General features: G+C 66.2%; 56 protein-coding genes and 1 pseudogene (1 of these 57 cut by a window edge). 29 read left to right on the top strand and 28 right to left on the bottom strand.

The window, feature by feature from the left end; all coding sequences use genetic code 11:
• The 3 genes in view from QMX85_RS08725 to pilG are tightly spaced (at most 44 nt apart) and all read right to left on the bottom strand, a layout consistent with a single transcriptional unit that may run on beyond the window.
• Positions 1-118, bottom strand: the beginning of a protein-coding gene (locus QMX85_RS08725; RefSeq protein WP_273233762.1) for a chemotaxis protein CheW. The gene continues 419 nt to the left of window position 1, outside the view; the window shows 118 of its 537 coding nt (coding positions 1-118); it begins with the start codon at positions 116-118; its stop codon lies off the left edge, out of view.
• 41 nt (positions 119-159) lie between these two features.
• Entirely contained in the window at positions 160-525 is a 366-nt protein-coding gene (gene pilH, locus QMX85_RS08720) for a twitching motility response regulator PilH (RefSeq protein ID WP_090224896.1), read from the bottom strand.
• 44 nt (positions 526-569) lie between these two features.
• Positions 570-977, bottom strand: a complete 408-nt coding sequence (pilG, locus tag QMX85_RS08715; RefSeq protein ID WP_090224895.1) for a twitching motility response regulator PilG — start codon at positions 975-977, stop codon at positions 570-572.
• Between the two features lie 247 nt (positions 978-1,224).
• Between pilG and gshB the strand changes: the two genes are divergently transcribed.
• The 7 genes from gshB to QMX85_RS08680 all read left to right on the top strand — a co-directional run bounded on the left by gshB (position 1,225) and on the right by QMX85_RS08680 (position 7,151).
• A complete protein-coding gene (gene gshB, locus QMX85_RS08710; protein ID WP_282339900.1) occupies positions 1,225-2,178 on the top strand; it encodes a glutathione synthase in 954 nt (317 codons plus the stop codon).
• 128 nt (positions 2,179-2,306) lie between these two features.
• On the top strand, positions 2,307-3,209 hold the full coding sequence (locus tag QMX85_RS08705; RefSeq protein WP_282339899.1) for an energy transducer TonB: 903 nt from the start codon (positions 2,307-2,309) through the stop codon (positions 3,207-3,209).
• A gap of 77 nt (positions 3,210-3,286) precedes the next feature.
• Positions 3,287-3,856 carry a YqgE/AlgH family protein gene (locus QMX85_RS08700; protein ID WP_282339898.1) on the top strand — a complete coding sequence of 190 codons (570 nt, stop codon included), beginning with the start codon at positions 3,287-3,289 and terminating at the stop codon, positions 3,854-3,856.
• Positions 3,853-4,278: a Holliday junction resolvase RuvX gene (gene ruvX / locus QMX85_RS08695; protein WP_090224888.1), complete on the top strand. Its 426-nt coding sequence runs from the start codon at positions 3,853-3,855 to the stop codon at positions 4,276-4,278. Before QMX85_RS08700 ends, ruvX begins: the two co-directional genes overlap by 4 nt.
• Positions 4,279-4,334: 56 nt before the next feature.
• The gene (gene pyrR / locus QMX85_RS08690; protein WP_282339896.1) at positions 4,335-4,844 is read left to right on the top strand and encodes a bifunctional pyr operon transcriptional regulator/uracil phosphoribosyltransferase PyrR; all 510 of its coding nucleotides are present in this window, start codon (positions 4,335-4,337) and stop codon (positions 4,842-4,844) included.
• Between the two features lie 13 nt (positions 4,845-4,857).
• The gene (locus tag QMX85_RS08685) at positions 4,858-5,865 is read left to right on the top strand and encodes an aspartate carbamoyltransferase catalytic subunit (protein WP_282339894.1); all 1,008 of its coding nucleotides are present in this window, start codon (positions 4,858-4,860) and stop codon (positions 5,863-5,865) included.
• Positions 5,865-7,151 carry a dihydroorotase gene (locus tag QMX85_RS08680; protein ID WP_282339892.1) on the top strand — a complete coding sequence of 429 codons (1,287 nt, stop codon included), beginning with the start codon at positions 5,865-5,867 and terminating at the stop codon, positions 7,149-7,151. Before QMX85_RS08685 ends, QMX85_RS08680 begins: the two co-directional genes overlap by 1 nt.
• Here QMX85_RS08680 and QMX85_RS08675 read toward each other — a convergent pair.
• Both QMX85_RS08675 and QMX85_RS08670 read right to left on the bottom strand, forming a co-directional pair.
• The gene (locus tag QMX85_RS08675; RefSeq protein WP_282339889.1) at positions 7,124-8,452 is read right to left on the bottom strand and encodes a DUF2254 domain-containing protein; all 1,329 of its coding nucleotides are present in this window, start codon (positions 8,450-8,452) and stop codon (positions 7,124-7,126) included. The genes QMX85_RS08680 and QMX85_RS08675 overlap by 28 nt on opposite strands.
• Before the next feature lie 108 nt (positions 8,453-8,560).
• On the bottom strand, positions 8,561-8,959 hold the full coding sequence (locus tag QMX85_RS08670) for a TM2 domain-containing protein (protein ID WP_282339887.1): 399 nt from the start codon (positions 8,957-8,959) through the stop codon (positions 8,561-8,563).
• Positions 8,960-9,076: 117 nt separating this feature from the next.
• On the opposite strand from QMX85_RS08670, the gene QMX85_RS08665 reads away from it, so the two are divergent.
• Positions 9,077-10,288 (top strand): putative DNA modification/repair radical SAM protein, encoded by a 1,212-nt coding sequence (locus QMX85_RS08665; RefSeq protein ID WP_282339885.1) that lies wholly within the window; start codon positions 9,077-9,079, stop codon positions 10,286-10,288.
• A complete protein-coding gene (locus QMX85_RS08660; protein WP_282339882.1) occupies positions 10,288-11,748 on the top strand; it encodes a UdgX family uracil-DNA binding protein in 1,461 nt (486 codons plus the stop codon). Before QMX85_RS08665 ends, QMX85_RS08660 begins: the two co-directional genes overlap by 1 nt.
• Before the next feature lie 80 nt (positions 11,749-11,828).
• Here QMX85_RS08660 and QMX85_RS08655 read toward each other — a convergent pair whose 3' ends face one another.
• Entirely contained in the window at positions 11,829-12,974 is a 1,146-nt protein-coding gene (locus tag QMX85_RS08655) for a PilT/PilU family type 4a pilus ATPase (RefSeq protein WP_282339879.1), read from the bottom strand.
• A gap of 67 nt (positions 12,975-13,041) precedes the next feature.
• On the bottom strand, positions 13,042-14,076 hold the full coding sequence (gene pilT, locus QMX85_RS08650) for a type IV pilus twitching motility protein PilT (RefSeq protein WP_090224879.1): 1,035 nt from the start codon (positions 14,074-14,076) through the stop codon (positions 13,042-13,044).
• Between the two features lie 142 nt (positions 14,077-14,218).
• Here pilT and QMX85_RS08645 point away from each other — a divergent pair, with 142 nt between their 5' ends.
• The 11 genes from QMX85_RS08645 (at position 14,219) to QMX85_RS08595 (ending at position 23,364) form a co-directional block, all read left to right on the top strand.
• Complete coding sequence (locus QMX85_RS08645) at positions 14,219-14,932, top strand: YggS family pyridoxal phosphate-dependent enzyme (RefSeq protein ID WP_282339875.1); 714 nt, start codon at positions 14,219-14,221, stop codon at positions 14,930-14,932.
• Complete coding sequence (gene proC / locus QMX85_RS08640; RefSeq protein WP_282339873.1) at positions 14,929-15,747, top strand: pyrroline-5-carboxylate reductase; 819 nt, start codon at positions 14,929-14,931, stop codon at positions 15,745-15,747. Before QMX85_RS08645 ends, proC begins: the two co-directional genes overlap by 4 nt.
• Before the next feature lie 10 nt (positions 15,748-15,757).
• On the top strand, positions 15,758-16,351 hold the full coding sequence (locus QMX85_RS08635; RefSeq protein ID WP_273233774.1) for a YggT family protein: 594 nt from the start codon (positions 15,758-15,760) through the stop codon (positions 16,349-16,351).
• A complete protein-coding gene (locus tag QMX85_RS08630; protein WP_282339869.1) occupies positions 16,348-16,650 on the top strand; it encodes a DUF167 domain-containing protein in 303 nt (100 codons plus the stop codon). The genes QMX85_RS08635 and QMX85_RS08630 overlap by 4 nt, the downstream gene beginning before the upstream one ends.
• Before the next feature lie 115 nt (positions 16,651-16,765).
• A complete protein-coding gene (locus tag QMX85_RS08625; RefSeq protein ID WP_282339867.1) occupies positions 16,766-18,733 on the top strand; it encodes a dynamin-like GTPase family protein in 1,968 nt (655 codons plus the stop codon).
• A gap of 112 nt (positions 18,734-18,845) precedes the next feature.
• Complete coding sequence (locus tag QMX85_RS08620) at positions 18,846-19,985, top strand: homoserine O-acetyltransferase (protein WP_273233777.1); 1,140 nt, start codon at positions 18,846-18,848, stop codon at positions 19,983-19,985.
• A 2-nt stretch (positions 19,986-19,987) separates the two neighbouring features.
• Positions 19,988-20,608: a methionine biosynthesis protein MetW gene (metW, locus tag QMX85_RS08615; RefSeq protein ID WP_090224868.1), complete on the top strand. Its 621-nt coding sequence runs from the start codon at positions 19,988-19,990 to the stop codon at positions 20,606-20,608.
• A gap of 29 nt (positions 20,609-20,637) precedes the next feature.
• Positions 20,638-21,057: a DUF4426 domain-containing protein gene (locus QMX85_RS08610; protein WP_282339865.1), complete on the top strand. Its 420-nt coding sequence runs from the start codon at positions 20,638-20,640 to the stop codon at positions 21,055-21,057.
• Positions 21,054-21,650 carry an RdgB/HAM1 family non-canonical purine NTP pyrophosphatase gene (rdgB, locus tag QMX85_RS08605; protein ID WP_282339863.1) on the top strand — a complete coding sequence of 199 codons (597 nt, stop codon included), beginning with the start codon at positions 21,054-21,056 and terminating at the stop codon, positions 21,648-21,650. The genes QMX85_RS08610 and rdgB overlap by 4 nt, the downstream gene beginning before the upstream one ends.
• On the top strand, positions 21,647-22,837 hold the full coding sequence (gene hemW, locus QMX85_RS08600; RefSeq protein ID WP_282339861.1) for a radical SAM family heme chaperone HemW: 1,191 nt from the start codon (positions 21,647-21,649) through the stop codon (positions 22,835-22,837). The genes rdgB and hemW overlap by 4 nt, the downstream gene beginning before the upstream one ends.
• A 203-nt stretch (positions 22,838-23,040) precedes the next feature.
• Positions 23,041-23,364, top strand: coding sequence for a DUF3392 domain-containing protein (locus QMX85_RS08595; RefSeq protein WP_273233782.1), 324 nt, complete (start codon positions 23,041-23,043; stop codon positions 23,362-23,364).
• Positions 23,365-23,427: 63 nt separating this feature from the next.
• On the opposite strand, the gene QMX85_RS08590 is transcribed toward QMX85_RS08595, so the two are convergent.
• The 8 genes from QMX85_RS08590 to QMX85_RS08555 form a co-directional block, all read right to left on the bottom strand.
• Positions 23,428-24,318 (bottom strand): ABC transporter permease subunit, encoded by an 891-nt coding sequence (locus QMX85_RS08590; protein ID WP_282339860.1) that lies wholly within the window; start codon positions 24,316-24,318, stop codon positions 23,428-23,430.
• The gene (locus QMX85_RS08585) at positions 24,315-25,196 is read right to left on the bottom strand and encodes an ABC transporter permease subunit (protein WP_282339926.1); all 882 of its coding nucleotides are present in this window, start codon (positions 25,194-25,196) and stop codon (positions 24,315-24,317) included. Before QMX85_RS08585 ends, QMX85_RS08590 begins: the two co-directional genes overlap by 4 nt.
• Positions 25,197-25,417: 221 nt before the next feature.
• Positions 25,418-26,572, bottom strand: coding sequence for a polyamine ABC transporter ATP-binding protein (gene potA / locus QMX85_RS08580; RefSeq protein WP_282339859.1), 1,155 nt, complete (start codon positions 26,570-26,572; stop codon positions 25,418-25,420).
• A 50-nt stretch (positions 26,573-26,622) separates the two neighbouring features.
• A complete protein-coding gene (locus QMX85_RS08575; RefSeq protein ID WP_090225209.1) occupies positions 26,623-27,678 on the bottom strand; it encodes a polyamine ABC transporter substrate-binding protein in 1,056 nt (351 codons plus the stop codon).
• Between the two features lie 230 nt (positions 27,679-27,908).
• Positions 27,909-29,006, bottom strand: a complete 1,098-nt coding sequence (locus QMX85_RS08570) for a polyamine ABC transporter substrate-binding protein (protein ID WP_282339857.1) — start codon at positions 29,004-29,006, stop codon at positions 27,909-27,911.
• Between the two features lie 164 nt (positions 29,007-29,170).
• Entirely contained in the window at positions 29,171-30,544 is a 1,374-nt protein-coding gene (locus QMX85_RS08565; RefSeq protein WP_282339855.1) for an aspartate aminotransferase family protein, read from the bottom strand.
• Between the two features lie 46 nt (positions 30,545-30,590).
• On the bottom strand, positions 30,591-31,949 hold the full coding sequence (locus QMX85_RS08560; protein WP_282339853.1) for a glutamine synthetase family protein: 1,359 nt from the start codon (positions 31,947-31,949) through the stop codon (positions 30,591-30,593).
• A 101-nt stretch (positions 31,950-32,050) separates the two neighbouring features.
• Positions 32,051-32,803 (bottom strand): gamma-glutamyl-gamma-aminobutyrate hydrolase family protein, encoded by a 753-nt coding sequence (locus QMX85_RS08555; RefSeq protein ID WP_273233787.1) that lies wholly within the window; start codon positions 32,801-32,803, stop codon positions 32,051-32,053.
• A gap of 277 nt (positions 32,804-33,080) precedes the next feature.
• Between QMX85_RS08555 and QMX85_RS08550 the strand changes: the two genes are divergently transcribed.
• The 4 genes from QMX85_RS08550 to aguA all read left to right on the top strand — a co-directional run bounded on the left by QMX85_RS08550 (position 33,081) and on the right by aguA (position 37,637).
• Positions 33,081-34,457, top strand: a complete 1,377-nt coding sequence (locus QMX85_RS08550; RefSeq protein ID WP_090224849.1) for a glutamine synthetase family protein — start codon at positions 33,081-33,083, stop codon at positions 34,455-34,457.
• A gap of 127 nt (positions 34,458-34,584) precedes the next feature.
• Entirely contained in the window at positions 34,585-35,658 is a 1,074-nt protein-coding gene (locus tag QMX85_RS08545) for an extracellular solute-binding protein (protein ID WP_282339847.1), read from the top strand.
• A 71-nt stretch (positions 35,659-35,729) separates the two neighbouring features.
• The gene (locus QMX85_RS08540; RefSeq protein ID WP_282339845.1) at positions 35,730-36,359 is read left to right on the top strand and encodes a TetR/AcrR family transcriptional regulator; all 630 of its coding nucleotides are present in this window, start codon (positions 35,730-35,732) and stop codon (positions 36,357-36,359) included.
• A gap of 180 nt (positions 36,360-36,539) precedes the next feature.
• Positions 36,540-37,637 carry an agmatine deiminase gene (aguA, locus tag QMX85_RS08535; protein WP_282339843.1) on the top strand — a complete coding sequence of 366 codons (1,098 nt, stop codon included), beginning with the start codon at positions 36,540-36,542 and terminating at the stop codon, positions 37,635-37,637.
• Between the two features lie 60 nt (positions 37,638-37,697).
• Here the strand turns inward: aguA and QMX85_RS08530 are convergent, their stop codons facing one another.
• The 3 genes from QMX85_RS08530 to desA all read right to left on the bottom strand — a co-directional run bounded on the left by QMX85_RS08530 (position 37,698) and on the right by desA (position 41,141).
• Positions 37,698-38,690, bottom strand: a complete 993-nt coding sequence (locus tag QMX85_RS08530) for a cytochrome-c peroxidase (RefSeq protein WP_348775227.1) — start codon at positions 38,688-38,690, stop codon at positions 37,698-37,700.
• A gap of 165 nt (positions 38,691-38,855) precedes the next feature.
• Positions 38,856-39,836, bottom strand: coding sequence for a sensor domain-containing diguanylate cyclase (locus QMX85_RS08525; protein WP_282339838.1), 981 nt, complete (start codon positions 39,834-39,836; stop codon positions 38,856-38,858).
• Positions 39,837-39,956: 120 nt separating this feature from the next.
• Positions 39,957-41,141 (bottom strand): delta-9 fatty acid desaturase DesA, encoded by a 1,185-nt coding sequence (gene desA, locus QMX85_RS08520; RefSeq protein ID WP_282339836.1) that lies wholly within the window; start codon positions 41,139-41,141, stop codon positions 39,957-39,959.
• Positions 41,142-41,304: 163 nt separating this feature from the next.
• Here desA and dibA point away from each other — a divergent pair, with 163 nt between their 5' ends.
• On the top strand, positions 41,305-43,221 hold the full coding sequence (gene dibA, locus QMX85_RS08515; RefSeq protein WP_282339834.1) for a phosphodiesterase DibA: 1,917 nt from the start codon (positions 41,305-41,307) through the stop codon (positions 43,219-43,221).
• Between the two features lie 167 nt (positions 43,222-43,388).
• Here the strand turns inward: dibA and QMX85_RS08510 are convergent, their stop codons facing one another.
• From QMX85_RS08510 to QMX85_RS08475, 8 genes are all read right to left on the bottom strand, one after another.
• Positions 43,389-43,604: a TOBE domain-containing protein gene (locus QMX85_RS08510; RefSeq protein WP_090224838.1), complete on the bottom strand. Its 216-nt coding sequence runs from the start codon at positions 43,602-43,604 to the stop codon at positions 43,389-43,391.
• Positions 43,605-43,641: 37 nt separating this feature from the next.
• Positions 43,642-44,451 (bottom strand): aliphatic sulfonates ABC transporter ATP-binding protein, encoded by an 810-nt coding sequence (ssuB, locus tag QMX85_RS08505; RefSeq protein WP_282339831.1) that lies wholly within the window; start codon positions 44,449-44,451, stop codon positions 43,642-43,644.
• Entirely contained in the window at positions 44,448-45,242 is a 795-nt protein-coding gene (ssuC, locus tag QMX85_RS08500; protein WP_282339829.1) for an aliphatic sulfonate ABC transporter permease SsuC, read from the bottom strand. Before ssuC ends, ssuB begins: the two co-directional genes overlap by 4 nt.
• 238 nt (positions 45,243-45,480) lie before the next feature.
• The gene (ssuD, locus tag QMX85_RS08495) at positions 45,481-46,629 is read right to left on the bottom strand and encodes an FMNH2-dependent alkanesulfonate monooxygenase (RefSeq protein WP_282339827.1); all 1,149 of its coding nucleotides are present in this window, start codon (positions 46,627-46,629) and stop codon (positions 45,481-45,483) included.
• A 52-nt stretch (positions 46,630-46,681) separates the two neighbouring features.
• Positions 46,682-47,644 carry a sulfonate ABC transporter substrate-binding protein gene (locus tag QMX85_RS08490; RefSeq protein ID WP_282339825.1) on the bottom strand — a complete coding sequence of 321 codons (963 nt, stop codon included), beginning with the start codon at positions 47,642-47,644 and terminating at the stop codon, positions 46,682-46,684.
• An 81-nt stretch (positions 47,645-47,725) separates the two neighbouring features.
• Positions 47,726-48,313, bottom strand: a complete 588-nt coding sequence (gene ssuE / locus QMX85_RS08485; protein WP_090224829.1) for an NADPH-dependent FMN reductase — start codon at positions 48,311-48,313, stop codon at positions 47,726-47,728.
• A 10-nt stretch (positions 48,314-48,323) separates the two neighbouring features.
• Positions 48,324-48,962: a peroxiredoxin gene (locus QMX85_RS08480; protein ID WP_273233799.1), complete on the bottom strand. Its 639-nt coding sequence runs from the start codon at positions 48,960-48,962 to the stop codon at positions 48,324-48,326.
• A 182-nt stretch (positions 48,963-49,144) separates the two neighbouring features.
• Complete coding sequence (locus QMX85_RS08475; RefSeq protein WP_282339818.1) at positions 49,145-49,876, bottom strand: ABC transporter ATP-binding protein; 732 nt, start codon at positions 49,874-49,876, stop codon at positions 49,145-49,147.
• Between the two features lie 160 nt (positions 49,877-50,036).
• On the opposite strand from QMX85_RS08475, the pseudogene QMX85_RS08470 reads away from it, so the two are divergent.
• Positions 50,037-50,428: pseudogene (locus QMX85_RS08470) on the top strand (ABC transporter permease subunit); the annotation flags it as partial.
• Positions 50,422-51,213, top strand: coding sequence for an ABC transporter ATP-binding protein (locus QMX85_RS08465; protein WP_282339816.1), 792 nt, complete (start codon positions 50,422-50,424; stop codon positions 51,211-51,213). The pseudogene QMX85_RS08470 and the gene QMX85_RS08465, both read left to right, overlap by 7 nt.
• Positions 51,214-51,399: 186 nt before the next feature.
• Here the strand turns inward: QMX85_RS08465 and gloA are convergent, their stop codons facing one another.
• Positions 51,400-51,930, bottom strand: a complete 531-nt coding sequence (gloA, locus tag QMX85_RS08460) for a lactoylglutathione lyase (RefSeq protein ID WP_282339814.1) — start codon at positions 51,928-51,930, stop codon at positions 51,400-51,402.
• Between the two features lie 127 nt (positions 51,931-52,057).
• A complete protein-coding gene (locus tag QMX85_RS08455) occupies positions 52,058-52,393 on the bottom strand; it encodes a ribbon-helix-helix domain-containing protein (RefSeq protein ID WP_090224798.1) in 336 nt (111 codons plus the stop codon).
• 245 nt (positions 52,394-52,638) lie between these two features.
• Between QMX85_RS08455 and QMX85_RS08450 the strand changes: the two genes are divergently transcribed.
• Both QMX85_RS08450 and QMX85_RS08445 read left to right on the top strand, forming a co-directional pair.
• Positions 52,639-53,199 (top strand): twin-arginine translocation signal domain-containing protein, encoded by a 561-nt coding sequence (locus tag QMX85_RS08450; RefSeq protein ID WP_282339810.1) that lies wholly within the window; start codon positions 52,639-52,641, stop codon positions 53,197-53,199.
• Between the two features lie 10 nt (positions 53,200-53,209).
• Positions 53,210-54,778, top strand: coding sequence for a GMC family oxidoreductase (locus tag QMX85_RS08445; RefSeq protein WP_282339808.1), 1,569 nt, complete (start codon positions 53,210-53,212; stop codon positions 54,776-54,778).
• Positions 54,779-54,856: the final 78 nt, after the last annotated feature.

Genomic DNA, 54,856 nt, shown 5'->3' with positions numbered 1-54,856 from the left:
AACCGATGCCGCCCCAGCTTTGTACGGCTTCCTGCTGCGAAGGCAGGCCCACGGCCAGCGCGCGACAGCGCTGATCGATCTCGAGAAGGAGCTCAAAGGGAGCGCGCGCGTCCGCCATGCCGGCCTGACCTTGTCAGCTGCTGAGGGAAGGGGCCGGCATCAGCCGGCCAGTACGCTTTCGATGGTCTTGACCAGGGTGTCTTCTTCGATCGGCTTGGTCAGGTAGTCGCGCGCGCCCTGGCGCTTGCCCCAGACCTTGTCGGTTTCCTGGTCCTTGGTGGTGACGATGATCACCGGGATGTGACTGGTGTCGGCATCCTTGGACAGCTGGCGGGTCGCCTGGAAGCCGTTGAGGCCAGGCATGACGATGTCCATCAGCACCACGTCCGGCTTCTCCTGGCGCGCCAGGGCCACGCCGTCCGCGCCATTCTCGGCCTTCAGGACCTCATGGCCGTGCTTTTCGAGCATGGCGGTGAGCTTGTACATCTCGGTAGGAGAGTCATCAACAATCAGAATTCGAGCCATGGTGTCCCCATACGAAAATAGCGTCGCCGACCCAGTGGCCGACGTCAGGAAGCGTGTTCCACCGGAGTGAAGTCCGGTACGTGAGCCTTTATCGCGCCGAGCAGTTCTTCTTTGCTGAAAGGCTTGGTCAGGTACTGGTCCGAGCCGACTATGCGGCCCTTGGCCTTGTCGAACAGGCCGTCCTTGGACGACAGCATGATCACAGGTGTGGATTTGAAGGCACTGTTGTTCTTGATCAGCGCACAGGTCTGATAGCCGTCGAGCCGAGGCATCATGATGTCGACGAAGATGATGCTGGGATGGCTGTCGGCAATCTTGGCCAGCGCATCGAAACCGTCCACCGCGGTTATCACGTCGCAACCCACTTTCTTGAGCAGGGTTTCCGCCGTGCGACGAATCGTTTTCGAGTCGTCGATCACCATCACCTTCAAACCGTCGGAATGCTGTTCCATGTCTGCCCTACCATCGCCTCGGTGAGTCGTTGCATTGCTATTCCGGTACGCCAGAACCGTGCCGATGACGGGTTGCGACCCGATCGCCGAGCTGTTTTAGCACACTCTCCACATGCAATCTATAAGCCCCGGACGCGCAAGGTTTTTCCTTGACCGGGGCGGGTTGCAGCGCCACCCTTGGCGCCTCACGATCCAGCCTCGCGGCCCCTCGTTGCCGCCTCTTTGCCACCGCGGAGGATACCCCCACATGAGCGTTCGCCTCGGGATTGTCATGGACCCCATCGCGCGAATTTCCTTCAAGAAGGACAGTTCGCTGGCCATGCTGCTGGCCGCCCAGGCGCGCGGCTGGTCGCTCTTCTATATGGAGCCGCAGGACCTCTATCAGCGCAGCGAACAGGCCCGCGCCCGCGTTCGCCCGCTGAAGGTGTTCAACGACCCCGAGCGCTGGTTCGAGCTGGAGGCCGACGTCGACATGCCGCTGGGCGAGCTGGACGTAATCCTGATGCGCAAGGATCCGCCGTTCAACAGCGAGTACATCTATGCCACCTACCTGCTGGAGCAGGCCGAAAAGGCCGGCGCGCTGGTGGTCAACCGTCCGCAAAGCCTGCGCGACTGCAACGAGAAGCTCTTCGCCACCCAGTTTCCGCAGTGCACGCCGCCGACCCTGGTCGCCCGAAGGGCCGACATTCTGCGCGAGTTCGTCGCCGAGCACGGTGACGTCATTCTCAAACCGCTCGACGAAATGGGCGGCGCCTCGATTTTCCGCCACCGCGAGGGCGACCCGAACCTGTCGGTGATCCTCGAGACCCTGACCCTGCTCGGCACCCGGCAGATCATGGCGCAGCGCTATATCCCGGCGATCAAGGAAGGCGACAAGCGCATCCTGATGATCGACGGCGAGCCTGTGGAGTACTGCCTGGCGCGCATCCCGGCCGCTGGCGAGACGCGCGGCAACCTCGCTGCCGGCGGGCGTGGCGAGGCGCGGCCGCTGAGCGAACGCGACCGCTGGATCGCGGCCCAGGTCGGTCCGTTCCTGCGCGAGCGCGGCCTGCTGTTCGTCGGCCTCGACGTGATCGGCGATTTCCTCACCGAGATCAACGTCACCAGCCCGACCTGCATCCGCGAAATCGACAAGGCCTACGACACCCGCATCGGCGAACGCCTGATGCAGTCGATCGCCGCCAAGCTCGGCCGCGGCTGAGGCGGCAACCGCTCGTGCCCTCCACCCGGCGCGGCAAGGGTCGCAGAAAGGACCACGGCGCCGGCCGCGTGGACATTTCCGCGACGCCTGTTCAGACTGCGCGGCTACCGCGATCCACCGACGCCCCGATGAACGCAGCCAGCCTACCGCCCGCCCTCCAACGCACCGCTGTTCGCCCGGCGGACCGGCTGGGCTTCACGCTGTTCGTCGCCGCCGTGCTGCACATCGCGCTGATCCTCGGCGTCGGTTTTACCCTCGCCGAACCCGAGCAGATCAGCAAGACGCTGGAAATCACCCTGTCGACCTTCAAGAGCGAGACCAAGCCCAAGGAGGCCGACTTCCTCGCCCAGGACAACCAGCAGGGCAGCGGCTCGCTGGACCACAAGGCGACACCGAAGACCACCGAACAGGCGCCGTTCCAGGACACCCAGATCAACAAGGTCGCGCCGCCCAGCGCACCGAAGGCCGCTCCGGCGCCCGCCGAGGCGCCCAAGGCGGCTGTCGCGACCACCAAGCCGAAGGCCGAGAAGACCCCGGCCAAGCGCGAACAGCGCCAGCCGGAGCCGGACCCCGTGCCGAAAAAAGCGCCGACATTCGACAGTGCGCAGCTGAGCAGCGAGATCGCCAGCCTCGAGGCCGAGCTGTCCACCCAGCGCGAGCTGTACGCCAAGCGGCCGAAGATCCATCGCCTCAACGCCGCCTCGACCATGCGCGACAAGGGCGCCTGGTATAAGGACGACTGGCGCAAGAAGATCGAGCGGGTCGGCAACCTCAACTACCCGGACGATGCCCGCCGCCAGCGCATATACGGCAGCCTGCGCCTGCTGGTGTCGATCAACCGCGACGGCACGCTCTACGAAGTGCAGGTACTGGAGTCTTCCGGCCAGCCGGTGCTCGACCAGGCCGCCCTGCGCATCGTCCGGCTGGCGGCGCCCTTCGCGCCGTTCAGTGGTGACCTGGCCGACATCGATCGCCTGGAAATCATCCGCACCTGGCGCTTCGAGCGCGGCGACAAGCTGTCCAGCCGCTAGCGCCGCCCGCGCCTCGTACACATGCCGACCGCGTTCGCCCCTTGTGGCCCGAGGAACGAAACCCGAAACTAGGCGACATGAAAATCGACGCACCCAGCTACCTCAAGCACCATCTCCTGATCGCCATGCCGCACATGGCCGACCCGAATTTCGCGCAGACGGTCATCTACCTGGTCGAGCACAACGATCAGGGCGCCATGGGCCTGATCATCAACCGCCCGAACGGCCTCAGCCTCGCCGACGTACTCGAACAGCTGCGCCCGGAAAGCGAGCCGGCGCCGCGCTGTGCGGACATCGCGATCTTCACCGGCGGCCCGGTGCAGACCGATCGCGGCTTCGTCCTGCATCCGGCGGGCGAGGTCTACCAGGCCACCGTGGCGCTCGGTGAACTGTCGCTGTCCACGTCGCAGGACGTGCTCTTCGCCATCGCCGAAGGCAACGGCCCGGCGCAGAGCCTGATCGCCCTCGGCTATGCCGGCTGGGAAGCCGGACAACTGGAGGCCGAACTGGTCGACAATGCCTGGCTCAGCTGCCCGGTGGACCTCGACATCCTCTTCCGGACGCCGGCCGAACGTCGCCTGGACGCCGCCGCCGCGCACCTGGGCATCAACCTCGCGCTGCTCACTTCCCAGGCCGGCCACGCATGAGCGCACCGCGCCTGCTGCTCGGCTTCGATTACGGCACCAAGCAGATCGGCGTCGCGGTCGGCCAGGCGATCACCGGCCAGGCGCGCGAGCTCTGCGTGCTCAAGGCGCAGAATGGCGTGCCTGACTGGCAGAAGGTCGAAGCGCTGATCAAGGAGTGGCAGCCTGACGCCATCGTCGTCGGCCTGCCGCTGAACATGGACGGAACGCCGAGCGAGATGAGCGCCCGCGCGGAGAAGTTCGCCAGGCGCCTGAACGGCCGCTTCAACCTGCCGGTGCACACCCACGACGAGCGCCTGACCACCTTCGAGGCCAAGGGCCAGCGCCTGGCCCAGGGCCAACGGGGCGGCTATCGCGACAATCCGGTGGATGCCCTCGCCGCCGCCCTGTTGCTGGAAGGCTGGCTGGAGCAAAACGCCGGCTAGGACGACGCGCCACGGTGGCCGATCGTCGCAACCAAGAATTCTGTACGGAGACCGCCATGAACCTGCCCAACCCCGCCGACCTGCTACCGCAGATGGCCCGCGACCTGCAGCGCCACCTGGCCGATCGCGGCATCACCGAGCCCCGCTTCATCGGCATCCACAGCGGCGGCGTGTGGGTCGCCCAGGCGCTGCTCGCTGAACTCGGCAGCGACGCGCCGCTGGGCACGCTGGACGTGTCCTTCTACCGCGACGACTTCAGCCAGAACGGCCTGCACCCGCAGGTGCGTCCGTCTGCCCTACCGTTCGAGGTCGAGGGCCAGCACCTGGTGCTGGTCGACGACGTGCTGATGACCGGCCGGACCATCCGCGCCGCACTCAACGAGCTGTTCGACTACGGCCGCCCGGCCAGCGTGACGCTGGTCTGCCTGCTCGACCTGGAGGCCGGCGAGCTGCCGATCCGCGCCGACGTGCTTGGCGCCACCCTGTCGCTGGCCCCCGACCAGCGGGTAAAATTGACCGGCCCCGCGCCGCTCGCGCTCGAGTCCAAGACCCTCTCCGCCTCCTGACAAGGCCACCTCCATGTCTAACGCCGCCAAGCGCTCACTGCAGCTCAATGATCAGGGCCAGTTGCGTCACTTCCTTTCGCTCGACGGTTTGCCGCGCGAGCTGCTTACGGAAATCCTCGACACCGCCGACTCCTTCCTCGAGGTCGGCGCGCGCGCGGTGAAGAAGGTCCCGCTGCTGCGCGGCAAGACCGTGTGCAACGTGTTCTTCGAGAACTCCACGCGCACGCGCACCACCTTCGAGCTGGCGGCGCAGCGGCTGTCCGCCGACGTGATCAGCCTGAACGTCTCGACCAGCTCGACCAGCAAGGGCGAGACGCTGTTCGACACTCTGCGCAACCTGGAGGCGATGGCTGCCGACATCTTCGTCGTGCGCCATGCCGACTCCGGCGCCGCACACTTCATCGCCGAGCACGTCTGCCCGGACCTGGCGATCATCAACGGCGGCGATGGCCGCCACGCGCACCCGACCCAGGGCATGCTCGACATGCTCACCATCCGCCGCCACAAGGGCGGCTTCGAGAACCTCTCGGTGGCCATTGTTGGCGATGTCCTGCACTCGCGGGTGGCGCGCTCCAACATGCTCGCGCTGAAGACCCTCGGCTGCCCGGACATCCGCGTGATCGGGCCGAAGACGCTGCTGCCAGTGGGTATCGAGCAATACGGCGTGCGCGTCTTCACCGATCTCGCCGCAGGGCTCAAGGATGTCGACGTGGTGATCATGCTGCGCCTGCAGCGCGAGCGCATGCAGGGCGGCCTGCTGCCCAGCGAGGGCGAGTTCTACCGCCTCTACGGCCTCACCGAGCAGCGCCTCACACTGGCCCGCCCGGATGCCATCGTGATGCACCCGGGGCCGATCAACCGCGGCGTCGAGATCGAGTCGGCAGTGGCCGACGGCGCCCACTCGGTGATCCTCAACCAGGTGACCTACGGCATCGCCGTGCGCATGGCGGTGCTGTCCATGGCCATGAGCGGACAGACCGCGCAGCGCCAGCTCAACCAGCAGACCGAGGAGCAGCTCTGATGCGTACCCACATCCTCGGCGCCCGCCTGATCGACCCGGCCAGCGGCCACGACGGCGTGGCCGACCTGTACCTGGAGGACGGCCGGATCAAGGCCATCGGCGCCGCGCCGGCCGGCTTCGACGCTGAACACCGGATCGACGCCCACGGGCTGGTCGCCGCACCGGGCCTGGTCGATCTTTCCGTCGCCCTGCGCGAGCCCGGCTACAGCCGCAAGGGCAGCATCGCCAGCGAAACCCTGGCTGCGGCCGCCGGTGGCGTCACCAGCCTGTGCTGCCCACCGCTGACCCGCCCGGTTCTGGATACCCCGGCCGTCGCCGAACTGATCCTCGACCGCGCCCGCGAGGCCGGTCACTGCAAGGTCTTCCCGATCGGCGCGCTGACCAAGAACCTCGCCGGCGAGCAGCTCGCCGAGCTGGTCGCCCTGCGCGACGCCGGCTGCGTGGCCTTCGGCAACGGCCTGACCAACTTCCCGAGCAACCGCAACCTGCGCCGCGCGCTGGAGTACGCGGCGACCTTCGACCTGACCGTGGTTCTGCATTCCCAGGACGCCGACCTGGCCGAGGGCGGCCTCGCCCACGAAGGCCCGACCGCCAGCTTCCTCGGCTTGCCGGGAATCCCGGAGAGCGCGGAAACCGTGGCCCTGGCGCGCAACCTGCTTCTGGTGGAACAGAGCGGCGTGCGCGCCCATTTCAGCCAGCTGACCAGCGCCCGCGGCGCGCAGATGATCGGTGAGGCCCAGGCCCGCGGTCTGCCGGTGACGGCGGACGTGGCGCTGTACCAGCTGATCCTCACCGACGAGGCCCTCGCCGAGTTCTCCAGCCTCTACCACGTGCAACCGCCGTTGCGTACCGCCGCCGACCGCGCGGGGCTGCGCGAGGCGCTCAAAAGCGGCGTGATCTCGGCGATTTCCAGCCACCACCAGCCGCACGAGGCGGACGCCAAGCTGGCCCCGTTTGGCGCCACCGAACCGGGCATCAGCAGCGTCGAGCTGCTGCTGCCGCTGGCGCTGACCCTGGTGCAGGACGACCTGCTCGACCTGCCCACCCTGATCGCCCGGCTCAGCAACGGTCCCGCCGCCGCCTTGCGCCTGCCCGCCGGCAGCCTGCGCGTCGGTGCCGCCGCCGACCTGGTGCTGTTCGACCCCGCGGCCAGCACCCTGGCCGGCGAGGCCTGGCACTCCAGGGGCGCGAATTGCCCGTTCCTCGGCCACGCGCTGCCCGGCGCGGTGCGCTACACGCTGGTCGACGGCCATCTCACCTATCGAGCCGCCCGCGTGCCGTCGTAACCCACCGCCTCGCGTAACTGCGCGCAGGCGGCAGCCACGCGTTCGGCCACGGCGCGATGGTCCGCCGCACCGGGGCCAGCGGCAGGTGCCAGCTCGTCGACTCGTTCAAGATGCCGCGCCAGTACCACCCGGGCGGCATCGTTCTCGCACGCCGGGGCCAGCCTGCCGAGCACATCGGCGATGCGGATCAGCACCGCTGGGTTCGACGCACCCGCCTGGCGAATCTGGTCGAAGCAGGCGTCTGCCAGACCCTGAAGGTCGGACCGGGCGGCGATCACCCGCAGTTGGCCGTCGTCGTCGAATAATCGACGACTCTCGACCTGCCGGCCGAGAATCTCTTCCAGCGCGCTGCCCAGTCGATCGATCACCGCGATTGCCGTGAAGGGGTCGTTGATGCCCGGCGACAGCGCCCTCAGGGCGATCTCGACCATCTGTCGGATCGAATATTCCAAGTCCTGAGTCGGGCTTCGCTCCTCGCCGATGATGATGGCGTCACGCAGCTCCTCCAAGGACGCCTCATCCACAGCCTGCGAGGCGAACACGCGCACATGCTCGCCGCGCCGGAGCAGGTAGTGTCCGGCGCGAACCTGCACTTCCAGCACGGCATCGTTGCGCTTGGCCCAGGCCCTGAGTACGGAATAATCGATCATCTGCACGTAGCCCGGACGATCAAGGCTCAGCATTGCTCGGCAGGGCGGCAGATCGGCAAGGGGTTCTGGCGGCACCGGCGGCAGCGTTTCGAGCCGCTCGCGCAGCGCTTGCATCAGCTCCCGAGCCACCTGCTGGACGACGGTATCGGCAATCGTGGAGCGAGCGATCTTATGCACGTAGAACAGCAGGGCGAACAGGCACGCTAGGGTCAGCAGGCTGGCCACGCCGATCGACAGCGCCGGCACGCCCGCATCGCCGCGGCTGCCGTCGATGCTGCGCAGGATCACGATCAGATAGAAGATGGTCGCCAGAAACAGGCCGAGCACCGACTGGATCTGTCGGTCGCCCATGAAATTGAGGATCAGCCGCGGGCCGAGCTGGTTAGCCGCCAGGGTCAGGGTGACGAAGGTCAGCGAGACCACCAGGGAGGTGATGGTCATCATGCCAGAGAGAAACGTGCCGAGCAGGTTGCTGGCGCTGCCGGCATCGCCGCTGTAAAGCCACCAGAGTTTGGAGTACTGCAAGTCGAGCCAGCGATAGTCGAGGAACAACATCAGCGCCGCTAGCGTAAAGCCGAACGTACTGATCAGCGCCGGAAGAATCCATAGTTGCCGGCGCAAAAGCACCAGCGTATTGAAAAAACGCTCCATTCGGATCGCATCCTGGTCTCTGACAATGACAAATGTCGCCGTCTCAGGAACTAGGACTGCCAGAGGAGAAGCTTTGCTCCATCGCCTTGCCGCTGGGCCCGCGCAGGTTCAGTTGCGCCGTGCGTTACGCAGCGACACCTGATCGTTCAGCGTCCAGAAATCGTAGAGCACGCCGACCAGGAAAAGGCCGCCGGTGCAGAGGTATATCACCCCGGTAATCCATTTGCCTTGGTACATGCGGTGCACGCCGAACAGACCGAGGAAAGTCAGCAGCAGCCAGGCGACGTTGTAATCGGTCGGGCCGGCGTTGAAGCGCAGGTCGGCCTCACGATCCATCGCCGGAATCAGGAAGAAGTCGATGATCCAGCCGACGAAGAACAGGCCGAAGGTGAAGAACCAGATCGTCCCGGTGACCGGCTTGCCGTAGTAGAAGCGGTGCGCGCCGGTGAAGCCGAAGATCCACAGCAGATAACCGATCAGCTTGCTGTGCGTGTCCTGTCGTTGCATGGCTATTCCTCTGGAGTGAAGCGATTTTCGGTGCGCCGACGACCGGGGCCGCCCTTTGCTTGCAGGCGCGGGAAATTGTACGAATACTGTATTTAAATACAGTATTTGGTAAAGATCATGGACATCACCGACAAGCTCATCGTGCTGGCCGATGCTGCCAAGTATGACGTTTCCTGCGCCAGCAGCGGAGCACCGAAGCGCAGCTCCCGCGGCAAGGACGGCCTGGGCGCCACCGATGGCGCGGGCATCTGCCACAGTTTCACACCGGATGGCCGCTGCGTCGCCCTGCTGAAAATCCTGCTGACGAATTTCTGCCTTTACGACTGCCAGTACTGCGTCAACCGGCGCTCCAGCAACGTGCCACGGGCGCGCTTCACGCCCGAGGAAGTGGTCCGCCTGACCCTGGATTTCTACCGCCGCAACGTCATCAGCGGGCTGTTCCTCAGCTCCGGCATCATCCGCTCCTCGGACTACACCATGGAGCAGCTGACCCGCGTCGCCCAGAGCCTGCGCGAAGACCACGGCTTTCGCGGCTACATCCACCTGAAGACGATTCCCGACGCCGACCCGCTGCTGATCGCCCAGGCCGGGCGCTACGCCGACCGCCTGAGCGTGAACATCGAGTTGCCCACCGAGGACAGCCTGGTGCACCTGGCGCCGGAGAAGAACGGCCGCACCATCCGCCAGGCGATGGGCGCGATCCGCCTCGGCGTCGAGGAAGCCGGCAGCGAGGCCCGCGCGCCGCGCTTCGCTCCGGCCGGGCAGAGCACGCAGATGATCGTCGGCGCCGATGCCACCGACGACCGCACCATCCTCGACACCGCGCAACGGCTGTACGGCGCCTACGGGCTCAAGCGCGTCTACTACTCCGCCTTCAGTCCGATCCCGCAGAGCCCCACCACGGTGCCACTGCAAGCGCCGCCGCTGCTGCGCGAACACCGCCTGTACCAGGCCGATTTCCTGCTGCGCGGCTATGGCTTCCATACCGAGGAGCTGCTCGCCGGCCCCGGCAACCTGGCGCTGGACATCGACCCCAAGCTGGCTTGGGCGCTGAATCACCGCGCGCAGTTTCCGGTGGACCTCAACCGCGCCGAACCGATGCTGATCGCCCGCGTGCCCGGCATCGGCGTGCGCAACGCCAAGCGCCTGGCCCTGCTCCGGCGCGAGCGGCGCATCCGCTACGACGATCTGGTGCGCATGCGCTGTTCAATGGACAAGCTCAAGCCATTCATCGTGGTGCAGGACTACCGGCCGCGCAGTGACGGGTTCGAGTCCGCCACGCTGCGCCGCGCGCTGAGCGACACGCCGGCGCAGATGGCACTGTGGTGATGCGCCTGGTGCGCTTCTCCGGCCGCTTCGCCGACTGGCGCAAGGAGTGCCGGACGCTGCTCGAGGACGGCGTCGCACCACACACGCTGACCTGGCAGGTGGATAGCGCCTGCGACGACCTGTTCGCCGCGGTCGGCGAGGAGCCGCCGCGCTACGCCGTCACGCGCGCCGCACTCAAGGTCCCCCGGGAATTGCCGGAACTGCTGGAAAGCGCCGCCCGCTTTCGCGCCGACGACCGCTGGGCGCTGCTCTACCGCGTGCTCTGGCGCGTCACCGGCGGCGACCGCAGCGCCATGCTCGCCGGTGATGTCGACGGCGCCGTGTTGCAGCGGCGGGTCAAGGCGGTGCGCCGCGAAGCCCACCACATGCACGCGTTCCTGCGCTTCCGCCAGCGCGACGCCGCCCTCGGCGCGCCGCAGTTCGTCGCCTGGCACGAGCCGGCCCACGACGTCCTCGACCTCGGCGCCGAACACTTCGCCGAACGCATGGGCCGCAGCACCTGGCTGATCGCCACGCCGGACGGGGCCGCGCATTTCGACGGCACGCGCGTGCACTACCAGCAGGAGGGCTGCCCGGCCGAGCTGCGCGCCTTCGCCGAAGGTATCCGCGACGATGGCGAACGGCTCTGGCAGGCCTACTACGCAAGCACCTTCAATCCGGCCCGACTGAACCAGAAGGTGATGCGCGGGCACATGCCGGCACGCTTCTGGAAGAACCTTCCGGAAGGCCCGCTGATCGCCGATCTGATGAGCCAGGCGCGCGCCGGGCAGCAGCGCCTGGCGCAGGCTGCTACGGTGGGCGAGCAGGACGGCCGGCAGGTACTGATCGCCCGCGAGAAGGCGCAGCCCGAGCGGCCGTTGCCCAGCTCGCTGGAAAGCTGCCGCAACTGCGACATCTGGCGCAACGCGACCCGCGCGGTGCCGGGCGAGGGTCCGCCGCGGGCGCGGATCATGCTGCTCGGCGAGCAGCCCGGCGATCAGGAAGACCTGGCCGGCAAACCCTTCATCGGCCCCGCCGGCCAGGTGCTGGCGCGCGCCCTCGCCGAGGCCGGATTGCGGCGGGAGGACGTCTACCTCACCAACGCGGTGAAGCACTTCAAGTGGGAACCCCGCGGCGGCGGCGCCGGGCGCGCCGCCACGCGCCTGCACGCCACGCCGAAACCGGCCGAGATCAAGGCCTGCCGCGGCTGGCTGGGCAAGGAGCTGGAGGAAGTGCAGCCGCAGGTGATCGTTGCCCTGGGCCGCACCGCGCTGGCGTCGCTGCTGGAAATCCACGACCCGCAACGCGTCCGCCTGGCCGATTTCGCCGGCCGGGCTTTCGCCCATCAGGGCCGCTGGGTGTTGGTGGCGCCTCATCCCGCCGCGGTGCTGCGCGCCGCAGATGCCGGCGAGCAGCGTTTCGCCGAACTGGCGGAGGCGCTCAGGCAGGCGAGCGAGCTACAGGAAGTCATGGCGACCTAGGGGCGCAACCCGCGTGGCGCCGTGCCCGACGCAGCCTGGGTGGGCTGAAGCCCACCCTACGAAGCTGCGAACCGTGAACTTCAGCGGAAGCGCCGGCCCGGATCGTCGTCGCTGACTTCCAGCGACAGCCCCTGGGACACGCTGGTGAGGTGATCGCCGTCGGTTTCCGAACCGAGCTTGATCATCAGGCGCAGGTCGTTGGCCGAGTCGGCGTAGGCCAGCGCATCCTCGTAGGTGATTTCGCCCTGGTTGTAGAGGTTGAACAGCGCCTGGTCGAAGGTCTGCATGCCCTGCTCGGTCGAGCGCTTCATCAGCGACTTCAGCTCGTGCACTTCGCCCTTGCGGATCAGGTCGGCGGCCAGCGGGGTGTTCAGCAGCACTTCGATCACCGCACGGCGGCCCTTGCCGTCCGGCGTGGGCACCAGTTGCTGGGCGACGATGGCGCGCAGGTTCAGCGAGAGGTCCATCCACACCTGCTGCTGCCGGTCGGCCGGGAAGAAGTGGATGATCCGGTCCAGCGCCTGGTTGGCGTTGTTGGCGTGCAGCGTGGCCAGGCACAGGTGGCCGGTTTCGGCGAAGGCCACGGCGTAGTCCATGGTTTCGCGGGTCCGCACCTCGCCGATCATGATCACGTCCGGTGCCTGGCGCAGGGTGTTCTTCAGCGCCACCTCGAAGGATTCGGTGTCGATGCCCACTTCGCGCTGGGTGACGATGCAGCTCTGGTGCTGGTGGATGAACTCGATCGGGTCCTCGATGGAAATGATGTGGCCACTGGAGTTCTTGTTGCGGTAACCGATCATCGAGGCCAGCGAGGTGGATTTACCGGTGCCGGTGGCGCCGACGAAGATCACCAGGCCGCGCTTGGTCATCGCCAGTTTCTTGAGGATTTCCGGCAGGCGCAGGTCTTCCATGGTCGGGATGTTGGTCTCGATCCGCCGCAGCACCATGCCGACCAGGTTGCGCTGGTAGAAGGCGCTGACGCGGAAACGCCCGACACCGCGGGCGCTGATGGCGAAGTTGCACTCGTGCTGGGCGGCGAAATCGCGGCGCTGCTGCTCGTTCATCACGCCGAGCACGGTCTCGCGGGTCTGCTCGGGCGACATCGGCGTCTTGGTCACCGGCAGGATGCGCCCGTTGACCTTCATCGACGGCGCTACACCGGCGGTGATGAACAAGTCGGATGCGCCCTTCTCCACCATCAGGCGCAACAGTTTTTCGAATTCCATGGGCTCGCTCACGTGCAGCTCCGTTCTGGCTGGATCGGTGGAAAGGACGGGATGTCAGCCCGCGGCCTCAGAAGTTTTCCGGGGTCTTGGCCTTCTCGCGGGCGTTCTCGCGGGATACCAGGCCCTTGGCGACCAACCCCTTGAGGCACGAGTCGAGGGTCTGCATGCCCAGCGAACCGCCGGTCTGGATCGCCGAATACATCTGCGCGACCTTGTCCTCGCGGATCAGGTTACGGATCGCCGGCGTACCGATCATGATTTCGTGCGCCGCGACGCGACCGCCACCGATCTTCTTCAGCAACGTCTGCGAGATCACCGCCTGCAGCGACTCGGAAAGCATCGAGCGAACCATGGATTTCTCCTCGGCCGGGAACACGTCGACGATCCGGTCGATGGTCTTGGCCGCCGAGGTGGTGTGCAGCGTGCCGAACACCAGGTGGCCGGTTTCCGCCGCGGTCAGCGCCAGACGGATGGTTTCCAGGTCGCGCATCTCGCCGACCAGGATGATGTCCGGGTCTTCGCGCAGGGCCGAGCGCAACGCTTCGTTGAAGCCGAGGGTGTCGCGGTGTACCTCACGCTGGTTGACCAGGCACTTCTTCGATTCGTGAACGAACTCGATCGGGTCCTCGACGGTGAGGATGTGGTGGTACTTGGTGTTGTTCAGGTAGTCGAGCATCGCCGCCAGGGTGGTCGACTTGCCCGAACCGGTCGGGCCGGTGACCAGCACCAGGCCGCGCGGCACGTCGGCCATCTTCTTGAAGGTGTCGCCCATGCCCAGGTCTTCCATGGTCAGGACCTTGGAGGGAATGGTCCGGAACACCGCGCCGGCGCCACGGTTGTGGTTGAACGCGTTGACCCGGAAACGCGCGACGCCGGGCACCTCGAAGGAGAAGTCGGTCTCGAGGAACTCCTCGTAATCCTTGCGCTGCTTGTCGTTCATGATGTCGTAGATGAGCGCGTGCACCTGCTTGTGCTCCATCGCCGGCAGGTTGATCCGGCGGACGTCGCCGTCGACGCGGATCATCGGTGGCAGACCGGCCGACAAGTGCAGGTCCGAGGCGCCTTGCTTGGCGCTGAAGGCAAGCAGCTCGGTAATATCCATGGAAATCCCCAATCACGAACGAGCAGATGGCTTCGACAGGAAGGCGGGGCGGGCGGGGCGGGAAGCCCGACCTTCGCTCGCTACGCTTTCCGACAGCCTGATAGAATGCCGGACCTCTAAAGCGGGTCGCAGAGCGCAAGTAATGTCCACGATAGCAGAGAATATTGCAAAGGTCGGCGCGCGCATCCGTCGGGCGGCAGAGGCCGTACAGCGGGATTCCCAGGGTATTTCGCTGCTCGCCGTGAGCAAGACGAAACCCGCCGCCGCGCTACGCGAAGCCTATGCCGCGGGGCAGCGCGATTTCGGCGAGAACTACCTGCAGGAAGCCCTCGACAAGCAGCGCGAGCTGGCCGACCTGCCGCTCACCTGGCATTTCATCGGGCCGATCCAGTCGAACAAGACCAAGCCCATCGCCGAGCATTTCGCCTGGGTGCACTCGGTCGACCGCCTGAAGATCGCCGAACGTCTTTCCGCGCAGCGCCCCGCCGGGTTGCCGCCGCTGAACATCTGCCTGCAGGTGAACGTCAGTGGCGAGGACAGCAAGTCCGGCTGCGCCGCTGCAGAACTACCGGCGCTGGCTGCGGCCGTGGCCGCGCTGCCCAACCTGCGCCTGCGCGGGCTGATGGCGATTCCCGAGCCGAGCGACGATCTCACCGTGCAGCGCGCCGCCTTCGCTCGCCTGCGCACGCTGGGCGAAGAACTCGACCTGCCGCTGGACACGCTGTCCATGGGCATGAGCCACGACCTCGAAGCCGCCATCGCCGAAGGCGCGACCTGGGTTCGTATCGGCACAGCGCTGTTCGGCGCGCGCGATTATCCGCAGGCCACCCCCTCCGACAAAGGAAACCCCGCATGAGCAGTCCCCGCATCGCCTTCATCGGCGCCGGCAACATGGCCACCAGCCTGATCGGCGGCCTGCGCGCCCAGGGCGTTCCGGCCGAGCGCATCCGCGCCAGCGATCCCGGCGCGGATGCCCGCGCGCGCGTCGCGGCCGAGCACGGCATCGCGCTGTTCGAGAGCAACGCCGAGGCCATCGAGGGCGCCGACGTGATCGTCCTGGCGACCAAGCCGCAGGTGATGAAGAGCGTCTGCCTGACGCTGGCGCCGAATCTGCGCGATGGCCAGCTGATCGTCTCGATCGCCGCCGGAATCACCGCGGCGAGCATCGAAAGCTGGTTGGGCGAACGCCCGCTGGTGCGCTGCATGCCGAACACGCCGGCGCTGCTGCGCCAGGGCGCCAGCGGCCTGTACGCCAACCCGCGGGTCAGCGCCGAGCAGCGCGGCCAGGCGGAGCAACTGCTGTCCGCAGTGGGCCTGGTGGAATGGCTCGACGAGGAACGCCTGATCGACGCGGTCACCGCCGTCTCCGGCAGCGGCCCGGCGTATTTCTTCCTGCTCATCGAGGCGATGACCGCCGCCGGCGAACAGCTCGGCCTGCCGCGTGAAACCGCCGCCCGGTTGACCCTGCAGACCGCCCTGGGCGCCGCGCGCATGGCCAGTGAAAGTGATGTGCCGGCCGCCGAACTGCGCCGTCGCGTCACCTCGCCGAAAGGCACCACCGAAGCGGCCATCACCGCGTTCCAGACGGGCGGATTCGACGCGCTGGTGCAGCAGGCGCTCGACGCCGCCGCGCAGCGCTCCGCCGAACTCGCCGAACAACTGGGTCAATAAGGAGCTATCGATGACCGGTCTCAACACCGCCGCCATCTACGTGATTCAAACGCTTGGCAGCCTCTATCTGCTGATCGTCCTGCTGCGCTTCATCCTGCAAATGGTCCGCGCCGATTTCTACAACCCGATGAGCCAGTTCATCGTGCGCGCCACCCAGCCGCTGCTGCGCCCGCTGCGCAAGGTGATTCCCGGCTTCGGCGGGGTCGACCTGGCCTCGCTGGTGCTGGCGATCCTGGTGCAGATGCTACTGATGGTGATCACCCTGATCCTGATGGGCTACGGCGTCGGCGGCTTCCTCCTGCAGGTGCTGATCTGGGCGATCATCGGCGTCACCTCGCTGTTCATGAAGGTGTTCTTCTTCGCCCTGATCATCAGCGTGATCCTGTCCTGGGTCGCGCCCGGCACGCGCAACCCGGCCGCCGAACTGGTCAACCAGATCTGCGAGCCGCTGCTCTCGCCGATCCGCCGCGTCCTGCCCAACCTCGGCGGGCTCGACCTGTCGCCGATCTTCGCCTTCATCGCGCTGAACCTGATCGACATGCTGGTGATCAACAACCTCGCGGCGATGACGGGAATGCCGAAAATCCTCAGTCCGTTCATGTGAGCGGCGCGTACTTCCGCTGGGACGGCGAGGACCTGCTCCTCGCCTGTCACCTGCAGCCCAAGGCCAGCCGCGACGAGTTCGCCGGGCTGCACGGCGACCGGCTGAAGATCCGCCTCACCGCCCCGCCGGTGGAAGGCAAGGCCAATGCCCACCTGCTGGCCTTCCTCGCCGAGGCGTTCGGCGTGTCGAAAAGCCAGGTCAGCCTGGAAAGTGGCGAACTGAACCGCCAGAAGCGCGTGCGTATTCGCCAGCCCCGGCAGTTGCCGGCGCTCCCCGGTTTGACCGCTCGCCCCGCCTGAGCGACCTTACGGCCGGGCGATGCCGGCGCCGCGTTGAAGCCCTGCGTCGGCCTTCCCATAATCCAGGGGCGCCGCCGCATCGCGCCTCTCGCACACCGCCATCAGGATGCATCGAATGAGCATGGAACGCCTCAGCCAGCAGGTGGACGCCTACGTCGGATGGAAGCGCGAACTGATCCGCGAGATCATCCGCTACCGCAGCTGGCTGGCGAGCAACCGGCTCGGTTCCGACGCGGTGGAGGCCCGGCTCGAGCGCGCGCTGCGGCTGCTGCGCACCGACCACATCACCCTGGCCTTCGTCGGCGAGTTCTCGCGCGGCAAGAGCGAGCTGATCAACGCCCTGTTCTTCTCCCAATACGGCCAGCGCATGCTGCCCTCGCGCGCCGGGCGCACCACCATGTGCCCCACCGAGTTGTTCTTCGACCCGCGCTCCGAGCGTCCCTACATCCGCCTGTTGCCGATCGAGACGCGCATCTCCGCCACCCGCGTGGCGCAGTTCAAGCGGCTTCCGCGGCACTGGGTGAACATTCCGCTGGATGCCAGCGATCCGGACAACATGGCCCAGGCCTTCGCCCAGTTGGCGCAGTCCAAGCCGGTGCCGGTGGAACAGGCGATCGCCCTCGGCTTCCACCCCGACGCCCTGGAGCCCAGCGGCCGGCCCGGTGAAGTGCTGGTGCCGGCCTGGCGTCACGCCCTGGTGCACATCAATCACCCGCTGCTCCGCCAGGGCCTGCGCATCCTCGATACGCCCGGCCTCAACGCCCTGGGCAGCGAACCGGAGCTGACCCTGTCGATGCTGCCCGGGGCCCAGGCGATCATCTTCCTGCTCGCCGCCGACAGCGGTGTCAGCGCCAGCGACCTGGACATCTGGGAACAGCACATCCGGCAGATCGACGACGACACCCCGGTCAGCCTGTTCGCCGTGCTGAACAAGATCGACACGCTGTGGGACGACCTCGCCGGCGAGGGCTTCGTCGAAGCCAGCATCCGGCAGATCCAGGCTACCAGCGCCGGCCAGCTCGGCATCGAGGTCCAGGATATCCTGCCGCTTTCGGCCAAGCAGGCGCTGCTGGCCAAGGTCCGCGGCGACCGCGCGCTGCTCGAACGCAGCCGGCTGGGCGAACTTGAGGAACTGCTCTGCGAGCGCATCGTCGCGCAGAAGGAGCGGCTGCTCGAAGACCAGGTGGTCAACCAGGTGCTCGGCCTGCTCCACAACAGCCAGCACGTGCTGCAGCTGCGCCTGGAAAAAGCCCGCGAACAGCAGGCGCTGCTCGGCAGCCGTCAGCAGGACGACGGCCAGCTGCTGTTCGAGCTGACCGCGCGCACCCGCCAGGAGCACGCTCGCCACCACAAGCGCCTGCTCACCCTGAAGACCAACCAGCGCCTGCTCAAGCGCCAGGGCAATCTGCTGCGCGCGGCGTCGCGCCCGGAGCGTCTGGAGCAGCATCTGCAGGACGTTCGCCGCAACCTCACCGGTAGCTGGACCACGCTGGGCATCGGCCAGGCGATCCTCGGCTTCTTCGATGCGGTGGACACCGACCTGCACCATCTGCAGCAGGAGGCCGAGATGGCCAATAAGATGGTCGGCGCCCTCTACCGGCGGCACAACGAAGAAAACCCGCTGCACGGGATCGACGCGCCGCGCTTCGACGCCAGCCGCTACCTGCGCGAACTGCACCAGTTGCGGGTCAAGGCCGACCAGTTCCGCCTGCACCCGAAAACCCTATTCACCGAACAGCGCGCGCTGACCCGGCGCTTCTTCGCCACCCTTGCCCAGGAAGTTATCGGCCTGCACCGGCGCCTGCGCCAGGCCGCCGAACAATGGGCGAGCGATGCGCTGACGCCGTTGCTGCAGCACGCCCTGGAGCACAAGCAGGCGCTCGAGGGTCACATGCTGCAACTGCGCGAGCTGGCCCAGCGCTCCCGGCAGGTGCGCCAGCGCGGTCAGGTGCTCGAGCGCTATCTCGCCGACCTGGAGAAACAGCTGGCCCAGGCCAACGAGATGCTGCGCGTCCTCCGCCGCCCGGCGCCGATCCAGCGCCAGGCCAAGGTGGTCAGCCTGCCGGGAGCGATGCGCCTCTGACCGCAACGCTCGGCGGCGCCCGCCGCGCGATTTCCCGCTGCGCCGATACAGGGTGAATTGCCCGGCGCTTCCCTTTAGACTTTGCCGCCTTATTTCCGCGAGAGCAGGGTCGATGTCATCCGTCTTCCCCGATGATTCGGTCGGTCTGGTCAGCCCGCAGGTGATGACGTTCAGCGAGCCGCTGGCGCTGGCCTGCGGACGCGATCTGAACGGCTATCAGTTGGTCTACGAAACCTACGGCGAACTGAACGCGGCGCGCAGCAACGCCGTGCTGATCTGCCATGCCCTGTCCGGCCATCACCATGCCGCCGGCTACCACAGCGACAGCGAGCGCAAGCCCGGCTGGTGGGACAGCTGCATCGGCCCGGGCAAGGCCATCGACACGCGCAAGTTCTTCGTCGTCTCGCTGAACAACCTCGGCGGCTGCAACGGCTCGACCGGCCCCGGCAGCATCAATCCGGCCAGCGGCCGTCCGTATGGCGCCGACTTCCCGGTGGTGACGGTCGAGGACTGGGTGAACAGCCAGGCGCGCCTCGCCGATGCATTGGGCATCGCCCAGTGGGCGGCGGTGGTGGGTGGCAGCCTCGGCGGCATGCAGGCGATGCAATGGGCGATCAGCTACCCGCAGCGCATCCGCCACTGCCTGGCGATCGCCTCGGCGCCGAAGCTCTCGGCGCAGAACATCGCCTTCAACGAAGTCTCGCGCCAGGCGATCCTCTCCGACCCGCAGTTCCACGGCGGGCATTTCCAGGAACAGGGCGTGATCCCCAAGCGCGGGCTGATGCTGGCGCGCATGGTCGGCCACATCACCTACCTGTCGGATGACGCGATGGGCGAGAAATTCGGCCGCGAGCTGAAGACCGACAAGCTCAACTACGACTTCCACAGCGTCGAGTTCCAGGTGGAAAGCTACCTGCGCTACCAGGGCGAGGAATTCTCCGGGCGCTTCGACGCCAACACCTACCTGCTGATGACCAAGGCGCTGGACTACTTCGACCCGGCGGCGGCCCACGGCGGCGACCTGGCGCGGACCCTGGCGAAGGTCGAGGCGGACTTCTGCGTGATGTCCTTCACCACCGACTGGCGCTTCTCGCCGGCCCGCTCGCGGGAAATCGTCGAGGCGCTGATCGCCGCGAAGAAGAACGTCAGCTACCTGGAAATCGACGCCCCGCAGGGCCACGACGCCTTCCTCATGCCGATCCCGCGCTACCTGCAGGCGTTCGGCGGCTACATGAACCGGATTCTGGTGTAACCATGCGCGCCGACCTCGACATCATCCAGGACTGGATTCCCGCCGGCAGCCGCGTGCTCGACCTCGGCTGCGGCAACGGCGAACTGCTCGCCTGGCTGCGCGACAACAAGTCGGTGAGCGGCTACGGGCTGGAAATCGACCCCGGCAACATCGCCGAATGCGTGCGCAAGGGCGTCAACGTCATCGAGCAGGACCTCGACAAGGGCCTCGGCAACTTCGCCAGCAACAGCTTCGACGTGGTGGTGATGACCCAGTCGCTGCAGGCCATGCACTACCCGGACAAGGTGCTGGAAGAAATGCTGCGGGTCGGCAAGACCTGCATCATCACCTTCCCCAACTTCGGCCACTGGCGCTGCCGCTGGTACCTGGCGAGCAAGGGCCGCATGCCGGTGTCGGATTTCCTGCCGTACACCTGGTACAACACGCCGAACATCCACTTCTGCACCTTCGAGGACTTCGAGGCGCTCTGCCACAAGTTGCAGGTGCGCGTTCAGGACCGCCTGGCGGTCGACCGCGAGCACCGCCACAGCCTCGGCAGCCGGCTGTGGCCCAACCTGCTCGGCGAGATCGGCATCTACCGGGTCTGCGGCCCGAGCGTGGCCGACGCGCTGATCGCCGTCTGAATCCCGATCATCACCCTGGAGCCCCGACCATGCGCCGCCTGACCCTGTTCCTCGTAGCCCTCTGCCTCGCCGTGCCGGCGCTGGCCGAACGCAAGCAAAGCTTCGGCGCGCTGGACGTGCATTACAGTGCGTTCAACTCCAGCTTCCTGCAGCCGGACGTGGCCGCCGCGGCCGGCCTGGTACGCAGCAAGCAGCAGGGTGTGCTCAACGTCGCCCTGGTCGAGGCCGGCAAGCCCGTCGCCGGCGAGGTGCGTGGCGAAGTGAAGGACCTGCTCGGCAAGCGCACCGCGCTGACCTTCCGCCAGGTCCGGGAGGGCGACTCGATCTACTACCTCGCGCAGTTCCCCATCGAGTCGCGGGAAATGCTCGCCTTCTCGCTGAAGGTCAAGGCCGCCGGCGGCGCCGAGCAAAGCCTCGACTTCTCCCAGGAAATCTTTCCGGACGAATGAACATGTTCAACGAACTGGTCCTCGCCAGCCACAACGCCGGCAAACTCAAGGAACTCCAGGCCATGCTAGGCGCCAGCGTGAAGCTGCGCTCGGTGGGCGAGTTCAGTCCGGTGGAACCGGAGGAAACCGGCCTGTCGTTCGTCGAGAACGCCATCCTCAAGGCGCGCAACGCCGCGCGGCTGTCCGGATTGCCGGCGCTGGCCGACGATTCCGGGCTGGCCGTGGACGTCCTCGGCGGCGCGCCGGGCATCTATTCGGCGCGCTATGCCGACGGCCAGGGCGATGCGGCGAACAATGCCAAGTTGCTGCTGGCGCTCAAGGACGTGCCGGAAGCCGAGCGCGGCGCGCAGTTCGTCTGCTGCCTGGCGCTGGTGCGGCATGCCGACGACCCGTTGCCGATCCTCTGCGAAGGGCTCTGGCACGGCCGCATCCTCAACGAAGCGCGCGGCGCCCACGGCTTCGGCTACGACCCGCTGTTCTGGGTGCCAGAGCGCAACTGCTCCAGCGCCGAGCTGGGCCCGGTCGAGAAGAACCAGATCAGCCACCGCGCGCTGGCGATGGCGTTGTTGAAGCAGCGCCTGGGCCTGGAATGAAGCCGGTGCCCGCGTCCCCCGCCCCGGAGGGCGCGGCCCAGGGCCCACGGTTCCAGCTCCCGCCCCTGGCGCTGTACATCCACATTCCCTGGTGCGTGCGCAAATGCCCGTACTGCGACTTCAACTCCCACGCCGCCGGCCCCGAGCTTCCGGAAGACGCCTACGTCGATGCCCTGCTGGCGGACCTTGAGCTCGATCTGGTCCATGTCCACGGCCGTCCGCTGAGTTCGATCTTCTTCGGCGGCGGCACCCCGAGCCTGTTTTCCGCCCGCGCGCTGGGGCGTCTGCTGCGGGGCGTCGAGCGTCGCGTGCCGTTCGCCGAGGACATCGAGATCACCCTGGAAGCCAATCCCGGCACCTTCGAGCAGGCCAAGTTCGTCGACTACCGCGCGCTGGGCATCAATCGCCTGTCGATCGGCGTGCAGAGTTTCCAGGCCGCGAAGCTCAAGGCGCTGGGGCGTATCCACGACGGCGACGAGGCAATCCGCGCCGCCGACATGGCCCGCGCCGCCGGCTTTGACAACTTCAACCTCGACCTCATGCACGGCCTGCCGCAGCAGTCGCTGGAGGACGCGCTGGCCGACCTGCGCATCGCCATCGCCCAGGCGCCGACGCACCTGTCCTGGTATCAGCTGACCATGGAGCCGAACACGGTGTTCTGGAGCCAGCCGCCGGAGCTGCCCGAGGACGACACCCTGTGGGATATCCAGGAAGCCGGCCAGGCGCTGCTCGCCGAACACGGCTATGTGCAGTACGAAACCTCGGCCTACGCCCGGCCCGGGCGCCAGGCGCGGCACAACCTGAACTACTGGAGCTTTGGCGACTTCCTCGGCATCGGCGCCGGCGCCCACGCCAAGCTCAGCGGCCCGAACGGCGATATCCGCCGCACCTGGAAGACCCGTCTGCCGAAGGATTACCTGGATGCCGGCAAACCCTTCCAGGCCGGCGAGAAGCGGCTGCTCGCCGAGGACCTGCCGTTCGAGTTCATGATGAACGCCCTGCGCCTGGTCGATGGCGTGCCGGCCGAGCGCTTCACCGAACGCACCGGCCTGCCGCTGTCGAGCATCGCCAGTGCCTGCGCCGGGGCACGCCAGGCCGGCCTGCTGGATGAAGACCGGGGCCGGCTGCGGCCCACCGCGCATGGCCAGCTGTTCCTTAACGATCTGCTGCAGCGCTTCCTGCCCTGAAGGTCCAGGCGCCCACATGAGTGTGTCGAAAAGCGGCTTGCGGCAGACGCATTTCAGCGCGGTGCGCAGGGCGAGCGGAGCGGGTAATGCGCATTGGCACCCCGTAAACTCCACGCCCTGGGTTTTTCGCCTTCCCGACCCTCGCTCGCCGGACCGTGCACGGACCTGAGCGCGCCCCGTCCACCCCCACTCAAGGAGCATGCATGGACTTCGTACTCGACCTGATCGCCACCCTCTCGCGCTGGTGCCGCGGGCACCTTTCCGAGATCGCCATGGCGCTGATGGCGACGCTGCTGGTGCAGTTCGGCCCGTCGATCAACGCCTGGGTGCAACGCTCGGTCGGCAGCCTGAACTTCGTCCTGCGCACGCTGATCTTCGTGCTGGTCTGCGCCGTGGGCTATGGCCTGGCGATGGTCTTCTTCACGCCCTGGGTGGCCAAGGGCCTCGGCTACTTCAACAACTACACGCTGGCGCCGGTGTTGCTGCTGGTGTTCTTCCTGATCGGCGTGCTGGCCGACCGCAGCTGACACGGTGCCGTTCGCCGGATGAAAAAAGGGCCACTCGCGTGGCCCTTTTCCGTGGCGGTCGACTCAGCCCTGGCTGGGCGGCGACACAGGCGCCGCCTGCGGACGCCAGCTCTGCCCGCCGGTTTCCGCTTCCATCGCCTGCTGGATCGCGCGCTTGCGCTTCTCCTCGGCGCGTCGGGCGAAGAACCAGGCGAAAAAGGTGAAGATCGACACCACCAACAGGATCAGGCTGGCGACGGCGTTGATCTCCGGCTTCACGCCCAGGCGCACGGCGGAGAACACCTCCATCGGCAGGGTCGTGGAGCCGGGCCCGGACACGAAGCTGGCGAGCACCAGGTCGTCGAGCGACAGCGCGAAGGACATCATGCCGCCCGCCGCCAGGGACGGCGCGATCATCGGAATGGTGATCAGCAGGAACACTTTCCACGGCCGCGCGCCGAGGTCCATCGCCGCTTCCTCAATGGACAGGTCCAGCTCGCGCAGCCGCGCCGACACCACGATCGCCACGTAGGACGCGCAGAACGTGGTATGGGCGATCCAGATGGTGACGATGCCGCGCTCCTGAGGCCAGCCGATCAGTTGCGCCATGGCCACGAAGAGCAGCAGCAACGACAGACCGGTGATCACTTCCGGCATCACCAACGGCGCGGTGACCAGGCCACCGAACAGCGTGCGCCCGCGGAACTGCGGGATGCGGGTGAGCACGAAGGCCGCCATGGTGCCCAGCACCACCGCCGCGATGGCTGTGTAGCAGGCGATCTCCAGAGAGCGCATTACCGCGCCCATCAGTTGGCTGTTGTCGAGCAGACCGGCGTACCACTTCACGGACCAGCCGCCCCATACGGTGACCAGCTTGGACGCGTTGAACGAGTAGATCACCAGGATCAGCATGGGCGCATAGATGAACAGTAGTCCGGCCCAGAGCATGAGCGTGGTCAGGCGGAAGTTCTTCATGCCTTGCCCTCCAGCTCTTTGGCCTGGTTCCTGTTGAAGAGGATGATCGGCACGATCAGCACCGCCAACATCACCACCGCCAGGGCGGACGCAACCGGCCAGTCGCGGTTGTTGAAGAACTCCTGCCAGAGCACCTTGCCGATCATCAGCGTCTCCGGCCCGCCGAGCAGTTCGGGGATGACGAACTCGCCGACCACCGGGATGAACACCAGCATGCTGCCGGCAATGATGCCGTTCTTCGACAGCGGCACGGTGATCTTCCAGAAGTTGTTCAGATTGCTCGAGCCCAGGTCGGACGCGGCTTCCAGCAGGCTGTGGTCGTGCTTCACCAGGTTTGCGAAGAGGGGCAGGATCATGAACGGCAGGTACGAATAGACCACGCCGATGTATACCGCCAGGTTGGTGTTGAGAATCCGCAGCGGTGTATCGATCAGGCCGATATCGAGCAGGAAGCCATTGAGCAGGCCGTTGCTGCTGAGGATGCCCATCCAGGCGTAGACGCGGATCAGGATCGCGGTCCAGGTCGGCATCATGATCAGCAGCAGCAGCGTGGTCTGCGACTCCTTCTTCGCCCGCGCCATGGCGTAGGCCATCGGGTAGCCGATCAGCAGGCAGACGACGGTGCTGATCGCCGCCATCTTCAACGAGCCGAGGTACGCCGCCAGGTACAGCTCGTCCTCGGTGAGGAACAGGTAGTTACCCAGGTTGAGGATGATTTCCAGCTTCTGCTCGGCGTAGCTGTAGATCTCGGTATACGGCGGGATCGCCACGTCGGCTTCGGCGAAGCTGATCTTCAGGACGATGAAGAACGGCAGCAGGAAGAACAGGAACAGCCACAGGAACGGCCCGCTGACCACCGCCGCGCGCCCCGGATTCAGGTGGCTGAAGCGGCTGAACAGCAGCGCCACGCCGACGTACACCGCGGCCACGGTCGCCAGCACCACCAGCAGCGTGCAGATCTGGTTGATCGACAGCCCGAGCGCCTGCCAGAAGGTCCCGGCCGGACCGATCAGATTGAGCAGCGTCACCGCGCCGATGATCACCAGCGCCGCCGCGACGACCACGATCCCGCGGTCATTGAGTGGGTTCGTGAGTTTGCTCATGACTGCAGCACCACGCCGCTATCGTCCTCCCAGTAGACCACGACCGGATCGTCCCAGGTCGGCCGCTTGCCGCGACGCTCGGCGTTGGCGATGAAGGCCTGGACGATCTGCCCGGACGCCAGCTTGATGTAGTACACCGAGTGGCCGCCGAGGTAGGCGATGTCGTGCACGATACCGTTGGACCAGTTGTAGGTCGGGTGTTCGTGATCGGCCGGCAGCTGGCTGGCGATCAGCAGTTTTTCCGGACGCAGGGCGTAGGTCATCCTGGTTTCCTGGGCGCGGGTACTGATGCCGTGGCCGATGTAGATCGGGTTGTCCAGGGCGGGACAGTCGATCACCGCGTGGTCGGCGTCATCGGTGACGATCTCGCCGTCGAACAGGTTGACGTTACCGATGAACTCGCAGACCAGCCGACTCGCCGGGGTCTCGTAGATGTCCACCGGGCTGCCGATCTGGGCGATCCAGCCGAGGTGCATGATGGCGATCCGCTGGGCCATGGTCATGGCCTCTTCCTGGTCGTGGGTCACCATCACGCAGGTCACGCCGACGCGCTCGATGATCTGCACCAGCTCGAGCTGCATCTGCGAGCGCAGCTTCTTGTCCAGCGCCCCCATCGGCTCGTCGAGCAGCAACAGCTTCGGCCGCTTGGCCAGCGAACGGGCCAGCGCCACGCGCTGGCGCTGGCCGCCGGAGAGCTGGTGCGGCTTGCGCTTGGCGTACTGGGTCATGTGCACCAGCTTGAGCATTTCTTCGACACGCTCGTCGATCTGCTCCTTGGACAGCTTGTCCTGCTTGAGGCCGAAGGCGATGTTCTGCGCCACGGTCATGTGCGGGAACAGCGCGTAGGACTGGAACATCATGTTGATCGGCCGCTCGTAGGGCGGCATGTCGGTGATGTCCACGCCGTCCAGCAGGATGCGCCCCTCGGTGGGCCGCTCGAAGCCGGCGAGCATGCGCAGCAGTGTCGACTTGCCCGAGCCCGAGCCGCCCAGCAGGGCGAATATCTCGCCGCGGTTGATGGTCAGCGAGACGTCGTCGACGGCGACGGTTTCATCGAATTTCTTGGTGATGCGGTCTATTTTCACCAGCACTTCTTTCGGCTGCTGGTCGCCCTCGAGGGCTTTCTTGTAGGCGCTGGAGGCAACGGCCATGGGCTAACTCCCGGGAAAAATAGAGCCCGGCCAGAAGGCCGGGCGGACACTCACTTGCCAGTCTTGATGGTGGTCCAGCTACGGGTCTGCATGCGCAGGACCTTGGGCGGAAGCTCGGCCTGAACGTAGAGCTTGTCGAGGACCTCCTGCGGCGGATAGATACCGGGATTGTTCAGGACCTCCTGGTCCATCAGCGGGCCGGACGCCGGAGTCGGGTTGGCGTAGCCGACGTAGTCGCTGATCTTCGCCACCACCTCCGGCTGCATGATGTAGTTCATGAAGGCATGCGCCTCCTTGACGTTCTTCGCGTCGGCCGGGATCGCCATCATGTCGAACCACAGGTTGGCGCCTTCCTTGGGGATGGCGTAGGCGATGTTGACGCCCTTGCCGGCCTCTTCGGCGCGCGACTTGGCCTGGAAGATGTCGCCGGAGAAGCCCACCGCGACGCAGATGTTGCCGTTGGCCAGGTCGCCGATGTACTTCGAGGAGTGGAAATAGGTCACGTAGGGGCGCACGGCGAGCAGCTTGGCCTCGGCCTTCTTGTATTCCTCGGCGCTCTGGCTGGCCGGGGACATGCCCATGTAGTTGAGCATCGCCGGCAGCACTTCATCCCCGGAATCGAGGAAGGACACGCCGCACTTGCTCAGCTTCTTCATGTTTTCCGGCTCGAACACGGTGGCCCAGGAGTCGATGTGGTCGACGCCGAGCGCTTCCTTGATCTTGTCGACGTTGTAGCCGATGCCGGTGGTGCCCCACATGTACGGCACCGCGTACTGGTTGCCGGGGTCGTTGACCTCGAGCTGCTTGAGCAGCTTGGGATCGAGATTCTTCCAGTTGGGCAGCTGCGACTTGTCGAGCTTCTGGAATGCCCCGGCCTTGATCTGCTTGCCGAGGAAGTGGTTGGACGGCACGACCACGTCGAACCCGGTGCGGCCGGCGAGCAGCCTGCCTTCGAGGGTTTCGTTGGAGTCGAAGACGTCATAGATCGGCTTGATGCCGGTGGCCTTCTCGAAGTCGGCGAGGGTGGTTTCGCCGATGTAGTCGGACCAGTTGTAGATGTGGACGGTGGATTCGGCCTGGGCGGTGGCGATCAACCCGAGGGTCATGGCGGCGCCGAGCAGCGTTTTGTGGAAATCGATTTTCACACGTATTTCCTCGTTCCTTGGTCAGTCGTCGGAGCCTCGCGGCCCGGTTCGCGGTCAGCCTTGCACGCATCCGGTCTCCGCCTGGCGGACGCCGTGTGCGAGGGGTGGAACGCCGCAGCTGGCGCCGCGGCACGTCACGGCCGCCGGCGAACGCTCCGCTGTTGGCAGAACGCGCCGGAGACCATTGCTGCTTACTTGCCCGACTTGATGGCGGTCCAGCTGCGGGTCATCGCGCGCTGCACTTTCGCCGGCAGGTCCGGGAAGGCGTAGAGCTGCTTCATCACCTCAGGCGTCGGGTAGATGCCCGGGTCGGTGCGGATTGCCTCGTCCACCAGTTCGGTGGCGGCGGCGTTGCCGTTGGGGTAGGACACGTAGTTGCTGATCTCGGCGATCACGTCCGGCTTGAGCAGGAAGTTGATGAACTTCAGCGCGCCTTCCGGGTTTTCCGCGTCTTTCGGAATCGCCACGGTGTCGAAGAAGGCACCGGCGCCTTCTTTCGGGATGTTGTACAGCACCTTCACGCCGTTCTTGGCTTCTTCGGCGCGGGATTTGGCCTGGTAGATGTCGCCCGAGTAACCGATGGCCACGCAGATGTTGCCGTTGGCGAGGTCGCCGATGTACTTCGAGGAGTGGAAATAGGTGATCGACGGACGCACCTTGAGGAACAGCGCCTCGGCTTCCTTGAGCTCCTTGGGGTCCTGGCTGTCCGACTTGTAGCCCAGGTAGTGCAGGGCGGCCGGCAGGATTTCGGTCGGCGAATCGAGGAAGCTCACGCCGCAGCCCTTGAGCTTGGCGATGTTTTCCGGCTTGAACACCAGGTCCCAGGAATCGACCGGCGCGTTGTCGCCCAGCGCGGCCTTGACCTTGTCGGCGTTGTAGCCGATGCCGATGGTGCCCCACAGGTAGGGAATCGCGTACTGGTTGCCCGGGTCGCTGATTTCCAGGGTTTTCATCAGGTCGGGGTTGAGGTTTTTCCAGTTCGGCAGCTTGGACTTGTCCAGCGGCTGGTAGACGCCGGCCTTGATCTGCTTGGCCAGGAAGGAGTTGGACGGCACCACCACGTCGTAGCCAGCCTTGCCGGCGAGCAGCTTGGCTTCGAGCACTTCGTTGCTGTCGTAGACGTCGTAGACGACCTTGATGCCGGTTTCCGCGGTGAACTTGGCGATGGTGTCTTCGGCGATGTAGTCGGACCAGTTGTACACGTGGAGGACTTTGTCGTCGGCCTGCGCCGCGCTGAACGCCATGCCCGCGAGGGACAAGGCGAGAAGGGTCTTGCCGATTTTTTTCATGCCTACAGCTCCTGTTGTCTGAAAAGTCCGAGCCTGGCTCCCGTCACCCCCAGGGTGAGCCCGACCAGCGCCTGCGCAGTCTGGCAAGGGACGGGGCGCGTTTACAACGTTCGCCGTGGCAAAAGTCACTGCCGAGGCAAAAGTCATTCCCGCGCCCTCGCCTCTCAACCCAGCACGGCGCTGGCGGTGAGATCGAGGCAGGTGCGCGCCTTGGTCACCAGTTCATCGATCTCCGCCTTGCTGATCACCAGCGGCGGCGAAATGATCATGGTGTCGCCGACGGCCCGCATGATCAGACCGTTGTTGAAGCAGTGTTCGCGGCATTGCATGCCGACGCCCAGGTCGCCGAAGCGCTCGCGGGTCGCCTTGTTCTTCACCAGTTCCAGCGCTCCGACCATGCCGACGCCGCGGGCTTCGCCCACCAGCGGGTGATCAGCCAGCTCCCGCCAACGTTTTTGCAAGTATGGTGCCGTTTCCGCCTTGACCGTTTCGACGATGCGTTCCTCCTTGAGGATGCGCAGGTTTTCCAGCGCTACCGCCGCCGCTACCGGATGCCCGGAGTAGGTGAAGCCGTGGTAGAACTCGCCGCCGTGGTTGAGCACTTCGACGACCTCGTCGCGCACGATCACGCCGCCCATGGGGATGTAGCCGGAGGTCAGGCCCTTGGCGATCGGCATCAGGTCCGGTGCGTTGCCGTAATGCTGGCTGCCGAACCACTCGCCGGTGCGGCCGAAACCGCAGATGACCTCGTCGGCGACGAACAGGATGTCGTAGCGGGCGAGGATTTCGCGAATCTTCGGCCAGTAGGAGTCCGGCGGCACGATGACCCCGCCGGCGCCCTGGATCGGCTCGGCGATGAAGGCCGCGACGTTGTCCACGCCGAGCTCGAGAATCTTCTGCTCCAGTTGCTCGGCGACCTTGATGCCGAACGCTTCGGCCGACAGGTCGCCGCCCTCGCCGTACCAGTACGGCTGGTCGATGTGGACGATGCCGGGAATAGGCAGGTCGCCCTGACCGTGCAGAGCCTTCATTCCGCCCAGGCTGACTCCGGCGACGGTGGAGCCGTGGTAGCCGTTCCAGCGACCGATCACCACCTTCTTCGACGGCTTGCCCTTGGTCGCCCAGTAGTGACGAACCATGCGCAGCACGGTGTCGTTGGCTTCCGAGCCGGAACCGGTGAAGAACACGTGGTTCATGCCTTCCGGGGCGATGTCGGCGATCGCCTTGGCCAGTTCGATCACCGGCGGGTGGGCGGTCTGGAAGAACAGGTTGTAGAACGGCAGCTCCTGCATCTGCTTGTAGGCCGCATCGGCCAGTTCCTTGCGCCCGTAACCGACGTTGACGCACCACAGGCCGGCCATGCCGTCGAGGATCTTGTTGCCCTCGCTGTCCCAGATATAGACGCCGTCGGCGCGGGTGATGATCCGCGCGCCCTTGGCGTTGAGCTGCTTGTAGTCGGTGAACGGCGGCAGATGGTGATCGCGGCTGAGCGCTTGCCACTGCTGGGTCTGCGCATTCTTGATCGGTTGCATGGACATTCCTCCTGATTGCGGTTGGCCGCCGCGCGGGGCGGCGGCCGGCGGGTCAGACCGAGCGCAGCAGGAACTCGCGTTGCCACGAGCTGGTCACCCCCTTGTAGTTTTCATGCTCGGCGCGCTTCACCGCCACGTAGCCGGTGATGAACTTGGCGCCGAGGTATTTCTCCAGTGCCTTGCAGCCTTCCATGTGCTCGAGGGCGTCCTCGATGGTCAGCGGCAGGCGCAGGTTGCGGCGCTCGTAGCCGCGGCCCTTGACCGGCGCGCTCGGACGGATGCCCTCGACCATGCCGATGTAGCCGCACAGCAGGCTGGCGGCGATGGCCAGGTACGGGTTGGCGTCGGCGCCGGCCAGGCGGTTTTCCACGCGGCGGTTCTGCGGATTGGACTCCGGCACGCGCAGGCCGACGGTGCGGTTCTCCTCGCCCCACTCGACGTTCACCGGGGCCGAGGTATCCGGCAGGAAGCGGCGGAAAGAGTTCACGTTGGGGGCGAACAGCGGCAGCAGCTCGGGGATGAATTTCTGCAGGCCGCCGATGTGGTGCAGGAACAGCTCGCTCATCGAACCGTCTTCGTTGGAGAAGATGTTCTTGCCGGTCTTGATGTCGACGATGCTCTGGTGCAGGTGCATCGCGCTGCCTGGCTCGTCGGTGATCGGCTTGGCCATGAAGGTGGCGGCGACGTTGTGCTTGAGCGCCGCCTCGCGCATGGTCCGCTTGAACACCAGGATCTGGTCGGCCAGGTGCAGCGCGTCGCCGTGACGGAAGTTGATCTCCATCTGCGCCGGGCCTTCCTCGTGGATCAGCGTGTCCAGGTCCAGGCCCTGCAGTTCGCACCAGTCGTACATGTCCTCGAACAGCGGATCGAACTCGTTCGCCGCATCGATGGAGAACGACTGCCGCCCGGTTTCCGGACGCCCCGAGCGGCCCAGCGGCACCTGCAACGGCAGGTCGGGATCTTCGCAACGCTTGGTCAGGTAGAACTCCATCTCCGGCGCCACGATCGGCTGCCAGCCCTTGTCGGTGTAGAGCTTGAGAATCTTCTTGAGGATGTTGCGCGGCGACAGTTCGATGGGGTTGCCCATCTTGTCGAAGGTGTCGTGGATGACCATCGCGGTGGGCTCGATGGCCCAGGGCACCAGGTACACCGCGTTCTCGTCCGGGCGGCAGAACATGTCGATGTCCGCCGGGTCGAGCAGGTTGTAATAGATGTCGTCCTCGACGTAGTCGCCGGTGACCGTCTGCAACAGCACGCTCTCCGGAAGGCGCATGCCCTTTTCGTCGAGGAACTTGTTGGTCGGCGAGATCTTGCCCCGGGCGATCCCGGTCAGGTCGCCGATAAGGCATTCAACTTCGGTGATTTTGCGTTCTTTCAGCCAGCTGGTCAGCTGGTCGAGCTTGGTAGTCATAAAGACCTCAGGGTTGTTTGCGTCGCGGCAAGCGCTGCAGCTCCCAGCGTAGCGCCGACCGGGGTGGTCAGCGCAACGGAAAAAGCGCAGAAAGTCGTCGCTCAGCGTTGCCCCGCCCTCTCCCTGCAAGCCTCACCAAAGGCCTGGAAGATGGCGAGATAATCCGGATTTGAAAGCACCTGCCACTCCGGGTGCCATTGCACGCCGAGGGCGAAACTCCGCGCATCGATGGCGGAGAAGGCTTCGATCAGCCCGTCGGGGGCCGTGGCCTCTACGCGCAGGCCGGGCGCCAGGCGGTCGATACCCTGGCCGTGGATGGAGTTGACCTGAATCTGCGCCGCCAGGCCGAGCCCGGCGAGCACGCCGCCGGGCTGCACGTGCAGCGCATGACTGGGTGCGTATTGCACCTCGACCGGCTCGTTCTCCGGCTCGCGGTGATCCTGGAACGGGCCAGCCTCATGGACCTTCTGGTGCAGGCTGCCGCCGAGCGCGACGTTCATCTCCTGGAAGCCGCGGCAGATGCCGAGGATCGGCACGCCGGCCGCCAGTGCCGCGCGGATCAGCGGCAGCGTGGTGCGGTCGCGCAGGCTATCGTGGGGCGTACCGGGCGCGCTGGCGGGGCCACCGTAATAATGAGGTTCGACGTTGGAAGGCGAGCCGGTGAACAACAGACCGTCTAGATTTTCCAACAGGGTCGGCTGGTCGATCAGCTCGGCCAGCGAAGGGATGATCAGGGGCAAACCCTGGGCACCGACGGCCACCGCGCGGACATATTTGTCGCCGGCGATATGATAGGGATGGAGGCCGATCTGCTTGGTGCACGCGGTGACGCCGATCAACGGCAGGCGAGGCATGGGACACCCGATTGTTTGCTGTCTGGGGTTCTCCCGGAGAGTAGCGTTGTTCATTTTTTTACACAACACTTCTGTAAAAAATATAACACACCCGTGTCGGGCGGCGCTGTAAACCGGGTTTTCAGGCCCATCGCAATGCCCTGAAACGCCCCAAAGATGGCCGCAAGGCTCCTTTTTAGGGCAATATGGGGCACTATTGACATCACAGGGGGATTCGGATTGACTCCCTTCACATCAGTCGCATGATTGATATTTTTAACAATATAGGTGTTGCATCATGTCGGTACCCCCGCGTGCCGTTCAGCTCAACGAAGCGAACGCATTCCTTAAGGAACATCCTGAGGTCCTGTTCGTCGACCTCCTGATCGCAGATATGAATGGCGTGGTGCGCGGCAAGCGCATCGAACGAACCAGCCTCCACAAGGTTTACGAAAAGGGCATCAACCTCCCCGCCTCGCTCTTCGCCCTCGATATCAACGGCTCCACCGTAGAAAGCACCGGCCTCGGCCTGGACATCGGCGACGCCGACCGCATCTGCTTTCCGATCCCCAATACCCTGAGCAACGAGCCCTGGCAGAAGCGCCCCACCGCGCAGCTGCTGATGACCATGCACGAGCTCGACGGCAAGCCGTTCTTCGCCGACCCGCGCGAGGTGCTGCGCCAGGTGGTGGAGAAGTTCGACGCGATGGGCCTGACCATTTGCGCGGCGTTCGAGCTGGAGTTCTACCTCATCGACCAGGAGAACGTGAACGGCCGTCCGCAGCCGCCGCGCTCGCCGATCTCAGGCAAACGCCCGCACTCGACCCAGGTCTACCTGATCGACGACCTGGACGAATACGTCGACTGCCTCCAGGACATCCTCGAAGGCGCCAAGGAGCAGGGCATCCCGGCCGACGCCATCGTCAAGGAAAGTGCCCCGGCGCAGTTCGAAGTCAACCTCCACCACGTCGCCGATCCGATCAAGGCCTGCGACTACGCGGTGCTGCTCAAGCGGCTGATCAAGAACATCGCCTACGACCATGAGATGGACACCACCTTCATGGCCAAGCCCTACCCGGGCCAGGCAGGCAACGGCCTGCACGTGCACATCTCGATCCTCGACAAAGACGGCAAGAACATCTTCGCCAGCGATGATCCCCAGCAGAACGCCGCTTTGCGTCACGCGATCGGCGGTGTGCTGGAGACCATGGGCGCCTCGATGGCCTTCCTCTGCCCGAACGTGAACTCCTACCGCCGCTTCGGCGCGCAGTTCTACGTGCCGAATTCGCCATGCTGGGGGCTCGACAACCGTACCGTGGCGTTGCGCGTGCCGACCGGTAGCCCGGAAGCGGTGCGTATCGAGCAACGCGTCGCCGGCGCGGATGCCAACCCGTACCTGCTGATGGCGGCGCTGCTGGCCGGCGTGCACCACGGGCTGACCAACGAGATCGAGCCGGGCGAGCCGATCGAGGGCAACTCCTACGAGCAGAACGAGCAGAGCCTGCCGAACAACCTGCGCGATGCATTGCGCGAGCTGGACGACAGCGAGGTGATGGCGAAGTACATCAGCCCCGACTACATCGACATCTTCGTCGCCTGCAAGGAAAGCGAGCTGGAAGAGTTCGAGCACTCGATCTCCGACCTCGAATACAACTGGTACCTGCATACCGTCTAGGGGCCCGACGCCGGCCTCGCCGGCGTTCCTCCCGGCACCGCCAACGTCGAAGACCGCCTGGCCACGCGCCGCAACGGACGGTTCTCGGCGGCGCTTTGCCGCGCATCGTCAACCAGGGAGGGTTTCAATGCTTCGCCGTATCTCGCTGCTGTTCGCCCTGACGCCGTTGCTGGCGTTCGCCACCGAGTCCACGCCGTCCGGCCCCAGCATCACCGTCTACAACTGGAACGACTACATCGCGCCGCAGGTACTGGAAAACTTCGAGCGCGACAGCGGCATCCACGTCGACTACCACACCTACGCCACCGCCGAGGAACTGCTGCAGCGTCTGCATGCCGGCGACGCCATCGACGTCGCCGTGCCGTCCCACGACGCGTTGCCGAAGCTGATCCGCGAGAAGCGTCTGCAGCCGCTGGATTTCGCCCGGTTGCCGAACCGCAGGCACCTGGACAAGCCGCTGCTGAACAAACTCGCCGCGTTCGATCCGCAGAACCGTTACGCGGTGCCCTATCTGTGGGGTTCGGTCGGCCTGGCGATCAACCAGCCGAAAGCCGAGGCCGCCTACGGAGGCCCGCTGCCGAACAGCTGGAGCCTGCTCTTCGACCCGGTGCAGAGCGCGCGCCTGGCGGGCTGCGGAATGAGCGTGATCGACGCGCCGGACGAGGTGCTCTCGATACTCCTCAACTACACCGGCTACAGCCTCGCGCGCAGTTCGACCACTCGCCTGCGCGCCGCAGGCGAAACCCTGAACGCGCTACGGCCACGGCTGAAGTACGTCGACAGCGAGCGCTACATCGACGACCTGGCGAACGGCAGGCTCTGCGTGTCGCTGGCCTGGGTCGGCGACGCCCTTGCCGCCGCCAAGGCCGGGCAGCCGGTGCGCTTCGTGATTCCCGAGGAAGGCTCGGCGCTGTTCATCGATAACCTGGTGATCCCGGCCAACGCACCGCACGCCGACCTGGCCCATCGCTTCATCGACTACCTGATGCAGCCGCAGGTGGCCGCGCTGATCAGCGCGGAAACCCTCTACCCGAGCCCGAACGCCGATGCGCAGGGCTTCGTCGATCCGGCCCTGCGCGACCTGCCGGGGCTCTACCCGGACCGCGACACCAAGCGCCGGCTGTTCGCCCTGGACCCGTTGCCGGACGGCCACGCCAGCGTGCGCGACGACGTCTGGTCGCGCTTTCGCAACGGCGAGTGAGGCGGCGACGGGCGTAGCGACAGGCTTTTCGCTATGCTCGCCGCTCGATAGCGCCCGCACAGGACCGCCGCATGCCGCGCACCGCCACACCCCGCAAACCCCGCGCCAGCAGCCAGGCGAGGATCGACGCTATCCTCGTCGCCGCGCGCGCCCTGCTGGCCGAACAGGGTGTCGGCGGGCTCTCGGTGTACAGCGTGGCCGAGCGCGCACAGATCCCGCCGTCCTCGGTCTACCACTTCTTCGCCGGCGTTCCCGCCCTGCTCCAGGCGCTCACCGCCGAGGTGCACGCCGCCTTCCGGGCCTGTCTCGCCGAGCCCATCGCCAGCGAAGACCTGCGCACCTGGCGCGATCTTTCGCGGATCGTCGAGGCGCGCATGCTGGCGATCTACGCCGAAGACGCCGCCGCACGGCAGCTGATCCTCACCCAACACGGCCTCGCCGAGCTGGTCCAGGCGGACCGCCAGCACGATCTCGAACTGGGCCGACTGATGCAGGCGCTGTTCGACCGGCACTTCGTCCTGCCGGCGCTGCCCACGGAGATCGAGGTGTTCGCCCTGGCCATGGAACTGGGCGACCGGGTCTATGCCCGCTCAATGCAGCAACACGGCAGGATCACCCCGCGCCTGGCAGAAGAGGGCCGGCGCGTGTTCGATGCCTACCTGGGGCTCTACCTTCCAGAGTTTTTACCGCGCCGACCATAATCCGATCTTTATCGGTATAGATCTGCTTAAAAAGTCGCATATTACCCTAATACATCCTTTTAATATCGATCTTTATCGACTATAAGTTTGCCATTCGAACCGCTCGGGAACCGTCCCGAGCTCCATGGTCCAACGCCATTTACCGGCGCAGGCCGCCCAACATGACTTCCGGAGAGCGACATGCCGACACTCGACACCACCCCGCGCGCCGACGGCTTTCACATGCCGGCCGAATGGGCGCCGCACAGTCAGACCTGGATGATCTGGCCGCAGCGCCCGGACAACTGGCGCCTCGGCGGCAAACCCGCACAGGCGGCCTTCACCGCGGTGGCCAAGGCCATCGCGCAGTTCGAGCCGGTGACCGTCGGGGTTTCCGCGGAGCAGTACGAGAACGCCCGCGCGCAACTCGACGCCAGCAACATCCGCGTGGTCGAGATCAGCAGCGACGACGCCTGGGTGCGCGACAGCGGCCCGACCTTCGTCATCGACGGCAAGGGTGGCGTGCGCGGGGTGGACTGGGACTTCAACGCCTGGGGCGGCCTCGACGGCGGCCTCTACTTCCCCTGGAACCGTGACCGCCAGGTAGCGGGAAAGGTGCTCGAAATCGAGCGCTGCGACCGCTACCACACCGAAGGCTTCGTGCTCGAGGGCGGATCGATCCACGTGGACGGCGAAGGCACCCTGATCACCACCGAGGAGTGCCTGCTCAACCGTAACCGCAACCCGCATCTGTCGCGTCAGCAGATCGAGCAGGTGCTCGCCGAGCAGTTGGCCATCGACACCGTGATCTGGTTGCCGGACGGCCTGTACAACGACGAGACCGACGGCCACGTCGACAACTTCTGCTGCTACGTGCGCCCCGGCGAAGTGCTGCTGGCGTGGACCGACGACGAGCAAAACCCCAACTACCCGCGCTGCCAGGCGGCGATGCGGGTGCTGGAAAACGCACGCGACGCCAAGGGCCGTCCGTTGCAGGTGCACAAGATGCCGATTCCGGGTCCGCTGTACGCCAGCGACGAAGAGTGCGCGGGCGTCGACAAGGCGCTCGGCTCGCAACCGCGCGATCCGTCGATCCGCCTGGCGGCCTCCTACGTGAACTTCCTGATTGTCAACGGCGGTATCGTCGCGCCGCGCTTCGACGACCCGCTGGACAACGAAGCCGAGGCGATCCTCACGCGGCTTTTCCCGCAGCACCGCGTGGTGATGGTGCCGGGCCGCGAGATTCTCCTGGGTGGCGGCAACATCCACTGCATCACCCAGCAGCAACCGGCGCCCTGAGCGTTCGATGACCGATAAAAAAGCCCCGCCGATTGGCGGGGCTTTTTGTTACGCGGCCGGTCAGTTGGCCACAGGGAACGGCTGCGGGCGCGGCGTTTGTGCCGTGGACGGCGGCAGGATCGGCAGGGCGAAGCTCGGCTGATCGCCGGTCAGGGTCTTGAGGAAGGCGACGATCTGGCCGACTTCATCGGTGCTCAGTTTGCGACCCAGCTGCAGGCGCGCCATCACATCCACCGCCTCTTCCAGCGTCCAGTAGGCGCCGTCATGGAAGTAGGGGTAGGTCAGCTCGACGTTACGCAGCGTCGGCACCTTGAACATCATGCGATCGGCATCCTTGCCGGTCAGCCCGGCGACACCCTCGGCCTTGTTCTTGGTGGCATAGGCTTCGACCATGCCCATCTTCTGGAACGAGCCGCCGCCCACCGCTGCGCCGTTGTGGCAGGCCACGCAACCGGCGCTCTTGAACAGCTGGTAACCCTCCTGGGCCGTGCTGCTGATGGCGGTCGCATCGCCGAGCAGCCAGCGATCGAACGGCGAGTGCGGCGTGACCAGGGTTTCCTCGAAGGCCGCGATGGCGTCGGTGACGTCGTCGATCTTCACGCCATCGTCGCCATACACCGCCTTGAACGCCCCGCGGTACTGCGGGATCGAGCGCAGCACGTCGAGCGCCAGTTCATGCGAGAAGGCCATCTCGCCGGGGTTGGCGATCGGGCCGCCGGCCTGTTCCTTGAGCGTCTTCGCCCGACCGTCCCAGAACTGCGCGATGTTCATGCTGGAGTTGAGCACGGTGGGCGAGTTGATCGGCCCCTGGTGCCAGTTGTGGCCGATGGACGTCGGCAGGTTGTCGCTGCCGCCCATGCTGAGGTTGTGGCAGGAGTTGCAGGAAATGAAGCCGGACTTGGACAGCCGCGGATCGAAGAACAACTGCTTGCCAAGTTCGACCTTGCTCGCGTTGACCACCTTGGCGGGCTGGATCGGCTGGATGGGTTCGTTGCCGGGGGTCGGGCTGATCGCCCAGGCAGCCGTGCCCAGGCTCATCGCTATGGCTAACATCAACGGTTTGTACATGGCCTTTCTCCTCAGGCTCGTCATTTGAAATGACGATGGCCTGCGGGAGGCGTTCAAGGCTTGACGCTGGTCAAGCGCCGCGGAACGGCGAAAAACAATTCATCACAAGATGTGTTCAACGCGAACGATATCGCGACAATCGGTCACAGGTCAGGCCAGAACGATCTGATTCTTGCCCTGTCGCTTGGCCTGATACATCGCCGCGTCCGCGCGGGCGAACAGGTCGCCGAGGGCCGCATCCTCGATGCGCAGGCTGACCAGTCCCTGGCTGACGGTGACGCCGAACGGCTCGCCCTGGGCGCTGCTGAAGATCAGCCGCTGCACCTCGCGCTGCAGGCGCTCGGCGATCTGCTGCGCCAGCGCCGGGTCGCAGCCGGGGAACACCGCGGCGAACTCCTCGCCGCCGATGCGCCCGAACAGGTCGCCGCGGCGCAGCGCCGTGGCACCGCACTGGGCGATGCGCTGCAGCACCTGATCGCCCATCTGGTGGCCGTGGGTGTCGTTGATCTTCTTGAAGTCATCGATGTCCAGCAGCAGGAACGCCAGCGGTGCGCCGAAGCGGTTGGCGTGCTCGAACTCGCGCTGGGCGCAGTCGAAGAAATGCCGGCGGTTGCTGCTCTTGGTGAGCACGTCGGTGGTCGCCAGGCGTTGCAGTTCGCCTTCGAGCTGCTTCTTCTCGGTGATGTCCTCGGCCATGCCGACGATGGTCAGCGATTCGCCGCTGCCGATCTGCCGGTTGATGAAGCACTTGTCGCTGAGCCAGCGAATCTGACCATCGGCGCGGATGATGCGGTACTCGCGAAATTCCGCGGCGCCTTTCTCGACCGCTTCGGCGAGACTCTGCTCGGCGTACTCCAGGTCGTCAGGGTAGATGCTGTTGCGCCATTCGCCGTAGTCGGCGAGCAACAGCGCGGCGGAACGGCCGAAGATCCGTTCGTAGGCGGGGCTCACGTAGATCATCCGTTGGGTCTGCCAGTCGAATGCCCAAAGCACGGCGTTGACGCTGCCCAGCAGGGCGCTGAACAGGCGTTCGCGCTCGCTCAGGCGCGCGACTTCGCCCTGCGCGTGCATCAGCGCGAGCAGTGTCTCCGCTGGAACCGGCAGTTCCGAAAGTGTGGTCTTGCTATCCATTTCCCTGACCTCGCACAGGCACGACAAAAACCCACCAGGCAAGTGGGCCATGACTGAGAGAGGCGATCGGGGGCTTAGTTCCAGCCGCGCGTGCGTTCCGGACGCGCGGCGTGGACTGGTTCACACGCTGGCAGGACGCAACGAATAGGTCTTCAACTGTTCGGCGAACTCGCGCAGGGAGTGGATGCCGCTGGCCTCCGCTTCGTGGACCCATTCCTTGATCGCCGCGAGCATGTCGTGGCCGTTGCTGCTGGTACGCACCCAGATCTGCTGCAGCGCCAGGCGCTTCTCGTAGATCACCTTGAGTGCCTGGCTGTGCGCCAGCAGGTTCTCGATGCGCGCATGATGGGTTTCCTGCAGCAGGCTCGGCTCGCGCGACAGCAGGCGCTTGCTGCGCCGGAACAGGTGACGCATCGAGGCATCAGCCTTGCCCAGCTCCTGCTTCACCAGCGGCGCGATCACCAGCTTGCGGTACTGCGCCATGATCTGGAAACGGTTGTTGAGGATCGCCATGGCGGTGTCCATGTCCAGACTGCCCTTGCCTTCGACGCGGTGGGCGATGGGCGCGACGCGTTGCACCTTGGCCAGACCAAGCAGGCTGAACAGCCGTATCCAAGCCCAGCCGAGGTCGAACTCCCAGCGTTTCACCGACAGCTTGGCCGAGTTCGGGTAGGTGTGGTGATTGTTGTGCAGCTCTTCACCGCCGATGAGGATGCCCCAGGGCACCAGGTTGGTCGCGGCGTCGCGGCACTCGAAATTGCGATAGCCGACCGCATGCCCGAGGCCATTGATGACACCGGCCGCCCAGATCGGAATCCAGGCCATCTGCACCGCCCAGACAGTCATGCCGAGCACGCCGAACAGCGCCAGGTCGATGATCGCCATCAGCGCGATGCCGCCGGCCGGGAAGCGCGAATAGAGGTTGCGCTCGATCCAGTCGTCCGGGCAGTTCTTGCCGTAGATGCGCAGCGTGTCGGCGTTCTTCGCCTCCTCGGCGTAGAGCTCCGCGCCCGTGCGCAGCACCGTGCCCAGGCCTTTGTGCACCGGACTGTGCGGATCGTCCACGGTCTCGCACTTGGCGTGGTGCTTGCGGTGGATGGCGGTCCACTCGCGGGTGTTCATCGCCGTGGTCAGCCACAGCCAGAAGCGGAAGAAATGCTTCAGCGCCGGGTGCAGCTCCAGCGAGCGGTGCGCCGAATAGCGGTGCAGATAGACCGTCACACCGACGATGGTGACGTGAGTGAGCAGCAGGGTGACAGCGACCAGCTGCCCACCGGATAGATCGAGAAAACCGTTATACCACATAGACTTAGTTGCCCTTTGGAGCGATAGGGTGGACCTGGATCGAAGCAATCCGATTATCTTCGACGCGGGTCATGAAACCAGCGGGTCTTTCGATCAATAATGCAAACCCGCATCTCACATATAATGAACGCTAACTCACACAGGGCAAGGAACCAGCGGTTACATGAAATTGCATCGTAGCGCGCTGCGCCTTGCTTTCATCTATTGGATAGGCGCCAGCCTGTGGGTGGTGTTCAGCGACCAACTGCTGTTCAAGCTGTTCGGGACCACCGAACGGATGCTCCTTTGGCAGAGCGCCAAGGGCCTCGCCTTCGTGCTGGTGACCAGCGCCCTGCTGTACGCCCTGCTCAACCTCTACTTCTCGCGGATGAGCCTGCAGCACACCGCCCGGCGTGCCAACGAAGCGAGCCTGCGGCAGGCGGCAGCGGTTTTCGACAGCACCCTGGAAGGCGTCCTGGTTACCGATACCGAGCAGAGGATCGTGCACGTCAACCGCGCGTTCCAGCGCATCACCGGCTACGAGGAGAAGGAGGTGATGGGCAAGGTGCCGTCGATGTTCCAGTCCGGCCGCCACGACGACGCCTTCTACCAGGTGATGTGGAAAAGCCTCAACCAGCGCGGCGAGTGGAGCGGGGAAATCTGGAACCGTCGCAAGAGCGGTGAAATCTTCCCGATCTGGCAGAACCTGCGCGCGATTCACGACGAAAACGGCGAGCTCAGCCACTACGTCGCGGTGTTCTCCGACATCACCGCGATCAAGCGCTCGCAGAACGAACTCGATCACCTGGCCCACCACGACCCGCTGACCAGCTTGCCGAACCGCCTGCTGTTCATCGAGCGCGTCGAAAGCGCGCTCAAGCGCATCTTCGCCGACAAGCGCGGCGGCGCCGTGATGGTGGTCGACCTCGACCACTTCAAGCACATCAACGAGAGCCTCGGCCACAACATCGGCGACCAGTTGCTCAAGGGCGTGGCCGAACGCCTGCGCGGCCTCCTCGAAGACGGCATGACCCTGGCGCGCATGGGCGGCGACGAGTTCGCCCTGATCTACGAGGACTGCCCGCATGTCGAGCAGGCCGCGGCCCTCGCCACGCGCATCCTCGAAGAGATCAAGGCGCCCTTTAGTCTCGGTGGCCACGAGCTGTTCACCGGCGCCAGCATCGGCATCAGCCTCTATCCCGGCGACGCGCGCACGGTGCAGCAACTGCTGCGCAACGCGGATTCGGCGCTGTTCAAGGCCAAGAGCAGCGGGCGTGAAGGCTATGCCTTCTACACCCAGGAGCTGACCGCCTACGCGCACCAGCGGGTGGAGCTGGCGGCATCGCTGCGCCACGCACTCGAGGGCGGCCAGTTGCGCGTCTACTACCAGCCGGTGCTGCGCCTTTTGGACGGGCACGTCGTCGGTGTCGAGGCGCTGGTGCGCTGGCAGCATCCGGAGCGCGGGCTGATCTCGCCGGGCGAGTTCATCCCGATCGCCGAGGAAAGCGGGCTGATCGGAACCATCGACGCCTGGGTGCTCGAGGAGTCGTGCCGGCAGATGCGCCGCTGGGTGGAACAGGGCCGCGAACTGGAGTTCGTCGCGGTGAACATTTCCAGCCGCGTGTTCAACCGCGGCGACCTGCCCGATCGCATCGCCGAGACGCTGGAGAAGACCGGACTGGAGCCGGCGCGCCTGGAGCTGGAAGTTACCGAGAGTGCGATCATGCACGACCCCGACGGCGCCCTCGACCAGCTGGTGCGCCTGCGCGTGCTCGGCGTGCGCCTGTCCATCGACGACTTCGGCACCGGCTATTCGTCGCTGCTGCGGCTCAAGCGACTGCCGGTGCACAAGCTGAAGATCGACCAGGGCTTCGTCGCCGGCCTGCCCGACGAAAGCGAGGACATGGCCATCACCCGCGCGGTGATCGCGCTGGCCGGTAGCCTGGGACTGAAGGTGCTCGCCGAGGGCATCGAGACCCCGGAACAGGCCGCGTTCCTCCTCGAACACCACTGCGATCTCGGCCAGGGCTACTGGTTCGGCCGCCCGGTGCCGGCGGAAAAGCTCGACTGGCGCGATCGCCCGCCTGCCGGCGAAGCATGAAAAAGGCGAGCCCGGGCTCGCCTTGATCGTTACCGCCGGAGGAACCGGCTCGGTCCCGCGAGCCATGCCCGGGCGGTCATCCGCAAAGACAGACTCCCGCGCCGAAGCACCTTGGCCGCAAGCGGCTGTCCGGACTGTTTCAATGCCCGGGACCGAGCCGCCGTCGATCAGAGCTTGGCGATCGATACCTCGGTGGATTTGACGAAGGCGATCACTTCGCTGCCCACACCCAGTTCCAGCTCCTTCACCGAGCGCGTGGTGATCACCGAGGTGACCACACCGGCGGCGGTCTGCACGTCGATTTCCGAGAGCACGTCGCCCTCGATGATTTCCTTGATGGTGCCCTTGAATTGGTTGCGGACGTTGATGGCTTTGATGGTCATGGCGTTTCTCCTGGTTCGGTACGGATGGATTCGTGGGTCAAAGCGCCCAGCGCAGTTGCGTCGGGAGCGGTGAAACGGGGTCCGGCTCGTTGTCGCCGGGCGGCAGCGCCAGCACGCGGTCGAGCACCTGGGCTTCGAGTGCCGCCAGGCGCGCCGAGCCGCGGTGGCGCGGACGGGCCAGCTCGACCGGCAGGTCGAGGCCGATGCGGCCGTCCTCGATCAGGATCACCCGGTCGGCGATGGCCACGGCCTCGCTGACGTCGTGGGTGACCAGCAGCACGGTGAAGCCGTGCTGCTGCCAGAGGCGTTCGATCAGTTGCTGCATCTCGATGCGGGTCAGCGCATCCAGCGCACCGAGTGGTTCGTCGAGCAGCAGCAGGCGCGGCTGGTGGATCAGCGCGCGGGCCAGCGCCACGCGCTGCTTCTGCCCACCGGACAGCGCCGCCGGCCATTCACCCGCGCGATCCGCGAGGCCGACCGCCTCCAGCGCATTGCGGGCCTTCTGCCGCCAGTCGCCGGAAAGACCGAGGCCGACGTTGTCGATCGCCCGTTTCCACGGCAGCAGGCGCGCGTCCTGGAACATCAGCCGGGTTTCCTCGCGGGCACTGCCAAGATCGGCTGCGCCGGCCAGCAGTTGCCCGGCGCTGGGCGAGTCGAGCCCGGCGAGCAGGCGCAGCAAGGTGCTCTTGCCGCAACCGCTGCGCCCGACCACGGCGACGAACTGGCCGGCGGGAATGGTCAGCTCGATGTCCTTGAGCACTTCGCGCTTGCCGAAGGTCTTGTGCAGGCCACGCAGCGCCAGCGGGATGCCGCGCTTGAGGTTCTTCGGGGGTTGTTGGGCGGTCATGCGGCACCTCGTTTGGGCTGGTACGCCGGGTGCCAGCGCAGCCAGAGGCGCTCCAGGCCACGGGCGGCGACGTCGGCCAGCTTGCCGAGCACCGCGTAGAGCAGGATCGCCAGGACCACCACGTCGGTCTGCAGGAACTCGCGGGCGTTCATCGCCAGGTAGCCGATGCCGCTGCTGGCGGAAATGGTTTCGGCGACGATCAGGGTCAGCCACATGAAGCCAAGGGCGAAGCGCACCCCGACCAGGATCGACGGCAGCGCGCCCGGCAGGATCACCTGGCGGAACAGCGCGAAGCCCGACAGACCGTAGCTGCGCGCCATCTCCACCAGCGCCGGGTCGACGTTGCGAATGCCGTGGTAGGTGTTCAGGTAGATCGGGAACAGCGTGCCGAGGGCGACCAGGAAGATCTTCGCGCTCTCGTCGATGCCGAACCAGAGGATCACCAGCGGGATCAGCGCCAGGTGCGGGACGTTGCGGATCATCTGCACGCTGCTGTCGAGGAAACGTTCGCCCCAGGTCGACAGGCCGGTGATGAAGCCCAGCAGCAGGCCGATGCCGCCGCCGATGGCGAAGCCGATGCTGGCACGCCAGCCGCTGATCGCCAGGTGCTGCCAGAGCTCGCCGCTGCGTACCAGCTGCCAGCCGGCCGTGACGACGGCGCTGGGCGCAGGCAGGATACGGCTGGACAGCCAGCCGGCCTGCACGGCGATCTGCCAGGCCGCCAGCAGCGCGATGGGCAAGGCCCAGGGCGCGGCGCGCAGGGCCAGTTTGTGAAAGGTCGTGTTGCTCATGGTTGCCTCGAAACCTTGTGTACCGTCTGTATTCCCCGGATTTCATCCAGGCTACTGGCTGAGAAAGCCCTCTCCCCCAGCATTTCCCTCACCAATGGGAGAGCCGGAGGAGCATCGATTCGTAGGATGCGCCATGCGCCCTAAGGGGTGCCGCAGGCGATCGCGGTGCGCGCAGCGCACCCTACGACTCGACCTGTAGCCCGGATGCAAGCCGGAAAAACCTCTGCCTGCGCCACCCTCAGCTCGCCGCCGCGGCCTTGGGCAGGATGTCGTTGGCGACCATTTCACCGAAGGGGCTGACGAAACCGCGCGCCTCCGGCTGCTGCGGCCGGGCCACGTCCAGGTGCGGGAACAGCAGTTCGGCGACCCGGTAGGACTCCTCCAGGTGCGGGTAGCCGGAGAAGATGAAGGTGTCGATGCCCAGCGCGGCGTATTCCCTGACCCGCGCGGCCACGGTCGGGCCATCGCCGACCAGCGCGGTGCCGGCGCCGCCGCGCACCAGGCCGACGCCGGCCCAGAGGTTCGGCGACACTTCCAGGTTGTCCTTGCTGCCGCCATGCAACGCGGCCATGCGTTGCTGGCCGACCGAATCGAAACGCGCCAGCGAGGCCTGGGCGCGGGCGATGGTGTAGTCGTCGACGTAGGCGATCAGCCTGTCGGCGGCCTTCCAGGCCTCCTCGTTGGTCTCACGCACGATCACGTGCAGGCGGATGCCGAAGCGGACCTCGCGGCCCCGAGCCGCGGCTTTCTCGCGCACCTGGGCGATCTTCTCGGCGACGGCGGCCGGCGGTTCGCCCCAGGTCAGGTACAGCTCGACCTGTTCGGCGGCGAGGTCCTGCGCGGCATCGGATGAACCACCGAAATACAGTGGCGGGCGCGGCTGCTGGATCGGCGGGTAGAGCAACTTGGCACCCTTCACCTGGATGTGCTTGCCGGCATAGTCGACGGTTTCACCCTCCAGCACGCGGCGCCAGATGCGGGTGAATTCCACCGAGGCTTCGTAGCGTTCGGCGTGGGAAAGGTTGAGGCCGTCACCGGCCAGTTCATCGGGATCGCCGCCGGTGACCAGGTTGAACAGCGCGCGGCCGTTGGACAGCCGGTCGAGCGTGGCCGCCTGGCGCGCGGCCACGGTCGGCGAAATGATCCCCGGACGCAGGGCGACGAGGAATTTCAGGCGCTGGGTCACCGGGATCAGCGAGGCGGCGACCAGCCAGGAATCCTCGCAGGAGCGCCCGGTGGGAATCAGCACGCCGCCATAGCCGAGGCGGTCGGCCGCCTGGGCGATCTGCTGCAGGTAGCCGTGGTCGACGGCACGCGCGCCCTCGGCGGTACCCAGGTAATGGCCGTCGCCGTGGGTCGGCAGGAACCAGAAGATGTTCAAGCTCATGGAGTGGTCTCCTAGACATTCATGTCCCCTCTCGCGAGGGAGAGGGGTTCGGTCACTGCTGGGCGACTTTGCCCGGGGGACTCCAGATCACATCGGCGATGCGCAGGCGTTTCGGAATCAGCTTCAGGTCGCTGAAGGCGTCGGCGATCTTCTGCTGCGCCGCGACTACCTCCGGCGACAGCGGCAGCGCACCGAACCCCTGGCGCTTGACGGTGATCAGCGCGATGTCCTCGGGCAGGCCGAGCAGCGGCGCGACCTGTTTGGCGACGGCTTGCGGATCGGCCCTGGCTTCGTCACCGACCCGGCGGATCTCGTCGATCAGCGTGCTCAGTACCTGCGGGTGTTTCTCGGCGTAGGAACGTGCGGCGAGGTAGAACTGGTGGTTGTCCACCAGGTCCTTGCCGTCGCGCAGGGTGCGCGCCTGCAGTTGCTGTTCGGCGGCGGCCTGGAAGGGGTCCCAGATCACCCAGGCATCGACGCTGCCGCGCTCGAACGCGGCGCGGGCGTCGGCCGGCGGCAGGTAGACGGACTGGATGTCGCTGTAGTGCAGGCCGGCGTCCTGCAGGGCGCGCACCAGCAGGTAATGCACGTTGGAGCCCTTGTTCAGGGCGACCTTCTTGCCCTTGAGTTCGGCGACCGAGCGAATCGGCGAGTCCTTCTGCACGAGGATCGCCTCGCTGCTCGGGGCCGGCGGTTCGTGGGCGATGTAGAGCAGGTCGGCACCCGCCGCCTGGGCGAACACCGGTGGGGTCTCCCCGGTCACGCCGAAGTCGATGGCGCCGACATTGAGGCCTTCGAGCAGCTGCGGGCCACCAGGGAATTCGGTCCACTTGACGTCGATGCCCTGGGCCGCGAGACGCTTCTCCAGCGTCCCCTTGGCCTTGAGCAGCACCAGCGTGCCGTATTTCTGATAGCCGATGCGCAGCGCATCGGCCTGAGCCTGGGTAACGGCGCCGAAGGTGATGGCCGCGGCAAACAGGGCGGCCAGGCTTCGACGCAAGGTAATGGTGCGCATGGCGCTCTCCTTGGCGATGTCTTGATTGGCTACCTGCTTGCCCGTTGGCGGGCGAGTAAGGCGAGGTCAGGGATGTTCGGGTCAGATGCTCCAGCGGGCGTTCACCAGCCGGTCGTTCAACAGGTTCGGGTCTATCGGCTGCGGACGCCGGGCCAGCGCCGCGGAAAACTGCTCGAGGGCGTCGTGCAGGCGCTGTTCGAGCGCTGGCGCCAGTTGCGGATGGCCATCGCCGTAGTCGATCTGGCCATCCTCGGCGAACACGCCGTGCAGCATGTCCTGGGCTTTCAGCGCAGCGAGTACCGGCTTCAGCGCGTAATCCAGGGCGAGCATGTGCGCCGCGCTGCCGGCGGTGGCCAGCGGCAGCACCACCTTGTGCTGCAGGGCGCGCTCGGGCAACAGGTCAAGAATCACCTTCAGCGCGCCGGAGAACGACGCCTTGTACACCGGCGTCGCCACCAGCAGGCCATCGGCGCGGCCGACCTGTTCGATCAGCTCGCGCACCCGCGGGCTGTCGAACTGGGCGTGGAGCAATTCCTCGGCGGAGAAATCGCGCACGCCGTAGCTCACCACCTCATGGCCACGCCCGTGCAGCCAGTGGCGGGCACGCTCCAGCAGCACGCCGGAGCGCGACTTGAAGCTGGGGCTGCCGGCCAGGGAAACGATCAACATGCCCGGCGTCTCACTTGTTCGGCTGCGGGGTGAGCCGCAGGTAAGGCTTCACCGCGCGATAGCCTTTCGGGAAGCGCTGGCGGATTTCGTCCTCGTCCTTGAGCGACGGCACGATCACCACTTCGTCGCCGTCCTGCCAGTTGGCCGGGGTGGCGACCTTGTGGTTGTCGGTGAGCTGCAGCGAGTCGATGACGCGGAGGATCTCGTTGAAGTTGCGCCCGGTGCTGGCCGGGTAGGTGATGGTCAGGCGCACCTTCTTGTTCGGGTCGATGACGAACAGCGAGCGCACCGTGAGGGTATCGCTGGCGTTGGGGTGGATCAGGTCGTAGAGGCCGGAGACCTTGCGGTCGGCGTCGGCGAGGATCGGGAAGTTGACGCGGGTGTTCTGGGTTTCGTTGATGTCGTCGATCCACTTCACGTGGGAATCGACCGGGTCCACCGAGAGGGCGATGGCCTTGACGCCGCGCTTGGCGAATTCGTCCTTCAGCTTGGCGGTGAAGCCCAGTTCGGTGGTGCACACCGGGGTGAAGTCCGCCGGGTGGGAGAACAGCACGCCCCAGCTGTTGCCGAGCCATTCGTGGAAATGGATCGGGCCTTCGCTGGATTCCTGTTCGAAGTCGGGGGCGATATCGCCGAGTCGGATGCTCATGCTGTTTCTCCTGAAGTGAGCGTTGCGTGGGCTCACTATGCTCAGGCGGCGGACAAATTAAAAAGAATAAATATTAATTTGTTTATTCTATAAATGAATTAAAACACTTCGCGGCGACATGCGAACGCACGGCAAAAAAAAAGCCGGGCACGGGGCCCGGCAAATGTTGCCCGAGGAGGCAATCAGAGCGCGTGCGACTGGTACAGCTCGGTCAGCGCCTGACCACGCAGGTTGGCCAGTGCGCCGGAGCGGCGGTCGCGCGGGCGCGCCAGTGGCACGTCGATCTCGCGGGTCAGGCGACTCGGCTGTCCGCCGAGGATCAGCACCCGGTCGCTGAGGTAGAAGGCTTCGTCGAGGTCGTGGGTGACCAGCAGGATCGCCACTTCGTAGCGCTGCGCCAACTCGGCGACGAGGTCCTGCAGGCGCATTCGGGTGAAGGCATCCACCGCACTGAAGGGTTCGTCGAGCAGCAGCAACTGCGGCCGCCCGTAGAGCCCGCGGGCTATCGCCGCGCGCTGCGCCATGCCGCCGGAAAGCTGCTTGGGCAGCGCCTCGCCGCGCCCCTCCAGGCCGACGTCGCGCAGCAGCTGCCGCACCCATTTCTCGTCGCCGGCTCGTCCATCGGCGAACGCAACGTTCTGCGCCACGTTCAGCCAGGGCAGCAGGCGCGGCTCCTGGAACACCACGCCGATGCCGCGGGCGGTGCCGAAATCCAGTAGCGGGTTGCGTTCGAGATGCCCCTGGAAGTCGCGGTCGAGCCCGGCGGCAATGCGCAGCAACGTGCTCTTGCCGCAGCCGCTGGGGCCGAGCAGGCTGACGATCTCGCCGGGCGCCAGGCTCAGGCTGACGTCGTCCAGCACGCGGAGGCCGGCGAAGGATTTGTGGATGCGTTGCAGGGCCAGCAGTGCGCTCATGCGCCACCTCCTTCGCCGTCGAAATTGTGGCCGGCTGAGGTCGTTGCGGCCGAGTTGCAGGCGGATGACCTTCACAGGGAGTTGGGTTTCGCCGGCGATCAGCGCAGCCGCCTGCTCCGGGTTGGCGACGATCCAGCGACGGACGCGCTCGTAGGCCCCGATCACCCGGCTGACCGCGGCCGGATGCTCGGCGAGGAAAGCCTTCGCGGGTTTTCAGTAAGGCGCCGAGGCCAAAGCTGTCGTTGCGGTAGAGGCAGTGCCCGCCAGTGGTTCCTGATCCGCCGGGTGGCGATTCCCGCCGCGCTGCCGCATGTCTTCGTCGGCCTGTTCATGGGCCTGGGCGCGTCCTTCTCGGTGCTGGTGGTGGCGGAGATGATGGGGGTGAAGGCCGGTCTCGGCTGGTACCTGCAATGGGCGCAGGGCTGGGCCGCCTACGCCAACATGTACGCCGCCCTGCTGCTCATGGCGCTGGTCTGCTCCGGGCTGATCAGCACGCTGTTCCTGATCCGCGACCGCGCCCTGAGCTGGCAGCAAGGAGCGATGAAATGGTAGCCACCGCGCGTTCCCCGATCCCCGCCGAGCGCGGCCTGCGCCTGGACATCCGTGGCCTGGCGCACGCCTTCGAACTCAAGGGCGAGCGCCTGCCGGTGCTGCAGCGCCTGGACCTGAGCGTGGCGCCGGGGGAGATGGTCGCCCTGCTCGGCCCGTCCGGTTGCGGCAAGTCGACCCTGCTGCGCCTGGTCGCCGGGCTGGAGCCGCTGCAGCACGGCGAGCTGCTGGCCGATGGCGCGCCGATCCTCGGCCCCGATCCGTCCCGCGTAGTGGTGTTCCAGGACCCGACGCTCTACCCGTGGCGCACGGTTTGGGACAACGTCGCTCTCGGCCTGCAGGCGCGCGGCCTGCTCGGGCAGCAGCGCGGACGGATCGACGAGGCGCTGGCCAAGGTCGGCCTCGGCGAATTCGCCCAGGCCTATCCGCGGCAGCTTTCCGGAGGCATGGCGCAGCGCGTGGCGCTGGCCCGTGCGCTGGTCAACCAGCCGCGCCTGCTGATCCTCGACGAGCCGCTGGGCACGCTCGATTCGCTGACCCGCATCGCCATGCAGGGCGAGCTGATCCGCCTCTGGCAGCAGCAGGGCTACAGCGGCCTGCTGGTGACCCACGACGTCGAGGAGGCGCTGCTGCTGGCCGACCGCGTGCTGGTGTTCAGCGACCGGCCGGAGCGGGTGCTGGCGGAATTGCAGGTGGCACGCGACTACCCACGCCAACGCGACGTCCCGCACCTGGTCGAGCTACGACGCCAGGCGCTGGAGCTGCTCGGCTTGGGCAAGGACTGGTAGCCCGTGCATCGGTGCGCGCGGCGCACCCTACGAAAGCACGCACCGGTCCTCGTAGGGTGCGCCATGCGCATCGTGACTGCCCGGCTTGGGCAAGGACTGGTAGCCGGTACAGGCGGTGCGCGCGGCGCACCCTACGAAAGCACACCATCAGCGTAGGGTGCGCCATGCGCACCGTGACGCGTTCGATCAGCGGCCGAGTTCGGTGTTGAGGTCCGGCTGCACCAGTTCGATCCAGTAGTTGTCCGGGTCGCTGATGAACGCCACGTCCTTCATCTTGCCGGTGTCCAGGCGCTTGACGAAGTTGACGCCCAGCTCCTCGAAGCGCGCGCAGGCGGCGCGGATGTCCGGCACCGCGAAGCAGATGTGGCCGAAGCCGCGCGGCTCGCTGTTGCCGTTGTGGTAGGCAGAATCGTCGTGCTCGGTGCCCCAGTTGTGGGTCAGTTCCAGCACGCTCTGCCGGCCGAAGGTGTAGCGCTGCCGCTCGCCAACCTCTTCGGGCACCGTCTCGCCCTTGGTCATCGCCAGGAAATACAGCGAGAACTGGCCTTCCTCAAAGTCCAGCCGGCGCAGCAGGCGCATGCCCATGACGCGGGTGTAGAAATCCAGCGAACGCTCCGGGTCCTTGACCCGCAGCATGCTGTGGTTGAACACGTAGTCCTGGGTGGCTGCATCCGGGGTCGCGCAGACGCCGGCCTGGATTTCGGTGGTGAACGCCATGGTTTGACTCTCGCTGGAAAAAACACCGCGCCAGTGTAGAAATCCGCTCCCGCCCGGGGGTAGCAACCGGGTACTACGATGCGACATCCGCCGCGAAGCACCGGCCAGGCCGCCGGCGCCCGGCTACTCAGGCGCTGCGGCGCACGCCGCTCACGGCGCGGTTCGGGGCGAGGGCGATCAGCTGCGCCGGGGCGGCGGACTCGCGGCCGTTGGCGAGGAACACGGTGCAGATCACCCGCAGCAGCGACGCCAGGTTGTTCACCTCGCCGCGACGCAGGATGACTTCCTCGTAGACCTGGTTGATGAATTGCGGCACGCCGTAGCCTTCGCCGGCGGCGATTTCCTCGAGGATCGACCAGAACTCGTTTTCCAGACGAACGCTGGTGACCACGCCCTGGATGCGCACCGAGCGGGTCTGGCATTCGTAGAGGCTGGGATCGGTCGACACGTAGATATTGCACATGGGGGCTGTACTCCGGTTTCACGACCTTTTCTTCGCCGGGCGCGCCGGCAAGGCCTGTTGTCCGTCGCGGTCAGGCGACCGCTCGCGTCTCGACCATAACCCCTCGGGTAAATATCCGCCAGTTTGCCCGACTGTAGTAATTCGCTATTACCAGCCGCCGTAACGAACTGCCCTAGGATGATCTCCACGGCAGGAAGGCGCCCTCGCGACCTTCCCCTGACAAAAACAAGAAGAAGGAAAATCCGATGAGCGATCTCGCACTGAGTCGCCGCCGCTTCCTACAGGGGAGTGGCGGTCTGTTGATGGGAACCCTGCTGTTCAGCTCCGGACCCATCGCCCTGCTCGCCCCCAGCCAGAGCTGGGCGCTGGAGCTAAGCACCCTCGACAGCGCCACCGGCCAGCGCCTGCTCGCCATGCTGCGGCGCATCTACCCCCACGACGACATGGAAGACGCGGTCTACGCGCTGACGGTGAAGGACATCGACAGCAAGGCCTCCGCCGATCCGGGCCTCGCCGAGCTGCTGAAGAAGGGCGTCGCCGACCTCGACACGCGCGCCGGCGGCGACTGGACGCGTCTCGACGAGGCACGCCAGGTGGCGATCCTCGAAGCCATCCAGGACCAGCCGTTCTTCACCCAGGTACGCGCCATCGCGGTGAACTCCCTCTACAGCAACGAGCTGGCCTACCACCACTTCGGCTACGAGGGCGCCTCCTTCCCCAAGGGCGGCTACCTGCACCGCGGTTTCAACGACCTGTCCTGGCTGCCCAACCCGCCGGCCGACGCCAGCCCCGCTCCCTACGGTTGAGGAACCCGATATGACGACCTATCAGCATGACGACGATTCGGTGGTGGTGATCATCGGCTCCGGTGCCGGCGGCGGCACCCTTGCCAACGAACTCTGCCAGAAGGGCATTCCGGTGGTGCTGCTGGAAGCCGGCGCGCGGCAGAACCAGGGCACCTTCGTCAACGACGAATGGCCCTCGTTCAACCAGCTGGCCTGGAGCGACACCCGCACCACCTCCGGCAGCTGGCGCATCGCCAAGGACTTCCCCAACCTCCCGGCGTGGATCTGCAAGACCGTCGGCGGCACCACCACGCACTGGGCCGGGGCCAGCCTGCGCCTCCAGGAACACGAATTCCGTGCCCGCGAGACCTATGGCGAACTCAAGGACGCCAACCTGCTCGACTGGCCGCTAACCCTCGCGGAACTCGAGCCCTACTACGCCCGCGCCGAGGACAAGATGGGCGTGACCCGCACCAACGATATCCCCGGCCTGCCCGGCAACAACAACTTCAAGGTGATGTACGCCGGCGCGCAGAAGCTCGGCTACCAGCACTGCTCCACCGGGCGCATGGCGATCAACAGCCAGCCGCGCGCCGGCCGCGCCTCCTGCCAGCAACTGGGCTTCTGCTTCCAGGGCTGCAAGATGGGTGCGAAATGGTCGACCCTGTACACCGAGATCCCCGCCGCCGAAGCCACCGGCAGGCTCGAACTGCGCGCCGAATCCCAGGTGATCCGCATCGAGCACGACGCCCGGGGCCGCGCCAGCGCGGTGGTCTACGCCGACGCCAAGGGCCAGCTGCAGCGGCAGAAGGCGCGCGTGGTGGCGGTGGCCGGCAATGCCATCGAGACGCCGCGCATCCTGCTCAACTCGGCCTCGACGCTGTTCCCCCACGGCCTCGGCAACGGCGCCGGGATGGTCGGCAAGCACTACATGCGCCACACCACCGGCTCGGTGTTCGCCGAGTTCGACGAGGAGGTGCACTTCTACCGCGGCACCATCATGGCCGGCATCATCAGCGACGAGAACCGCCACGACACCTCGCGCGGCTTCGCCGGCGGCTACGAGATGGAAACCATCTCCCTCGGCCTGCCGTTCATGGCGGCGTTCTTCAACCCCGGCGCCTGGGGCCGCGACTTCACCGGCGTGATGGACCGCTACACGCACCTCGCCGGGATGTGGCTGGTGGGCGAGGACATGCCGCGCGAAAGCAACCGCATCACCCTCAACGACGGCGTCAAGGACGCCTTCGGCATGCCGGTGGCCAACGTCCACTACGACGACCACCCGAACGACCTGGCCATGCGCGAGCACGCGTTCAGGCAGGGCGAGGCGCTGTACCAGGCGGTCGGCGCGAAGAAGGTCCACCGCGTGCCGCCGTACCCGTCGACGCACAACCTCGGCACCTGCCGGATGAGCGCCAAGGCCGACGACGGCGTGGTCAACAAGCACGGCCAGAGCCACGAGGTGCCGAACCTGTTCATCTCCGACGGCAGCCAGTTCACCACCAGCGCGGCGGAGAACCCGACGCTGACCATCGTCAGCCTGGCGATCCGCCAGGCCGACTACATCGCCGAGTCGCTGAAGACCAATGCCGCCTGAACCGTCCCCCCCCCGCGCCCCCCCCCCCCGGGGGGGGGGCCCGGCCCCCCCCGCGGCCCCCCCCGGGCGGGCGCCCCG

This window comes from Pseudomonas sp. PS02288 (assembly GCF_029959715.1).
GTDB lineage: Bacteria > Pseudomonadota > Gammaproteobacteria > Pseudomonadales > Pseudomonadaceae > Pseudomonas_O > Pseudomonas_O kuykendallii.
This window is presented reverse-complemented; position numbering and strand designations above follow the sequence as displayed.

What these genes read in the sequence shown, in the direction of transcription:
- proC (WP_282339873.1), top strand. Translation starts at nt 14,929, where the DNA reads ATGAGCAGTCCCCGCATCGCCTTCATCGGCGCCGGCAACATGGCCACC.
- aguA (WP_282339843.1), top strand. Translation starts at nt 36,540, where the DNA reads ATGCCGACACTCGACACCACCCCGCGCGCCGACGGCTTTCACATGCCG.
- ruvX (WP_090224888.1), top strand. Translation starts at nt 3,853, where the DNA reads ATGAGCGCACCGCGCCTGCTGCTCGGCTTCGATTACGGCACCAAGCAG.
- pilH (WP_090224896.1), bottom strand. Translation starts at nt 525, where the DNA reads ATGGCTCGAATTCTGATTGTTGATGACTCTCCTACCGAGATGTACAAG.
- QMX85_RS08570 (WP_282339857.1), bottom strand. Translation starts at nt 29,006, where the DNA reads ATGAAAAAAATCGGCAAGACCCTTCTCGCCTTGTCCCTCGCGGGCATG.
- QMX85_RS08595 (WP_273233782.1), top strand. Translation starts at nt 23,041, where the DNA reads ATGGACTTCGTACTCGACCTGATCGCCACCCTCTCGCGCTGGTGCCGC.
- pyrR (WP_282339896.1), top strand. Translation starts at nt 4,335, where the DNA reads ATGAACCTGCCCAACCCCGCCGACCTGCTACCGCAGATGGCCCGCGAC.
- QMX85_RS08680 (WP_282339892.1), top strand. Translation starts at nt 5,865, where the DNA reads ATGCGTACCCACATCCTCGGCGCCCGCCTGATCGACCCGGCCAGCGGC.
- QMX85_RS08480 (WP_273233799.1), bottom strand. Translation starts at nt 48,962, where the DNA reads ATGAGCATCCGACTCGGCGATATCGCCCCCGACTTCGAACAGGAATCC.
- QMX85_RS08525 (WP_282339838.1), bottom strand. Translation starts at nt 39,836, where the DNA reads ATGGATAGCAAGACCACACTTTCGGAACTGCCGGTTCCAGCGGAGACA.
- QMX85_RS08530 (WP_348775227.1), bottom strand. Translation starts at nt 38,690, where the DNA reads ATGTTAGCCATAGCGATGAGCCTGGGCACGGCTGCCTGGGCGATCAGC.
- dibA (WP_282339834.1), top strand. Translation starts at nt 41,305, where the DNA reads ATGAAATTGCATCGTAGCGCGCTGCGCCTTGCTTTCATCTATTGGATA.
- QMX85_RS08560 (WP_282339853.1), bottom strand. Translation starts at nt 31,949, where the DNA reads ATGACTACCAAGCTCGACCAGCTGACCAGCTGGCTGAAAGAACGCAAA.
- QMX85_RS08545 (WP_282339847.1), top strand. Translation starts at nt 34,585, where the DNA reads ATGCTTCGCCGTATCTCGCTGCTGTTCGCCCTGACGCCGTTGCTGGCG.
- QMX85_RS08670 (WP_282339887.1), bottom strand. Translation starts at nt 8,959, where the DNA reads ATGCAACGACAGGACACGCACAGCAAGCTGATCGGTTATCTGCTGTGG.
- QMX85_RS08655 (WP_282339879.1), bottom strand. Translation starts at nt 12,974, where the DNA reads ATGGAATTCGAAAAACTGTTGCGCCTGATGGTGGAGAAGGGCGCATCC.
- gloA (WP_282339814.1), bottom strand. Translation starts at nt 51,930, where the DNA reads ATGGCGTTCACCACCGAAATCCAGGCCGGCGTCTGCGCGACCCCGGAT.
- ssuD (WP_282339827.1), bottom strand. Translation starts at nt 46,629, where the DNA reads ATGAGCTTGAACATCTTCTGGTTCCTGCCGACCCACGGCGACGGCCAT.
- QMX85_RS08625 (WP_282339867.1), top strand. Translation starts at nt 16,766, where the DNA reads ATGAGCATGGAACGCCTCAGCCAGCAGGTGGACGCCTACGTCGGATGG.
- QMX85_RS08575 (WP_090225209.1), bottom strand. Translation starts at nt 27,678, where the DNA reads ATGACCCTCGGGTTGATCGCCACCGCCCAGGCCGAATCCACCGTCCAC.
- ssuB (WP_282339831.1), bottom strand. Translation starts at nt 44,451, where the DNA reads ATGACCGCCCAACAACCCCCGAAGAACCTCAAGCGCGGCATCCCGCTG.
- QMX85_RS08510 (WP_090224838.1), bottom strand. Translation starts at nt 43,604, where the DNA reads ATGACCATCAAAGCCATCAACGTCCGCAACCAATTCAAGGGCACCATC.
- QMX85_RS08540 (WP_282339845.1), top strand. Translation starts at nt 35,730, where the DNA reads ATGCCGCGCACCGCCACACCCCGCAAACCCCGCGCCAGCAGCCAGGCG.
- QMX85_RS08490 (WP_282339825.1), bottom strand. Translation starts at nt 47,644, where the DNA reads ATGCGCACCATTACCTTGCGTCGAAGCCTGGCCGCCCTGTTTGCCGCG.
- QMX85_RS08475 (WP_282339818.1), bottom strand. Translation starts at nt 49,876, where the DNA reads ATGAGCGCACTGCTGGCCCTGCAACGCATCCACAAATCCTTCGCCGGC.
- pilT (WP_090224879.1), bottom strand. Translation starts at nt 14,076, where the DNA reads ATGGATATTACCGAGCTGCTTGCCTTCAGCGCCAAGCAAGGCGCCTCG.
- QMX85_RS08445 (WP_282339808.1), top strand. Translation starts at nt 53,210, where the DNA reads ATGACGACCTATCAGCATGACGACGATTCGGTGGTGGTGATCATCGGC.
- QMX85_RS08450 (WP_282339810.1), top strand. Translation starts at nt 52,639, where the DNA reads ATGAGCGATCTCGCACTGAGTCGCCGCCGCTTCCTACAGGGGAGTGGC.
- ssuE (WP_090224829.1), bottom strand. Translation starts at nt 48,313, where the DNA reads ATGTTGATCGTTTCCCTGGCCGGCAGCCCCAGCTTCAAGTCGCGCTCC.
- QMX85_RS08675 (WP_282339889.1), bottom strand. Translation starts at nt 8,452, where the DNA reads ATGGAGCGTTTTTTCAATACGCTGGTGCTTTTGCGCCGGCAACTATGG.
- hemW (WP_282339861.1), top strand. Translation starts at nt 21,647, where the DNA reads ATGAAGCCGGTGCCCGCGTCCCCCGCCCCGGAGGGCGCGGCCCAGGGC.
- gshB (WP_282339900.1), top strand. Translation starts at nt 1,225, where the DNA reads ATGAGCGTTCGCCTCGGGATTGTCATGGACCCCATCGCGCGAATTTCC.
- rdgB (WP_282339863.1), top strand. Translation starts at nt 21,054, where the DNA reads ATGAACATGTTCAACGAACTGGTCCTCGCCAGCCACAACGCCGGCAAA.
- ssuC (WP_282339829.1), bottom strand. Translation starts at nt 45,242, where the DNA reads ATGAGCAACACGACCTTTCACAAACTGGCCCTGCGCGCCGCGCCCTGG.
- QMX85_RS08610 (WP_282339865.1), top strand. Translation starts at nt 20,638, where the DNA reads ATGCGCCGCCTGACCCTGTTCCTCGTAGCCCTCTGCCTCGCCGTGCCG.
- QMX85_RS08555 (WP_273233787.1), bottom strand. Translation starts at nt 32,803, where the DNA reads ATGCCTCGCCTGCCGTTGATCGGCGTCACCGCGTGCACCAAGCAGATC.
- QMX85_RS08565 (WP_282339855.1), bottom strand. Translation starts at nt 30,544, where the DNA reads ATGTCCATGCAACCGATCAAGAATGCGCAGACCCAGCAGTGGCAAGCG.
- QMX85_RS08645 (WP_282339875.1), top strand. Translation starts at nt 14,219, where the DNA reads ATGTCCACGATAGCAGAGAATATTGCAAAGGTCGGCGCGCGCATCCGT.
- desA (WP_282339836.1), bottom strand. Translation starts at nt 41,141, where the DNA reads ATGTGGTATAACGGTTTTCTCGATCTATCCGGTGGGCAGCTGGTCGCT.
- QMX85_RS08685 (WP_282339894.1), top strand. Translation starts at nt 4,858, where the DNA reads ATGTCTAACGCCGCCAAGCGCTCACTGCAGCTCAATGATCAGGGCCAG.
- QMX85_RS08465 (WP_282339816.1), top strand. Translation starts at nt 50,422, where the DNA reads ATGGTAGCCACCGCGCGTTCCCCGATCCCCGCCGAGCGCGGCCTGCGC.
- QMX85_RS08550 (WP_090224849.1), top strand. Translation starts at nt 33,081, where the DNA reads ATGTCGGTACCCCCGCGTGCCGTTCAGCTCAACGAAGCGAACGCATTC.
- QMX85_RS08700 (WP_282339898.1), top strand. Translation starts at nt 3,287, where the DNA reads ATGAAAATCGACGCACCCAGCTACCTCAAGCACCATCTCCTGATCGCC.
- pilG (WP_090224895.1), bottom strand. Translation starts at nt 977, where the DNA reads ATGGAACAGCATTCCGACGGTTTGAAGGTGATGGTGATCGACGACTCG.
- QMX85_RS08455 (WP_090224798.1), bottom strand. Translation starts at nt 52,393, where the DNA reads ATGTGCAATATCTACGTGTCGACCGATCCCAGCCTCTACGAATGCCAG.
- QMX85_RS08590 (WP_282339860.1), bottom strand. Translation starts at nt 24,318, where the DNA reads ATGAAGAACTTCCGCCTGACCACGCTCATGCTCTGGGCCGGACTACTG.
- QMX85_RS08705 (WP_282339899.1), top strand. Translation starts at nt 2,307, where the DNA reads ATGAACGCAGCCAGCCTACCGCCCGCCCTCCAACGCACCGCTGTTCGC.
- metW (WP_090224868.1), top strand. Translation starts at nt 19,988, where the DNA reads ATGCGCGCCGACCTCGACATCATCCAGGACTGGATTCCCGCCGGCAGC.
- QMX85_RS08620 (WP_273233777.1), top strand. Translation starts at nt 18,846, where the DNA reads ATGTCATCCGTCTTCCCCGATGATTCGGTCGGTCTGGTCAGCCCGCAG.
- QMX85_RS08665 (WP_282339885.1), top strand. Translation starts at nt 9,077, where the DNA reads ATGGACATCACCGACAAGCTCATCGTGCTGGCCGATGCTGCCAAGTAT.
- QMX85_RS08635 (WP_273233774.1), top strand. Translation starts at nt 15,758, where the DNA reads ATGACCGGTCTCAACACCGCCGCCATCTACGTGATTCAAACGCTTGGC.
- potA (WP_282339859.1), bottom strand. Translation starts at nt 26,572, where the DNA reads ATGGCCGTTGCCTCCAGCGCCTACAAGAAAGCCCTCGAGGGCGACCAG.
- QMX85_RS08660 (WP_282339882.1), top strand. Translation starts at nt 10,288, where the DNA reads ATGCGCCTGGTGCGCTTCTCCGGCCGCTTCGCCGACTGGCGCAAGGAG.